This is a genomic window from Paenibacillus sp. JJ-223 (assembly GCF_927798175.1).
Classification (GTDB): Bacteria; Bacillota; Bacilli; order Paenibacillales; family Paenibacillaceae; genus Paenibacillus; species Paenibacillus hubeiensis.
In genome coordinates this window covers 57,672-115,342 of the sequence record NZ_CAKMMP010000016.1, presented here as the reverse complement: position 1 = coordinate 115,342, position 57,671 = coordinate 57,672, and the positions used below count along the sequence as shown (strand labels likewise).

General features: G+C 53.5%; 45 protein-coding genes (2 of these 45 cut by a window edge). 36 read left to right on the top strand and 9 right to left on the bottom strand.

What is annotated here, in order from left to right:
- Positions 1-552: the 3' portion of an aldo/keto reductase gene (locus tag L6H98_RS24730; RefSeq protein ID WP_236420352.1), read on the top strand. It extends 303 nt beyond the left edge of the window; the window shows 552 of its 855 coding nt (coding positions 304-855); its start codon lies beyond the left edge, outside the window; its stop codon occupies positions 550-552.
- A gap of 128 nt (positions 553-680) precedes the next feature.
- Here L6H98_RS24730 and pdxA read toward each other — a convergent pair whose 3' ends face one another.
- The 4 genes from pdxA to L6H98_RS24710 all read right to left on the bottom strand — a co-directional run bounded on the left by pdxA (position 681) and on the right by L6H98_RS24710 (position 5,873).
- Positions 681-1,682, bottom strand: coding sequence for a 4-hydroxythreonine-4-phosphate dehydrogenase PdxA (gene pdxA / locus L6H98_RS24725; RefSeq protein WP_236420351.1), 1,002 nt, complete (start codon positions 1,680-1,682; stop codon positions 681-683).
- Complete coding sequence (locus L6H98_RS24720) at positions 1,679-2,974, bottom strand: four-carbon acid sugar kinase family protein (protein ID WP_236420350.1); 1,296 nt, start codon at positions 2,972-2,974, stop codon at positions 1,679-1,681. The genes pdxA and L6H98_RS24720 overlap by 4 nt, the downstream gene beginning before the upstream one ends.
- Positions 2,975-3,037: 63 nt before the next feature.
- Positions 3,038-4,027 carry a 2-keto-3-deoxygluconate permease gene (locus tag L6H98_RS24715; RefSeq protein WP_236420349.1) on the bottom strand — a complete coding sequence of 330 codons (990 nt, stop codon included), beginning with the start codon at positions 4,025-4,027 and terminating at the stop codon, positions 3,038-3,040.
- 163 nt (positions 4,028-4,190) lie between these two features.
- Positions 4,191-5,873 (bottom strand): sigma-54-dependent transcriptional regulator, encoded by a 1,683-nt coding sequence (locus L6H98_RS24710; protein WP_236420348.1) that lies wholly within the window; start codon positions 5,871-5,873, stop codon positions 4,191-4,193.
- Positions 5,874-6,388: 515 nt separating this feature from the next.
- Between L6H98_RS24710 and L6H98_RS24705 the strand changes: the two genes are divergently transcribed.
- Together L6H98_RS24705 and L6H98_RS24700 are read left to right on the top strand one after the other, a co-directional pair.
- Entirely contained in the window at positions 6,389-8,497 is a 2,109-nt protein-coding gene (locus L6H98_RS24705) for an RICIN domain-containing protein (protein ID WP_236420347.1), read from the top strand.
- Between the two features lie 136 nt (positions 8,498-8,633).
- Positions 8,634-8,852, top strand: coding sequence for a hypothetical protein (locus L6H98_RS24700; protein ID WP_236420346.1), 219 nt, complete (start codon positions 8,634-8,636; stop codon positions 8,850-8,852).
- Between the two features lie 152 nt (positions 8,853-9,004).
- Here L6H98_RS24700 and L6H98_RS24695 read toward each other — a convergent pair whose 3' ends face one another.
- Entirely contained in the window at positions 9,005-10,765 is a 1,761-nt protein-coding gene (locus tag L6H98_RS24695) for a methyl-accepting chemotaxis protein (RefSeq protein WP_236420345.1), read from the bottom strand.
- 274 nt (positions 10,766-11,039) lie between these two features.
- On the opposite strand from L6H98_RS24695, the gene L6H98_RS24690 reads away from it, so the two are divergent.
- The 7 genes from L6H98_RS24690 to L6H98_RS24660 all read left to right on the top strand — a co-directional run bounded on the left by L6H98_RS24690 (position 11,040) and on the right by L6H98_RS24660 (position 17,350).
- Positions 11,040-11,738 carry a PspA/IM30 family protein gene (locus L6H98_RS24690; RefSeq protein WP_236420344.1) on the top strand — a complete coding sequence of 233 codons (699 nt, stop codon included), beginning with the start codon at positions 11,040-11,042 and terminating at the stop codon, positions 11,736-11,738.
- 72 nt (positions 11,739-11,810) lie between these two features.
- On the top strand, positions 11,811-12,842 hold the full coding sequence (locus L6H98_RS24685) for a TFIIB-type zinc ribbon-containing protein (protein WP_236420343.1): 1,032 nt from the start codon (positions 11,811-11,813) through the stop codon (positions 12,840-12,842).
- A 41-nt stretch (positions 12,843-12,883) separates the two neighbouring features.
- Positions 12,884-13,642 carry a TPM domain-containing protein gene (locus L6H98_RS24680; protein ID WP_236420419.1) on the top strand — a complete coding sequence of 253 codons (759 nt, stop codon included), beginning with the start codon at positions 12,884-12,886 and terminating at the stop codon, positions 13,640-13,642.
- Between the two features lie 42 nt (positions 13,643-13,684).
- Positions 13,685-14,695 carry an SPFH domain-containing protein gene (locus tag L6H98_RS24675; RefSeq protein ID WP_236420342.1) on the top strand — a complete coding sequence of 337 codons (1,011 nt, stop codon included), beginning with the start codon at positions 13,685-13,687 and terminating at the stop codon, positions 14,693-14,695.
- A gap of 237 nt (positions 14,696-14,932) precedes the next feature.
- A complete protein-coding gene (locus L6H98_RS24670; RefSeq protein ID WP_236420418.1) occupies positions 14,933-15,166 on the top strand; it encodes a DUF896 domain-containing protein in 234 nt (77 codons plus the stop codon).
- A 94-nt stretch (positions 15,167-15,260) separates the two neighbouring features.
- Complete coding sequence (locus L6H98_RS24665; RefSeq protein ID WP_236420341.1) at positions 15,261-16,226, top strand: ring-cleaving dioxygenase; 966 nt, start codon at positions 15,261-15,263, stop codon at positions 16,224-16,226.
- 35 nt (positions 16,227-16,261) lie between these two features.
- Entirely contained in the window at positions 16,262-17,350 is a 1,089-nt protein-coding gene (locus L6H98_RS24660) for a low temperature requirement protein A (protein ID WP_236420340.1), read from the top strand.
- 187 nt (positions 17,351-17,537) lie between these two features.
- Here L6H98_RS24660 and L6H98_RS24655 read toward each other — a convergent pair whose 3' ends face one another.
- Both L6H98_RS24655 and L6H98_RS24650 read right to left on the bottom strand, forming a co-directional pair.
- On the bottom strand, positions 17,538-18,212 hold the full coding sequence (locus tag L6H98_RS24655; RefSeq protein ID WP_236420339.1) for a class D sortase: 675 nt from the start codon (positions 18,210-18,212) through the stop codon (positions 17,538-17,540).
- Between the two features lie 86 nt (positions 18,213-18,298).
- Positions 18,299-19,480: a response regulator gene (locus tag L6H98_RS24650; RefSeq protein ID WP_236420338.1), complete on the bottom strand. Its 1,182-nt coding sequence runs from the start codon at positions 19,478-19,480 to the stop codon at positions 18,299-18,301.
- 529 nt (positions 19,481-20,009) lie between these two features.
- Here L6H98_RS24650 and L6H98_RS24645 point away from each other — a divergent pair.
- Both L6H98_RS24645 and L6H98_RS24640 read left to right on the top strand, forming a co-directional pair.
- On the top strand, positions 20,010-22,796 hold the full coding sequence (locus L6H98_RS24645; protein ID WP_236420337.1) for a glycoside hydrolase family 3 C-terminal domain-containing protein: 2,787 nt from the start codon (positions 20,010-20,012) through the stop codon (positions 22,794-22,796).
- 106 nt (positions 22,797-22,902) lie between these two features.
- Entirely contained in the window at positions 22,903-23,094 is a 192-nt protein-coding gene (locus L6H98_RS24640) for a hypothetical protein (RefSeq protein ID WP_236420336.1), read from the top strand.
- A gap of 162 nt (positions 23,095-23,256) precedes the next feature.
- Here L6H98_RS24640 and L6H98_RS24635 read toward each other — a convergent pair whose 3' ends face one another.
- A complete protein-coding gene (locus L6H98_RS24635; RefSeq protein WP_236420335.1) occupies positions 23,257-24,162 on the bottom strand; it encodes an AraC family transcriptional regulator in 906 nt (301 codons plus the stop codon).
- A gap of 231 nt (positions 24,163-24,393) precedes the next feature.
- Here L6H98_RS24635 and L6H98_RS24630 point away from each other — a divergent pair, with 231 nt between their 5' ends.
- From L6H98_RS24630 to L6H98_RS24560, 15 genes are all read left to right on the top strand, one after another.
- Entirely contained in the window at positions 24,394-25,860 is a 1,467-nt protein-coding gene (locus L6H98_RS24630; RefSeq protein WP_236420334.1) for an alpha-L-fucosidase, read from the top strand.
- On the top strand, positions 25,857-27,620 hold the full coding sequence (locus L6H98_RS24625) for a glycoside hydrolase family 35 protein (protein ID WP_236420333.1): 1,764 nt from the start codon (positions 25,857-25,859) through the stop codon (positions 27,618-27,620). Before L6H98_RS24630 ends, L6H98_RS24625 begins: the two co-directional genes overlap by 4 nt.
- Positions 27,621-27,732: 112 nt before the next feature.
- The gene (locus L6H98_RS24620) at positions 27,733-28,599 is read left to right on the top strand and encodes a sugar phosphate isomerase/epimerase (RefSeq protein WP_236420417.1); all 867 of its coding nucleotides are present in this window, start codon (positions 27,733-27,735) and stop codon (positions 28,597-28,599) included.
- A 477-nt stretch (positions 28,600-29,076) separates the two neighbouring features.
- Positions 29,077-30,135, top strand: coding sequence for a Gfo/Idh/MocA family oxidoreductase (locus L6H98_RS24615; RefSeq protein ID WP_236420332.1), 1,059 nt, complete (start codon positions 29,077-29,079; stop codon positions 30,133-30,135).
- A 221-nt stretch (positions 30,136-30,356) separates the two neighbouring features.
- Positions 30,357-31,772 carry an alpha-L-fucosidase gene (locus tag L6H98_RS24610; protein ID WP_236420331.1) on the top strand — a complete coding sequence of 472 codons (1,416 nt, stop codon included), beginning with the start codon at positions 30,357-30,359 and terminating at the stop codon, positions 31,770-31,772.
- 17 nt (positions 31,773-31,789) lie between these two features.
- Positions 31,790-32,017, top strand: a complete 228-nt coding sequence (locus L6H98_RS24605; RefSeq protein ID WP_236420330.1) for a hypothetical protein — start codon at positions 31,790-31,792, stop codon at positions 32,015-32,017.
- 114 nt (positions 32,018-32,131) lie between these two features.
- Positions 32,132-33,112, top strand: a complete 981-nt coding sequence (locus L6H98_RS24600; RefSeq protein ID WP_236420329.1) for an ABC transporter permease subunit — start codon at positions 32,132-32,134, stop codon at positions 33,110-33,112.
- Between the two features lie 15 nt (positions 33,113-33,127).
- Complete coding sequence (locus L6H98_RS24595; protein WP_236420328.1) at positions 33,128-34,036, top strand: carbohydrate ABC transporter permease; 909 nt, start codon at positions 33,128-33,130, stop codon at positions 34,034-34,036.
- Between the two features lie 171 nt (positions 34,037-34,207).
- Complete coding sequence (locus tag L6H98_RS24590; protein ID WP_236420327.1) at positions 34,208-35,845, top strand: ABC transporter substrate-binding protein; 1,638 nt, start codon at positions 34,208-34,210, stop codon at positions 35,843-35,845.
- A gap of 196 nt (positions 35,846-36,041) precedes the next feature.
- Entirely contained in the window at positions 36,042-38,261 is a 2,220-nt protein-coding gene (locus L6H98_RS24585) for a helix-turn-helix domain-containing protein (RefSeq protein ID WP_236420326.1), read from the top strand.
- Between the two features lie 327 nt (positions 38,262-38,588).
- Positions 38,589-40,910, top strand: a complete 2,322-nt coding sequence (locus L6H98_RS24580; RefSeq protein WP_236420325.1) for a glycoside hydrolase family 3 N-terminal domain-containing protein — start codon at positions 38,589-38,591, stop codon at positions 40,908-40,910.
- Positions 40,907-44,107: an alpha-mannosidase gene (locus tag L6H98_RS24575; protein ID WP_236420324.1), complete on the top strand. Its 3,201-nt coding sequence runs from the start codon at positions 40,907-40,909 to the stop codon at positions 44,105-44,107. The genes L6H98_RS24580 and L6H98_RS24575 overlap by 4 nt, the downstream gene beginning before the upstream one ends.
- A 224-nt stretch (positions 44,108-44,331) precedes the next feature.
- Positions 44,332-45,216, top strand: a complete 885-nt coding sequence (locus L6H98_RS24570; protein WP_236420323.1) for a sugar phosphate isomerase/epimerase family protein — start codon at positions 44,332-44,334, stop codon at positions 45,214-45,216.
- Between the two features lie 4 nt (positions 45,217-45,220).
- Positions 45,221-46,093, top strand: a complete 873-nt coding sequence (locus L6H98_RS24565) for a sugar phosphate isomerase/epimerase family protein (RefSeq protein WP_236420322.1) — start codon at positions 45,221-45,223, stop codon at positions 46,091-46,093.
- 259 nt (positions 46,094-46,352) lie between these two features.
- Positions 46,353-46,781, top strand: coding sequence for a VOC family protein (locus L6H98_RS24560; protein WP_236420321.1), 429 nt, complete (start codon positions 46,353-46,355; stop codon positions 46,779-46,781).
- Between the two features lie 163 nt (positions 46,782-46,944).
- On the opposite strand, the gene L6H98_RS24555 is transcribed toward L6H98_RS24560, so the two are convergent.
- Entirely contained in the window at positions 46,945-47,817 is an 873-nt protein-coding gene (locus L6H98_RS24555; RefSeq protein ID WP_236420320.1) for a hypothetical protein, read from the bottom strand.
- A 209-nt stretch (positions 47,818-48,026) separates the two neighbouring features.
- Between L6H98_RS24555 and ytxJ the strand changes: the two genes are divergently transcribed.
- The 9 genes from ytxJ to L6H98_RS24515 form a co-directional block, all read left to right on the top strand.
- Entirely contained in the window at positions 48,027-48,563 is a 537-nt protein-coding gene (ytxJ, locus tag L6H98_RS24550) for a bacillithiol system redox-active protein YtxJ (RefSeq protein ID WP_236420319.1), read from the top strand.
- The gene (locus L6H98_RS24545; RefSeq protein WP_236420318.1) at positions 48,542-48,835 is read left to right on the top strand and encodes a hypothetical protein; all 294 of its coding nucleotides are present in this window, start codon (positions 48,542-48,544) and stop codon (positions 48,833-48,835) included. Before ytxJ ends, L6H98_RS24545 begins: the two co-directional genes overlap by 22 nt.
- 23 nt (positions 48,836-48,858) lie before the next feature.
- Positions 48,859-48,936, top strand: coding sequence for a potassium-transporting ATPase subunit F (locus L6H98_RS31435; RefSeq protein ID WP_356724286.1), 78 nt, complete (start codon positions 48,859-48,861; stop codon positions 48,934-48,936).
- 40 nt (positions 48,937-48,976) lie between these two features.
- Positions 48,977-50,659: a potassium-transporting ATPase subunit KdpA gene (gene kdpA / locus L6H98_RS24540; RefSeq protein ID WP_236420317.1), complete on the top strand. Its 1,683-nt coding sequence runs from the start codon at positions 48,977-48,979 to the stop codon at positions 50,657-50,659.
- Positions 50,660-50,858: 199 nt separating this feature from the next.
- A complete protein-coding gene (gene kdpB, locus L6H98_RS24535) occupies positions 50,859-52,880 on the top strand; it encodes a potassium-transporting ATPase subunit KdpB (protein WP_236420416.1) in 2,022 nt (673 codons plus the stop codon).
- A 42-nt stretch (positions 52,881-52,922) separates the two neighbouring features.
- On the top strand, positions 52,923-53,483 hold the full coding sequence (kdpC, locus tag L6H98_RS24530) for a potassium-transporting ATPase subunit KdpC (RefSeq protein ID WP_236420316.1): 561 nt from the start codon (positions 52,923-52,925) through the stop codon (positions 53,481-53,483).
- A gap of 191 nt (positions 53,484-53,674) precedes the next feature.
- A complete protein-coding gene (locus L6H98_RS24525) occupies positions 53,675-55,987 on the top strand; it encodes a histidine kinase (RefSeq protein ID WP_236420315.1) in 2,313 nt (770 codons plus the stop codon).
- Entirely contained in the window at positions 55,974-57,593 is a 1,620-nt protein-coding gene (locus L6H98_RS24520) for an ATP-binding protein (protein WP_236420314.1), read from the top strand. Before L6H98_RS24525 ends, L6H98_RS24520 begins: the two co-directional genes overlap by 14 nt.
- A protein-coding gene (locus L6H98_RS24515) for a response regulator transcription factor (protein ID WP_236420313.1) crosses the window boundary here: on the top strand, positions 57,590-57,671 show its 5' portion. Its footprint extends 617 nt past the window's final position; only the first 82 of its 699 coding nucleotides appear in the window; the start codon lies at positions 57,590-57,592; its stop codon lies off the right edge, out of view. Before L6H98_RS24520 ends, L6H98_RS24515 begins: the two co-directional genes overlap by 4 nt.

The window sequence follows — 57,671 nt, the reverse complement described above, 5'->3', positions numbered from 1 at the left end:
GATTACTACGATCTGTATTTGATCCACTGGCCGAATCCCAAACAAGATCTGTACGTGGAGGCATGGCAGGCCCTGATTGAGGCCAAAAACCGCGGTTATATCCGCTCGATCGGGGTTAGCAATTTCCTGCCTGAGCATAATGATCGTCTGGTGAAGGAAACCGGTGTAGCACCGAGCTTGAACCAAATCGAGCTCCATCCGTTCTTTAACCAGGGCGATCAGCGGCAAAAGGATGCCGAGTACGGCATCATTGCGGAATCCTGGAGCCCGCTCGGACGCGGCAACGATATCGTGCAGGACATCGTGAATGATGAAAAGATCCTCCAGATTGCAGAAACGTATGGCAAAACGGGGACGCAGGTCATTTTGCGCTGGCATACCCAGCTCGGTGCCATTCCGATTCCGAAAGCAAGCTCTCTCCAGCATCAGAAAGAGAACATCGATATTTTCGATTTTGAGCTGACCGCGGAAGAGATGGGAGTCATCTCTTCGTTCAGCCGTGAGGACGGACGGTTGTGGGGACAAGATCCGAGCGAATACGAAGAGTTTTAAATGAACATATGATGCAATGATGAGTATCACCGAAAACGAGACGGCAAGATATGCGCATGAACCAAAAAGCAGCGATTCTCCATCCCAAAGAGAATCGCTGCTTTATTTATGCTTCTAGCACAAGCTTATTAAGCCTGCGTTTTCGGTGCCAGCTCAATCGCCGAACGGATGGCGGCCAGCATGCTTTTGTCGTCGGCAATGTTTTTGCCGGCGATGTCGAAGGCCGTGCCGTGGTCAACCGATGTGCGGATGATGCCGCCTTTGAGGCCAACCGTGATGTTCACGCCTTCCTCGATGCCCATGACTTTGATCGGGGCGTGCCCCTGGTCATGGTAGCAGGCAACGACGATGTCGAAATCGCCGCGGCCCGCACGGAAAAAGAGCGTATCGGCAGGAAGAGGGCCGACGACGTTGATGCCTTCTTGCTGCGCGCGCTCGATGCCTGGCTGCAGCTTCTCTTCTTCTTCGCCGTTGCCGAACAGGCCGTTTTCGCCCGCATGCGGATTAATGCCGCATACCGCAACGCGGGGGTTGTCGAAGCCGGCTTTTTTCAGTGTATCGTGAGCCAGTTTGACGACAGTGTATGTTCTTTCCGGATTGATGCTTTGGATCGCTTCAATCAGTCCCATGTGGGTGGTCAGGTGAATGACGCGCAGATTAGGCGTCGTCAGCATCATGGAGAAATCCTTCGTATCGGTCAGGTCGGCTAAAATTTCAGTGTGCCCCGGGTAGAGATGGCCGCCTTTGTGCAGGGCAGCTTTGTTTAGTGGCGCTGTGCAAATGGAATTAATCTGCTGGTTTTTGGCCAGGTCAACGGCTTTGGCCAAGAATTGGAACGCGGCATCTCCGGCAACGCCAGATTCTTTTCCGTACTCGAGATCAGCAGGAACGAGATCGAGATCGATAACGTCCACGGTGCCGAATTCGTATTTGGCGTCAGTCGGGTCTTGAATCGCATGGATATTCAGGTTCGAGCCGATAACAGGCAGCACGCGTGCCAAAATTTTGGCGTCACCGATAACGAGTGGTTTGCAATTGTCGTAAATCTCCTGATGGCCCAGTGCTTTCATAATGATCTCGGGTCCGATGCCGGCGGCATCGCCCATAGTTATTCCAATAATCGGTTTCATGCTGGAACGCCTCCTTTTAATTTTTGAATGGCATGAATGAACACGTCCGGTTTGCCGAATCCACCTGCTTTGGTGATCACATGCAGGTTGTCGATGCCGATGAATTTGGAGATCGGCACGCCGATTTCGAGCTCGTCCAACAATTCGAATCCGCTAATGTTCCACTTGATGCAAATCTGCTTAGCCGTATCTCCGCCGGTCATCGATACCCCTTTGAACCAGCCCTCTTCCAGCAGCTTGGCGCACACTTCGCCAATGGCCCGCACGATTTCGTTGCTGACCTCCGTGTGGTCGAGACCTTTTGCTTCTCCAGTGGCGCGAGCCAATTCGATATCTACCGGCTCTGCGGTAGAGTAGATCACGACGTCTTTGCCTTCCAGCGCTTTCGCTTTGACTTCCTCGTACACGCGGTCAATTTCCACCGTCCGATCTTCGGCTCCCCCCACTGCTTTGAAAGAATGGAACGGGATTGATGTGACGTCCGTTTGTTCCAGCAGCAGCTTGAGTTGTGCGCGTGAGTTTTTGTTCACGCTGCCGACGACGGTAAGAATCGGTCCGCCATTTTCCGGGATGGTCAGCTCGGAGGAGTTGGCCCCCAGATCGTAATGATCGGGAAGGTAATTGGCAATCCCTGCCGATCCTGCCCAAGCAAACGTGTAGTCCAGCTCGCTGGTAATGCTCAGAATTTGTTCCAAATGGCTCTCTTCCGTCGAATCTACGAGCACATAAGGAATGCCTTGCTCCTTGAAGCCTCGCAATTGCTCCTGAATGCGATCTTTTCCTGTCGCAAGGTCGTTGACCGTGATTTCACCGATCTCATACTTCGTTTGCTGTTTCAGCAGATCCGGAAGATAGGAGAGGGTCACCGGCGTTTTCGGGTCGTTCGCAATTTCGGTTTCCGCCAGCGGAATGCCGTTCAAATAATGTGTGCCGTTCAGAATCGTGCGGTTGTTTTTGGGATAACCCGGAGCGATCATCATGAAATCAGGTTTCACGACATCGTAGACGGCATCGATCTCGATGCCGATATTTCCGCGCATGGTCGAGTCCATTTTTTTGAAAATGGACTCATATCCGCTTCGCTTCAGCAGCTGGGCTGCGCCAGCGACGCGTTCATAAGCTTTCTCCGCCGCGATGGAACGGCTGTCGGTATCAAAGACGACGGCATCGTACTTGGTGATGTGATCCTCGTCCATGTCAAATAATACGCTTGTTTTCAAACCATGACGGGCCAGCTGTACACCGCTGTCATTGGCACCGGTCAAATCGTCAGCAATAATGGCTAATTTCATGCGGCTATCGCCTCCCTGTAAGCTAAATGAATACGAAGTTGCATCAAAATGATGAAGCTCGGTTTATGAAGTCGTTTTCGGTTGATTGTATTTCGCGACGCCGCCTGATTTCTCCAGCCGCTTGGACAGGAAACCGATGAAGATCGGCAGCAGGATGGCCGTGGTCACTACGCTTGCGGCAATCTGTACAGTAGCGATTTCGGCGATTGGAGCAAAGGATGCGTTTGCAGCTACGATCGCGGCAGGCGTACCTACTGCGTTACCGGCAGTGGAACCTTCCGAAGCGCCAACGATCGGGTTCCATCCAATCGCTTTGAAGAGCAGAAATCCAATCCCGCCCGTAAGCAATACGGTCAGCACGCCAAGCAGAATACCGCTCAGTCCGCCTTGAATGATGGCCGAGAAGTTGATGCCCATACCGAGCGAAAAGGCAAAGAACGGAACCAGCTTGTCGCTGCCTTTATGCAGCCATTCCGCCAGATTGCGGTCCAGGTTGCCAAGAATGACACCTACGATCAACGGCAAAAGTACCGCCACGAAAGACATCGGGGAGAACATGCCGTTGGCAAAGCCCATGGCACCGAAGATGGAGAGTGCAACCATCGTCAGGAACGGGCCGTCGCTCAATGCAAGAAAAGGATAAGCGGCTTTGTCATCTTCCTTGCCGTACTGGCCGGCCAAGGCAATGTACAGACCGCCGTTGGAGTTCGTCATTGCAGCAATGATGGCAAGTGGCGCAAGGCCAAGAAACAATCCGTTCGAATCAGCGAAGAAAATGGCGATCAAACCTATTATCGCACCAATCCCCCACTTGAACGCAAGCAGCGTGAGACCTTTACCTACAGAAGAACCTGCCGTTTTGAACGTGATTTGCGTTCCGGCGATCAACAGGAACAATGCGATCAGCGTGCTTGAACTATTCACGAACAGCGCTTCGGTGAATCCGCCGATGCGGAGTGCGTTTGGAGCAAACGTATTGATGCATGCGCCGATGAGCAAGGGAACAACCATCATGCCGCCAGGGATACGATCTAATGTCGCTTTGATTTTCATAAGTGATAGCTCCTTAGTAATCGTTTTATAAAAGCGTTTGCAGGGACTATCTTATCTCATGGTGTTTATTTTGGCAACACATAATTACTGTAAATTTAAATATCCCATCAATAATGTTTAAAAATGCAACACTACAGTGTGAAAAAAGGGCGAAAACTTAAAGTCACTCTTTAAGTTTTCGCCATAAGGTGGCTCGGTTGATACCCAAGCGTTCGGCTGCTTTGGATTGATTGTTGTTTTCCTCGCGCAGCACATATTCGATGATTTCTTTTTCGATTTCTTTCAGCGTGCCATCCAATCGGATCGTATTCGAGACCGGACGTTGACGAAGCAGCCGGGATAATGTTTCGGTCGAAATGACGAAATCCCGTTCGTTCAGCGCCGCCTGTTTGACGAGATGTTTCAATTCGCTCACCGTCATTTGTGCCGATTGTTCCCGAATGAAGCGCAGCGCGTCTTCTTTGATTTTTACGGCATTCGTTCCATATTGCTGATGATAACGGCTCAAGAACTGCTGGATTAGAGACGGCAAGTCCTCCTGCCTGTCGGCCAGGCTTGGCATGATAATCGTATTCAGTTTCATATGGAGGGGCCAGTGATCGTCCAGCGCTTGCTCGCTCAGAATAAACACGCCGATTTTCATGTCCAGGCAGGTCTCGACAAAAGAGAGTAATTCCTGATCCTGAATTCGGTGTTCCACGTGGTTGATTTCAACGTTGCGCACTTTCGCTAGCGGAATATTGTGCAAATGGCCGGGAGGAAGCTGCGACATGTCTATCTGCAGGAGCAATCCGCCGTCCGAGTACATTTGATGGAGATGTTTGATCAGGAATGACTTGCCGGAATCCGGCTCGCCAAGCAGATGTATCGCTTCATGCTTTTCATGGAGCGCCTTGGTGTTCTTCAGGACGGCCTGCATGGTCGGCGATTCGGCCACGATCGGTTCGATCGAAGCCTCGGTATATGACTTGATACCGAATTGTGCAAATGAATAAGGATTTCCTTTTTCCATGTAATATATCTTATAGTTTTGGTTATCCAGGGTCGTTTCATGCGCCGTGACTGTCAGTTGGTAGTCGTTCACCATAAAAACGTTTTGTACTTTCGATTGGTGGAACTCCAGGTTGGTGTTAATGATATGAATCTGGTTTTCGGTGAGCGGATTGCGCTCAAAGTCGGCAAGACTCTCGAAGATCACCTTATTATGATCGTTCAAAATGAGCAGGTTCGGATGTTCCTGTGTTGCCAAATTGTTCAGGATCACGGAAGCCGTTTGATTTTGGCTCAGATAACGGTATACGAGTTGTGCGTCTTCCAACGCCCGCATAATCGATTCTTTGCCGGACTGGATCAGGAAACCTTCCAATCCATAGGTCTTTGCCGTATTGACGGTGATGACGTCGCCGACAATCTGTCGGTAACCGGATGCCTTCAGCTCCAGCAGCAGCGGAGCCACTTCCTCGGAGCTGTTGATCGTATACACTTTCAAAGGCAGGTCCATCAGATCAATGATTGCCTGCGCGCCGGACGTGATGTTGGAAAAACCGACAATGGCGGTAAGGCCGTTGAATTGGCTGGCCAATGTCAAGGAACGAATCATGTCGTATCCTGACAGCTGCACGTCAATGACGGGGATGGACACGGCATGTTTGATCAATTTGGCCGTTCCTCCGCGGCTGATGATGATCTGCGCTCCGTTTTTTTCCGCTTCGACGGCGTGTTCCACGCCTTTGGCCAAGTCGCCCACGTTCAGCTTGACGGCCAATTGGGGGAATTGGGGAATGCAATCTTGTATGATAGGAATCATCGCTTCGTAAGGAGCGACAATGTGAACTCGTGTACGCATAGTGATCCTGCCTTTTAATCAATATCGCCATTCATCAAGAGGATCGGTGATCCCAATGAATGAGCGCTTCCCTTATTATAGCCAACTTACAAGAGGAAGGCACCTTTTGTGTATATTGACGATGAGCTGGCTCGTGTGAACGCGACGGAGATTTGAACGGAGAAATAGAAAGAGGGAACACAATTAATTCACATTTTCACTAATCTATTAACGAATATATATATTTTGCAATGTGACAAAAAATGCCTTACTTCGACAAGGAGGACCCTTTAATATGAGGTTTAGTGTAGGGTTTGGAGCACCAAGTCGCTATACTTAATTCCTGAGAAGGGGGATGTTAATGTATATATTCATAAATTAGTGAAAACGCATTTTTTTGAAATGAATGGAATTGGGGCATTCGGAATGATTGGCTTACTTTAATTTGAAAGCGCTTCACTAGGGAGGGCTCATTAAATTACGGAGATATCGATTCTGCAATATATCATCCAAAATGAAGGGAGATTGGCCCGATCATGCAGCATATGCACAAACGATGGAACAAGCTGGGTTCGATGTTGTTGGTTTTCGTGCTGTTGGCCGTTACTTTGGGAAGCGGGAACGCGTTGGGCGCCGCAAGCTCGTCGACCACTTCGAACACAACCCGGGTTTCCGTGCACGACCCGTCGATCTATTACGATTCAGCTACGAACAAATACTATATATACGGTTCGCATCTGGCTCAGGCCAGCAGCACGGATCTTAGGAACTGGTCGTATGAAGGAACACAGGGATACGCCAACAGCACCCTGTACGCACCGTCCACGTTTGAAGGGTATTACTACCTCAAAAATAAAAACAGCGGCTTGTACCTGGACGTGGCCGACGGCTCGGCCGCGGACGGAACAAGCCTTCGTCAATGGTCTTATAACGGTTCCGATGCGCAGAAATTCAGAATCATGCATTACGGGAACGGGGACTACTACCTGCTTACGGCCAATTCGGCCTACAAAAGCGCTATTGACGTCAATGGCGGATCGGCTACGGATGGTGCTCCGATTGAGCAGTGGGCATATTGGGGCGGTGCGATGCAGCTGTTCCGGATTCAGCAAAATGCGGACGGCACGGTCGCATTCCTGACCAAGGCATCCGGGTATACCGGGGCGTTGGATGTGGCTGGCGGCAGCACGACTGCCGGAGCAAGCATACAGCAATGGAACTACTGGGGAGGAGATATGCAGAAATGGGAGCTGGTCAAAGCAGGCGGCACCGGCAATGCGTCCCGCAGCGCCGGGGCGGCGCTGACGTCCGCTCTGGCGGTATCGTATGCTTGGGCCGGATATAACGATCAGGACAGCTCCGGCGGCCATGCGGTATGGGCACCGGCTTCGCCGATCTACAATCCTTCCTATACGTGGGCAGACGGTTCCAAGGGCGCCTACATGTTGTATTACTCCACGTCTTCGACCTATATTCGCTCAGCCATCGGTTTTGGCGTATCCAAGTCCGTAAAGGGGCCATACGAGTACATTGATACCATCATTTACTCGGGCTTCACCAGCGGAAGCAATCCAATAACCACCACGTCATCCCTCGGCTCCAAAACGGTAAACACGTGGTACCAGAATACCAACATTCCCGAGCTGATCGACAAAGGCACGCTTTCCGGCACGAGGAGCGGCTGGTTCCTGGGCAATGGCGGTTACAACAACACGCTATTCCCGAATGCCATCGATCCTACATTGACTTACGATAGTTCCGGAAAACTGTGGATGAGTTATGGATCTTGGTCAGGGGGAATTTACATTCTTCAGATCAATCCGGATACAGGGCAGCCGATCTATCCGGGATCGGATAGCGGCAATACGGACCGTTATTTCGGGAAACGCATTGCGGGCGGTTACGGCAAAACCGGAGAAGCGCCGTACATCATTTATGACAAGGATGCAGGCTACTACAACCTTTACGTGACGTACGGCGGTTTGGCCAATGAAGGCGGGTATCATATTCGCGTGTATCGTTCCACAACGATCGACGGAACATATACCGATGCTGCCGGCAATCAGGCAGTCTATGCATCCGCTTCCGTCGATCAGTCGACCCGGGGAGTGAAGCTCTTCGGCAACTATGCGTTGGCCGGCATACCGCTCGGGTACAAATCGGGCGGGCATAATTCCGCCTTCGTCGATACGGATGGTGCGAGGTACTTGATTTACCATACCCGCTTCAATAATGGGACCGAGTACCATGAGGTTCGGGCGCATCAGCAATTTTTGAACGCCGACAAATGGCCGGTGACGGCCGTATACGAATTTTTGGGCAGCAGCATCTCTTCCACCGGATATAGCGCGAGCGACATGACGGGAACGTACCAATTCGTCAATATGGGGCTGGATGCTTCCATTAGCGGCGTGGGCATGCTTCCGACCCGAAGCGTGACGCTGAACGCCAACGGGACGATTACCGGCGACGTGACGGGCACATGGTCGAACACCGCCGGTACGTATTACTGCACCATGGTCATTAACGGGGTGACGTACAAAGGCGTATTCTTCAAACAAAAAAATGAGCTGTCCGGCCATAACGAAGTGATGACATTCTCACTGATCGGTTCCAACAACCAATCCATCTTTGGTTCCAAATAGGATCATCTGCGATCGGCGATGCCAGTTCCCTTTGGATTAGGCGTGTGATATTGATCACGGAAACAGAGCCTGCCGTTTTCCAAAATAACCATAGTGAAGTGATGCTGTGTTTAGGGAAAAGGAGGCACGATCATAGATGGCAGGAAGCCGCGAAATGGTTCAACCTGATTACATTATCGAACAAGTCGTCGACCGGTTCCCGTGCAGGGCACTGTGGAGCGAAGGCCGCCCTTGTCTGGAGTATCAACGGGAAGGCGATCTGGTGCAGATTGCGGAATATGTTCGAGAGCACTTTGGAGTCGAGCTGCTGGACGTCTTTTTCACCGCCGTGGAGAGTCTTCCGCTTGAACCGTGATGAACTGATGACTACATGTAACAGGAGCCCAAATAATCAACACAAACGCAATAGAAAAACTCACGAGACAGATGGCCGCAAGGCCTGGCATCTCGTGAGTTTTTTAATCCTGCCTTCATGCGCAGGTGATGCGGTCGGGAAGACAGGATGTCCTATGCCTGCAATTTGAAGCGGCTGATCAGCTCGCCCATCCGGATGACGCTGGCCTTGACCTGTTCGGACTGGTCGGATACGTCGCCGGATTGTTCTGTTGCCGATACCATCTGTTCGGCAATATGCTGCGTGGACACGGCCGATTGTTCGCTGGCTGCGGCAATTTCCTGAATGGAGCGAACCATCGTTTCAATGGATTCATTCGTCTCCTGGATGATGTGGAACAAACTTGCCGATGCATTTTTGTTCTGGTTTGCATGCTGTGCGTACTGTTCTGCCGTTTCTTGAAGCAGCATTGCATTTTCATTGACTTGTTCGGACACCCAGGCGAGCAGTTCCCGAACATGGGAGGACAAGTTGGTAACGGAATCGACGACCTCAACGGTCACCTGCTGGATTTGATCGGCAGCCTGGCGGGAGCCGTCCGCAAGCTTGCGGATCTCATCGGCCACGACCGCAAAACCTCTGCCGGCGTCTCCGGCTCGTGCGGCTTCAATCGAAGCGTTGAGGGCCAGCAAATTGGTTTGTGCCGAGATGTTCAGGATGGACTGGGAGAGCAGGCTGATTTGATCCACCGCCTGCGCACGCACCAAAGCATTGCTCAACCGGGTCTCGGTTTGTTGATACACTTGTTCCGCGGCCTTGCCGGATTCCTCTGCACGGGCTACCAACTGATGAGCTTGTTCAATGCTTTCTTCGGCTTGGACCACGCTCTCCTGGGCTTTGCTGCCGATGAAATGGGCCGATTCACGGATGTTATCGGCCGATGAGTTCATCGTTTCCGTATACGCGGATGTCTCCTGCATCGTGGCTGACAGCTGCTCTACGGTAGCGGAGACGTCCAGGACGCTTTTGTTCAGCTCCTGCATGCTGGCATTGGTGTTTTCGCTCATCGCATGAATGGAGCGGGATTCTTCCGCTACGCCCGTAATGATATTCACCGTGCTTGCCGTCATTTGGTCAATGGAGCGGGCGATGACGCTGATCTCGTTTTTCCCCTGTAATAGCTCGGGATTCAATGTCGCATACATGCGCCCTGCCGTGATTTCCTGGCAATACTGGGTGATGCCTTTCATTCGGCGGTGAAGGTTGCGAACGGTGATCCAGGTCGCGCCGACCATAAGAACCAGAAGAATGACTTGAAGGAAGCCGAGTATGCTGGCATGGTTTTGTATGTTGGTTTCGGTTTGTTCGAACAGGGCGGCCGATTGTGCTTCATTGTACTCGGCCAGAGCGGTTAACGATTCAACGATCGCGGTGCTGTTCGAGTTGATGCGATTGCGTTCCTCCTGGTCATAGGTGCCGGTATTTTTCTTGGCCTCCATAATCTTTTCGATATCTGCATAGTATGTATCCAGCTTTTGCTTCAAGTCGCCGTACATGCCCTGTTCTTGCTCGTTAAGATGTTGTGAGGAATAGCTGTTCAAGCCTTCGGACACGAGCCCTTTTCCTTTTTGAACCTGTTGATATTGCTTGTCCGTGTATTCCGATTTATCAAGCACCTTGGTATAGTTGGCACGCATGTTGTAGAAGTCGGCTTTGATGCCGAGAATGATGGCTTGATGCTGGAACCGGTCCTTGTATAACGTTTCCTGACCGTCCTGCGCGTCTTTCATGCCGTCCATGCCGACGAGAAATACGACGAACAAGGCGATCACGTTGAAACTGACCATCAAAATGAAGGTTGTCGTCAGCTTCAGGCGGTTTAGCCAAGCGAACCTGCCTGAAGAAGATGGCTCCGAATCGGATTTGCGAAACATATAGAATCCCCCTTGTTGTATCGATCCGTGCCGTGATTGGGCCGGATGTAATGCTATCCTGCTCAAGCATCGTGCACTTGCCACGAATCGTGATATCTATATGGATATATCGGAATATGGGACATTATGGAACAGGTAGAAAGTGGATGATTTTTAAATAAATGATTTAATATTGAAAGTTGTTATATGTTTGAATCGTCATAGAAAAATGAAACCTCTGATGTAAATTCATGTATTATAGTAAAAATGGTTACTTACTGTAGGAGGTACGGACATGGGCGTGTGGACGAGATTCAGGGATGTCATGAAGGCAAATGTAAACCATCTGCTGGAACGGGCGGATGATCCGGAGAAGGTTGTGGATGCATGCATGCGAAGCATGAACAGCGATCTGGGCCAGGTTAAGGCAGAAACTGCAGGCGTATTGGCTGAAGAGAGCCGGGCGAAGCGGGCGGTGGATGAGTGCGCAGCAGAAATCCGGAAACTCCAGCGGTATGCCGAAAAATCGGTTCAGGACGGCGATGAGGACAGGGCAAGAGGATTTCTGGAGAAGAAAGTAAAGCTGGCGGGTAAAATGAGCGAGCTTCAGGCGGCCCATGAACGGGCGTCGGCCAAAGCGAAAATGATGAAACACATGCAGGATAAGCTGGTATCCGATCTGAATCGGCTTGAATCCAGGCATGCGGAGCTCAAGGGAAAAATGGCCGATGCCCGGGCGCAGCAGCAGGCAAATGAACGGAATGCCGCGCTGCGGAGTGCGGATGCTGCCTTTAAAGCGATGGAGGAAAAGGCAAATCAGGCGCTAAATGAAGCAACGGCGCTTGCCGAGTTGCGTGCAGAAGCACAAGGCGACGATTTGGATGAATTGATTGCGCAGCTGGAGCGCGAGATGAATGCTGAGCCACGCGGTGGAAACGAGGCACTCACAACCGAGGAGGAGCTCCGGGCCCTGCAAGAACAGCAAAGGAAGTAATCGTCAGCTCTGCGTAACTTGACTTGTATGGAAGGAGCAAACGACCGATATTACAGACATGGGGGTGGGCAAATGCCTGTCATTGAATATAAATGCCCCAATTGCGGCAGCGGCATGATGTTTGACAGCGTTACAGGAGCATTGTCCTGTCCGAGCTGCGGACGGAAGGACGACATTGAGCAGCTTCCAGACCCTTTGAAGCGGCAGGTCTTCGAGGCAGGAGAGGTGAAGGAGTACCATTGCACCAGCTGTGGAGCCGTTATCGTAACCGAACCGGAGACAAGCGCCACGACATGCAGCTTCTGCGGATCGGCGGTGGTGCTGGCGGACCGATTGAGCGGGGAGTTGGCGCCTGCCAAGGTCATTCCGTTTTCGATTGGAAAGGAAGAGGCGAAGCGAGCGTTTAAAAAATGGTGCAAAAAAGGTTTACTGACACCCAGCTTTTTCATGACAGCGGACCGGATCAAGGGAATCACCGGAATATACGTGCCGTTTTGGTTATATGAGCTACATAATAAGGTTGTTGTAAGCGGTACGGGGACCAAGATAAGGACCTATACCCAAGGAGATTTCGATTATACGGAAACCAGGCACTTCAACATTTATCGAAGAATACGGTTAAATTTCGTAAATCTTCCTATTGATGCTTCCGCCAAGATGAACGATGCACTGATGGATAAACTGGAGCCGTTTCCTCAGAACAAGATGAAGGAGTTCAAAACCCCTTACTTAGCCGGATACATTGCAGAGAAGTACAGCTATACTGATGAAGAGCTGCTTCCTAGGGCGAAGGACAAGATGATGCCATATATCGACGAGTATGTGTCTTCAACGGTATCACAGTACAACAGCGTCAGCTTCACGGATGAACACATCGATACTGCGATGAAAAAGGCGGATTATGCATTGCTCCCGGTGTGGATGGTGCAGTACGACTATAAGGGGAAGGAATATACCTTCGCTATGAATGGTCATACGGGCAAGATTGTAGGCAAGCCTCCTATAAGCAAAGTTAAGGTTACCGCTTGGTTTACGGGGATCGCAGGAATTTCTTTCGTGGCCCTCAAGGCGGTTTCATGGATAATGGGAGGGGGATTCCTTTGAAAAATAGGGCGAGAGGATTTTCATTGATTGCTCTTGTCTTGTTGGCGGCCTGTTGGTTGTTTCCATTATTCGCAGTGGATAAGGTGGCGGCAGCCGGAAACAAAAATTTGATTTACGATAAGGCTGGACTGCTCTCCAAACAGGAGAAGGACGAGTTGAATCGGCTTGCCAACGAGTACGGTGCCGAACGGGAAACGGACTTTATTATCTATACGTCCAACAATGAGGCAAATAAGGATGTACAGCTAATGACAGAGGATTTCTATGATAAAAAGGGTCCCGGTTACGATAAGGCTCACGGCAATGCCGTCATCTTGGCCATGGATATGCACAATCGAGAAATATACTTGGCCGGCTTTTATAAAGCGAAGGAGTATCTCGATGACAGCAGGCTGGATAAGATCAGGGACAAGATCACTCCTGATCTGACTGACGGAAATTATGAGATGGCCTTTGAAAAATACATTCGATTATCGTACAAATACATGGGATATGAGCCTGGTGTAAACCCGGAAAATATTGTATTTAAGTTGTGGTTTCAGCTTGGTGTTTCCATTGTGATAGCTTGGATCATCGTAGCTGTGATGGTCTCGCGTTCAGGAGGCAAGGTGACCGTCGATCGAACAACATACCAGGATTCGGCAACTTCCAGCGTAGTAGATCGGCGAGACGAGTATACTCACACTACCGTGACCAAACGCAGAATTGAAAGCAGCAGCGACAGTTCAAGCGGCGGCGGAGGCGGCGGGGGTACGACCAGTGGCGGGCACTCGCACAGCGGCAGCCGGGGATCTTTTTAGGATGATGGCGGCTTATTGATTTCAGGAAAGGAAGGGATAAGGATGGGTTTTTTCAGGAACCAATTTGCAAACGTGGTGGAATGGGAAGAATTCAGGGATGACATGATTTTTTGGAAATGGAGCAACCGGGAAATCAAAAAAGGCAGCAAGCTGGTGATCCGTTCGGGGCAGGATGCCATTTTCCTCAACAACGGCAAAATCGAAGGCATATTCGAGGATGAAGGTTCGTTCAGTATCGAATCGGACATCATTCCGTTTCTGTCTACATTAAAAGGATTCAAATTCGGCTTCAACAGCGGTATGCGGGTTGAGGTGCTGTTCGTCAACACCAAAGAGTTCACCGTACGGTGGGGCACGCAGAGCCCGATTCTGATCCCGACGCCGCAGCTTCCCGGGGGCATGCCGATCCGAGCGAACGGCACGTTTAATTTCAAAGTGAGCGACTATGTCACACTGATCGATAAAATTGCGGGCATCAAACAGAGCTATCTCGTCGAGGATGTCAAAATCCGCATGACCGCCGTATTGGATCAATTGCTTATGAAGTGGATCAGCCGGGAAGGCAAGGACATGTTCAACCTGCAGGCCAATGCCGCCGAAATTGCGCGTGGAATCCGCGAGGATCTGGACATGGAAATGATGGACATCGGCATTGGCATTACCGGTTTCCAAGTTATGAGCTTTAATTATCCGCAAGAAATCCAGGACATGATTACGAAAACGGCCTCCCACGAAATGATCGGTAACCTCCAGAAGTACCAGCAGGTCAGCATGACGGACGGCATCGCTTCGGGCAAGGTGAAGGGTGGGGGAGCAGCTTCGGACATGGCAAGCATGATGATGGGCATGAACATGGCGAACGAAATGCTGAAGAACATGAATCAGGGCAATGCAGGTCAACATCAGAACCCGAACCAGCAGCAAGAAGCCGGTCAGTCCAATGCGCAGGGAGGAAGCGCCCCTTCTTCCAATGCACCGAATTTTTGTCCGAATTGCGGAACCAAAAACGAAGGCTCCAAATTTTGTCCGAACTGTGGTCATAAATTGGGGTAACACGAATGTCTCCCGCCGGGGAGGCGGTATAAGCTGGCGAACGGGTGAACTTGCACCCGGTGGCCGGCTTTTTTTGTCCCCCTGTAGTTGTACGGCAAGGCATTACCCGCCGGGTGGAAAACAATGATTTATTTTTAGTTGAAAAGTGTTGACAAAGTGAACGAGATATATTATCTTTAAATCAAGATATTTAATATAAAACAAAACGAACACCACAATAAAGGAGAGATCAAGATGATTATTCCAATGCTGGACAGAATCAACGAGTTGTCGAGACAGGCGAAAGAGAATGGTTTGACGGAAATGGAGAAAATGGAGCAGGCCCGCCTGCGCCGGGAATATCTTCAGGTCTTCCGCGGCTCGGTCAACGACATTCTGCTGAACGCAACCATCTATGATCCGAATGGCGATGACGTCACTCCTGACAAACTGAAAGCGAGACAGGAAGAAATCGCGAAAGACAAAGAATAAATTTTTTTACTCATATATCTTAAAATAAAGATTATATAATTCAAAATAAATAAACAAAACAAATAAAAATGGTATACACTTAGGAGGAATTACAATGACTATTCAAACGACAGGCATCCACCACATTACCGCATTCGCTGGAGACCCACAGGCTAACGTTGACTTCTATGCAGGGGTTCTCGGACTGAGACTGGTGAAAAGAACCGTTAATTTTGACGCACCAGACGTGTACCATCTGTATTTCGGGGATGAACACGGCAGTCCAGGCACCATCATCACGTTCTTCCCGTCAGCTGGTGCACGTCGCGGCCAGATTGGCGGCGGCCAAGTCGGCGTAACGACGTATGCCATTCCGGTCGGTGCGCTCGATTTCTGGCAAGAGCGTTTGGAGGGTTTCGGTCTCAACGTGACGAGAACAACCCGCTTCTCCGAAACATTCCTACAATTCGAGGACACCGAGGGGCTGCGTTTGGAACTCGTTGAACGTGAGGAAGGAGCAAACAGCACTTGGACGCAAGGAAGCATCCCGGCTGATAAAGCGATCAAAGGATTCGGCGGCGCCGTGTTGTTCAGCGTCAATCCGTTGAGAACGATGGATGCGCTGGTACGCATTCTGGGCTTCGTCAAAGTGGATGAGAACGCAGAGTATGCCCGCTTCCGCTCCATCGGTGACCTGGGCAACGTGATCGATGTGCCTGTAGAGCGTATTCCGCTTGGAACGGGCGGGGCAGGTACGGTGCACCACATTGCATGGCGTGCCAAAGATTTCGAGGAGCATGATCAATGGAGGGATGCCGTGTATCAATACGGATACCAGCCTACACCGATCCGCGATCGTCAATACTTCAATGCCATCTACTTCCGTGAAGCGGGCGGAATCTTGTTCGAAATCGCGACGGATCCTCCGGGCTTTGCAAGAGACGAACCCGCCGAGACCATGGGAGAAAAATTGATGCTGCCGGATTGGTTCGAACCGCACCGCGATCAGATCGAGGCGAATCTGCAGCCGATTGAAGTACGGGTATTGGAACCTGCGGGCACGACTTTGGAGCAAGGCTAATTAACATTCATTTTGCTTAAGAGAAAGGGAAGAGGATGATGGAAAAAAAGGTAACCTGGCTGGAGCTGTTCTATGATCTGCTCTTTGTCGCAGCCGTGTCCAAGGCAGGCCATGTCCTGCTCCACGCCGAGCATGGCATTATCCCCTATGATTATCTGCTGAAATTTGTGTTGATTTTCATTCCTGTCTGGTGGGCCTGGGTCGGCCAGACGATGTTTATCAACCGCTACGGACAGGATATTCTCGCACATCGCGTGTTCCTTATCCTGCAGCTCCTGTCCGTGTTGGTCATGACGGCGAGCCTATCGGTTGATTTTGACCAGTATTATCTTCCCTTTTTCATCGGCTACATCGGTTCAAGAGCCTTCACGGCGATCCAGTATTTCTTGCTCCATGGGTCCAAAAGCGACCATCACCTCAATGCGGCGCGTTTCTTGGGCCTAAGCTTCCTGATCGGCATTGCGATCTCGTCGTTCTCCCTGTTCTTCGATTCTTGGGTTCGATACCTCATCCTGTACGTCGGCATTGCGGTCGATATCATTCTTCCGCTGATCGGCCGCAGACGCTTGGTGAAAGTGCCGATCCATACGCATCATTTGATGGAACGCTTTGCCTTGTTCACCATCATCTTGCTTGGGGAATCCGTCGTTAGCATGATTGCAGTGCTGCAGCTGGACCGCTGGAACCTGGAGTCGATCCTGTTCATTGCCTTTACGGCAGTATTCGTGATCGCGATGTGGTGGCAGTACTTCGATAATGTGGAGAAAAACGTGAGCAAAGAAATTCGCACCTCCGGGCAGGCGATGATTTACGGCCACCTGTTCATCTATATCTCGATGAGCATGATCGCAGCCTCGATCCAGCTGCTGTACTTGAACAAACTGAACTACGGCTTCATGCTTGCCTTTGCATTCGGTTCGTTGCTGCTGTACTTCGCTTCCACCGCGCTGGTGTTCCACCAGTATAAACACGCACATCTGCGCATGCGCCCACTGCAATTGGCGATACTGCTTGCAATCGTGGGAGTCAGCATCGTCGTGGATCTTGTCTACCATGTGCCTAATTATGTCGTGATGGGGGAGAATATGATTTTCTTCCTGGCTTATGCGAAGCTGACGACTTGATTTGAAGTAATCTATAGTTTTGAGAAAAGCTGCGAACATTGTTCGCGGCTTTTCTTTAATTTTTTCGCAGCATCGTTGGGATTTTCCATTGTAAACGGGTGATTGAATAGCGCCAAAAAACTCCCGCCGGAACGGGAGCCTCTTTTTTAGCAAGAACATATGGAAAGCAACGGATAAGAATCGATATCTACGTATGGGAAGCGGAAGATGGAGTTGCAACCGCTCTGACAATCAGACGGTGAGTCGGGTTAATGAGCGGATCACAAGTGATCAATGTAAGCACTTGGCCCAGTTTGGGATCTTCCAACACCGATAAATCGGTAGGCTCAACGACGGTGATTCGGTCAACCTTGTAGTTGATCGTTGTTCCGCCAGCCAGGGTGACCTGAATATCGTCGCCGATCTCAAGCTCTCCGAGCCGATTGAACAGACGGCCTTTTTTGTGCGCGCGATGGGCTGCGATGGCAGCGTTCCCTTCAGACCCAATCGGGGAGGTCTCTACCAGATGAGTCGCCGCGACCTTCATGTTTTGCACGGTGGCATCCTCCAGGATCGGCAGGCGGACGTCGATTTTGTCGATGGAAATCAGACCGATTGCGTCTTGGGTCGAGTCCAATAGCTGATTCGCTTCCGACCCCGAGAGATTTGCTTCCTCTGCCCCTTCAGTAAAGGAGGAGTTCAATTTGGACAGCCCGCTTTGCAGGTTTTGCGGAGAAGCGGCAGTCTTTTTAGGGGCTGCGAGCTCCTGTTCCAGCCGACTCATGACCCTTGCCTGCTGCCAGTCGTTCCATTTTTCCTGCAAATATGGAAAGCTAATCACCAATGCTCCAACCAATATGAACAGCATGGAGAGTTTTTTCATGGAATTGAAATGCTCCTTTGATTCAAGAATGACGATTCATTCTTTAGTGTAAGGAATGAACATCTACAAAAACTCAACAATGCAATTTATGCCTGCTTTAGAGAGCGCTTCTGGGGTTCGATGCCGGCCTGCTCGACAGACCATTCCTCAAAAGTAGCGGGCAGCGTAATGCCAAGCTCTTCCCAGTACAAGTCTTTCATTTCCTGATAATGAGCCGTCGCTGCATCATGCTCGCCCAGATCCACATAGAGTCCGATGAGTCCCAGATGCGTTTTTTCACTATAAGGGTGAACGCCGAGGATTCGTTTATACTCATTGATCGCCTCGTGAACCTTGCCTGCCTGGATGTAGAACTGGACGAGATTCATGGAGTGATGGAGCCAGAGCAGCCGCAGCCGCTGACGTTCTCCTTCTGCCCAGTGGTAATCATGGTCTGCCAGATAGTCGTTGACATACAGCTGGTTCAGCTGGTAGTGCTCTTCGTAGTTTTCTTCCGTGATTTCGCCCAAATTGCGGATTCCCTGTTCGAATCGATCCACGTCAATGATTACTTGCAGCGTATGAAGCGTATACCCTTCGCCGCCGCTTGCATTTACAATTTCCACAGGCATGCCCGCTTGTTCAAGACATTTGCGGATATGGTATATGGTAGTGTACAGATAAGTCGATGCTTTTTTGAAATCCTGGTCGGGCCAAAACTCCTGAATGAGCAGGTCCTTGCTGACAAACTGGTTGCGATTATGCAGCAAGTAGGCGAACAGCTCCTGAGCTTTGGTTGTGCGCCAGCGAAATTGGGCCTGACCCGCTTCGCGGTTCGGTCCGTTTGGGACGTAGGCTGGACGCAGCGTCTTGAAACAGCAGATCATCTGGCCTGCAGGCTCATTGGGCAGCGATTTCGTCAGCGTCATACGTTCCATCACACGTTTCATCGATTTGGCCAGGCGCTCGGCTTGAACCGGTTTGAGCACGTAATCGAGGGCATTCATTTCAAAAGCATCAATCGCATAACGGTCATAGCCGGTTACGAAAACAATATCGGATTGCGGGCTCGCCGCTTGCATCATCTCTGCTGCTTGCATCCCGTTCACCTCCGGCATGACGATATCCAGGAAAATCACGTCAGGTTTGTGTATTTTCGCCTGTTCGATGGCTTGTAGCGGATTGGTGCAGCTGTCCACGATTTCGACATCGGGCAAAATGTTTAAAAGTTGTTTGGTCAGAACTAAAATAGCAAGTTTCTCGTCGTCCACCAACAATGCTCTGATCATGAGATATACAACCTTCTTCCCCAACATTATAAAAATAAGTATATATACGTTCCAGTGAAGCCGTAAAATTCCCGTAATGAGAGGAAAAGCCCATTTTAACAAGGACCATTTCCCTTGAACGCGCATCGAATGATGCCTTTTTTATGTATGGGCCGCGGCCCCCATAAATAATGACTTGCTTTCGGGCTAGGTGTGATGCTGCACCAAACAAAGAAATCATGCAAATCAAAACAGACTACTAAACCTAACCATCATATCAAACATTGAAACATCTCCATAGTAAATCGGTTTTTTTCTCAAGTTTCTTAATATAATCTCGTGTTTTGAATAGCCATGCAAGTCCTAATTGTCAGCCGGAGAACGTCCGATTTATGAACAATATTAATGAAGTTTCTAAGAAAAACGTTTTCGTATTTATTTTCCGCCATGGAATCTGGTAATATGAGACTAGATACAGGTGAATTACTCGGCTTCAGTCAACGAGATCGAGATTCATGGGTATGGAGATGATAATCAGGAGGGGAAACGGGTGAGCACAAATCAGATTGGTGTTCCTTTGGAAGGGTTTGCAGAATTTAGCCGGACGGTTGCTGCCGAAGGGGCCGTTTTGCTTAGAAATAACGGAGATTCACTTCCTATTCGAAAATCCGAAAACGTTTCAGTTTTTGGCCGAATTCAAGTGAATTATTATCGCAGCGGAACAGGTTCCGGCGGTAGTGTGCATGTCGCCTATACGACCAACTTGTTGGATGGGCTGCGCAGCAAAAAACAGATCAGCGTCAATGAGGAACTCGCGGCCGTTTACGAAAAATGGATTGAGCAGAATCCGTTCGATGATGGTGGCAAAGTCTGGGCGGCAGAGCCGTGGAACCAGAAGGAAATGCCGCTGACGGATGAATTGGTGGCTCAGGCAAGAGCGAAGTCGGATAAAGCAATCATTGTCATCGGCCGTACGGCGGGGGAAGACCAGGATAACGCTGACGCGCCGGGAAGCTATCAATTGACGGAAGACGAGAAATCGATGCTGAAGCTGGTTACCAACCACTTTGAACAAACGATCGTAGTCCTGAACGTATCCAATATCATCGACATGAGCTGGCTGGATGACAAGAGTTACGTCAACCCGATTCAAAGCGTGATCTACTCGTGGCACGGCGGCATGGAAGGCGGAAACGCGATTGCGGACGTTCTGGTCGGCGAAGTGACGCCAAGCGGTAAACTGACGGATACGATTGCTTATTCGATCCATGACTACCCTTCGACCAGCAATTACGGAAATGAATTCAAGAACTTGTACCAGGAAGATATTTATGTAGGGTACCGATATTTCGAAACGTTTCGACCGGAAAAGGTCCAGTTTGAATTCGGGTACGGCCTCTCTTACACCACATTTGCAGTAGAGACCGAAGAAGCCCAAGTCGTAGCCAAGAACGACAAAACTTGCATTGAGATCAAAGCTGCGGTAACCAACACGGGTTCTGTCCATGCTGGCAAAGAAGTTGTGCAGGTGTACTACGAAGCTCCTCAGGGTAAATTGGGACAGCCTGTCAAAGCGTTGGTTGCCTTTGGCAAAACAAGCTTGCTGCAGCCGGGAGAATCGCAGACGCTGACGATCAGCTTCCCGGTAGATTCCATGGCTTCTTACGATGACGCCGGGGTGACCGGACATGCTTCCGCTTATGTAATGGAAGAAGGAACATACCGTTTGCATGTCGGAACCAGCGTCAAACAAACGGAACATGTGAAGGTCGATGGGCAGGAAGGCTACGTCGTGGAGTCCGTACGGGTTGTCGAGCAGCTTGAAGAAGCGATGGCACCCGTCGAGTCGTTCACACGCATGAAACCGGGAGCGCGCAAGGAAGACGGGTCATATGAGCTGACCTATGTGGAGGCTCCGAAACGCAAGGTCGACATGGCTCAGCGGATCGAACAGCGTCTGCCGGCGACGTTGGAGCAGACCGGGGACCAAGGGTACAAGCTTCAGGATGTGAAGGATGGCAAAGTGAGCCTGGAAGCCTTCGTCGCCCAATTGAGCGATCAGGATCTTGCAACCTTGATCCGCGGTGAAGGCATGAGCAGTCCGCTCGTTACGTCGGGAACGGCCTCGGCATTCGGCGGCGTGAGCGATAGCTTGTTCAAGCTTGGGATCCCGGTGGCTTGTACAGCCGACGGCCCGTCCGGCATCCGTATGGACAGCGGCGAGAAGGCCACGCAGGTGTCCATCGGAACACTGCTGGCAGCCACATGGAATACACAGCTGGTGGAAGAATTGTACGTGATGGAAGGTCAAGAGCTGCTCCGAAACCAGATCGACACGCTGCTCGGCCCTGGCCTCAACATTCGCCGCAGCCCGCTGAACGGCCGCAACTTCGAATATTTCTCGGAAGATCCGCTCATTTCGGGACAATTCGCGGCGGCTTGTACGCGTGGCATTATGAAGGGCGGATCGAACGCCACGCTGAAACACTTTGCCTGCAACAACCAGGAGAAACACCGCAGCAAAGTGGATGCCGTCGTATCCGAGCGTGCGCTCCGCGAGATTTACTTGAAAGGCTTCGAAATTGCCGTCAAGGAAGGCGGAGCCAACTCCGTGATGACGTCTTACAATCCGGTTAACGGACACTGGGCAGCTTCGAACTACGATCTGAACACAACCATTTTGCGTGGAGAATGGGGCTTTGAGGGTATTGTCATGACCGACTGGTGGGCGATCATGAATGATGTCGTTCAAGGCGGAGCAGCCGACCGTAAATACACCAACTGGATGATCCGCGCCCAGAACGATCTGTACATGGTTGTGCCGAACTATGGCGCGGAGATCAACGGATGGGACGACAACACGCTGGAGTCGTTGGAGAACGGCACATTGACGCGCGGTGAGCTTCAGCGCTCGGCCAAAAACATTTTGACGTTTATTCTGGACGCCCCGGTCATCTCCAGAAAACTGGAATTGAACGAGACGGTTGCCGCGTTCAAAGCTGATTCAGCCCTGTCTGCGGAAGGTGCGCAGGCATTGGCGAACGATCCTCAAGTGAAGCCGGCAGTAGGCGAGCCTGTGCGCATGAACGTGACTCAGGCCGGCGAATACCGGATCATCGTGCAAATCATGTCGCCGGAACCGGAGCTGGCCCAAAGCGCCTGCAACGTGCTGCTGGGCGGCCAATTGATGACGACCATCCAGACGAACGGAACGGAAGGCAAATGGATCCGGCAGCGCCTGGTGAAAGTGCAGCTGGAGGAAGGCGTGTACGAATTGACGCTGGACTTCACCAAGCCAGGTTTGCAGATCGATTGGATTGAATTTAAACTGGTTTAAAGCAGCTTGTCGCCTGTGACGCGAAACATGATCATATAAATGCTGCTATGGAGGAATCCGTGAGAGGGCTGAACGCTGAACAAACTGTTCCGGGAGGTCGCGAAACGTGAGAAGGTACAATTTCTGGAGTCCGATCCTGTTGATTGCGGTGGCGCTGATTACGAGAAGCCTGGTGACCAACTTGGCCCTGCTCTTTGGCCTGTCGCATGAGGCAGCCAGCAATCTCGCCATGATTGCCATGATCATCGCTGCACTTATTATGTATACCCGCATGACGAAGGCACGGCGCAAAAAATAATAAAACAGTTCACATAAAGGCCCCTGCATTTTAGCAAAGGCCTGCCATTCAGACACCCTTGAGGTGTCTTTTTTTCGTTATTTCTAGGAGGGGCATCCCCGTCGACGCCTCCTACGGCGAATGCAGGGAGAGACTTTCATTCCTTTCTTCCGTACAATCCCCTCAGGCCCGAGGCCGCGGGCGAAACTGGTTGGGCGATAATCCCGTGCCCCGCCTGAACTGCCTGGAGAAATGACTGACGGAATGATAGCCGAGCTCATCGGCGATGTCCTCGACCGTTTTGCTTGTGCTTACCAGCATTTGCTTGGCTCGGTTGAGTTTGGTTTCAGTGAGGTACTGGCGTGGTGATATGCCGTATATTTCTTTGAACACTTTGGTGAATTGGCTGCGGCTCAGATTCAGTTCGTCCGCTGCCTGGCTTATGGAGCCGTCGCCCGAGATGAGGTGCTGCAGCTTCTCTTCAATGAGATGGGCCGTGTCGGCTTTATGAATGGTCGAATGCAGCGGTTCGGCGGCCATCGACTCCTCTTCTACCTTCACGGCCAGTCGGAGAATTTCCTGAATAATGAGCAGAATGTAGGCCTGGAGCGCGATTTTCTGGACAGGGTTCAGCGTCAGGCGTCGTTCCGTCTCCGCGGCGGGCATCTCGCCTGCAGACGCCAAACTGGGCTGCATCTCCCGTTCGATGTGTGCGACGTATTCCGTCAACCCAGCCATTTCCGCCATGGAGGCGGGAAGAAGATGGTATTCGCGTTGGCTCAGCGTCTTGCGTATGGAGTAATCGTCCATATCGAAGTGTATGTCGAAGAAACGAAAGCAATCCTCGCTTTCGGCCATATTCTCCATTTCGTGCCGGGTACCCGAACGAATGAACAGCCAATCTCCGGGCCGAAGCCGGATCTCGAGATGCTGCAGCTTCAGCCTAGCTGTTCCGGCCTGGCAATACATGATTTCATACAAATGATGGTGATGTCTGGGATATCGCCAACCGGGCGGTTTGGCGCCGAAATGGCAGCCCGTAATGTGCAGCGTGTTGGTCATATTCGGAAAAATCACGTCAGTGTACATTTCGTCGCCCCCAACGGTCATGTTGCCAAGATTATATCACTCGGATGTAGGCTGTAAAAGATGAACTTGACGCTTGGCGCATGTCGCAGAAAAGGTAGTCCGCTGAGGATGAAATGGCACAAAAGGTCAAAAAGCCGGACGTTTTGTGAATGGTGATTGGCAATCTCGGCTTTTATGATAGATACAAGGGGTTAGCCCACCATTGCGGTACGGAAAAGGAGGAGGGCATGCATGGTACATTCGGGAACACCTGCGAGCGATTGGATCAAAGCGGCGGCACGGATCGTTCCATCCGAACGGCAGCTGGCTTGGCAGGAGATGGAATTCTACGCGTTCATACATTTTACGGTAAACACGTTCACGGATCGCGAATGGGGAACGGGAGACGAGGATCCGGCGTTATTTGCTCCCACGGAACTGGATGCGCGCCAGTGGGTGCGAGCGTGCAAGTCGGCCGGCATGACCGGGCTGATCCTGACCTGCAAGCACCATGACGGATTCTGCTTATGGCCAAGCAAGCACACGGATCATACCGTGTCCGCGAGCCCGTGGCGCGAAGGGAGAGGCGACCTCGTTCGCGAGGTCGCGGAGGCGTGCCGCGAAGGCGGGCTGCGTTTCGGCATATACCTTTCCCCATGGGATCGGCATGAGCCTTCATACGGTGATTCGGCGCGTTACAACGCGTTTTTCCTGAACCAGCTGCGTGAACTGTTGACCGGTTACGGCGAGCTGTTCTGCGTATGGTTTGACGGTGCTTGCGGGGAAGGACCAAACGGCAAACGGCAGGAATACGACTGGCCAGCGTACTATGCGCTTATTCGCGAGCTTCAGCCGGGGGCGGTCATTTCGGTTTGCGGTCCGGACGTGCGCTGGTGCGGCAATGAAGCCGGATGTGTGCGTTCTTCGGAATGGAGCGTCGTCCCTGCGCATATGCAGGATAATGAGAAGATTCAGGCCGAATCGCAGCAGGTGGATGACGGACAATTCGCCAGCCGCATCGGCACGCAGGATGACGATCTTGGCAGCCGGGAGGTGATCCGGCGCCATTCGCGGTTAATCTGGTATCCGGCCGAAGTGAACACGTCGATCCGTCCCGGCTGGTTCTATCATGCCAGCGAGGATGACCAGGTCAAGTCGCTGGAGGAATTGCTTGCCGTCTATTATGGGGCGGTTGGCGGCAATGCCACCTTTTTGCTGAACCTGCCGCCTGACAAGCGGGGGTTGATCCATGAACGCGATCTGGAGCGGTTGAACGAGCTGGGCAATCATCTGAGGGAGACGTTCAGGGACAATCTGGCGTTACTAGCACGTGCCGAAGCATCGGAAGCCCGGGGTGAGAAGCATACACCCGCCATGGTGCTGGACGGCGACAAGCAGACATACTGGTCCCCTCGCGAGGGCACGGAGCAGGCATGGTTGCAGCTGGAACTGCCGGGAAGGGCGATCTTTGACCGAATCGTGCTGATGGAACATATCCGATCCGGCCAGCGGATCGAACGATTCAGACTGGACGCGCGTACTTGCGATGGATCATGGCAGGAGATCTACTGCGGAACCGTGGTGGGTTACAAACGAATTTGCTGTTTTGATCCAGTTGAGGCTGACGCTGTTCGTCTGACTATAGAGCAATCCCGGTGGTGCCCGACATTATCCGGGTTTGGCATATATAGAAGCACCGCGAAGGAGGCGAGGGCATGACGGTCCTGCAGATTGAAAACGGGCAATTCCTCTGGGAGGATCGCCCCTTCCGGATCATTTCCGGCGCGATCCATTATTTCCGGGTGGTCCCCGAATATTGGGAGGATCGCCTGCTGAAGCTGAAGGCTTGCGGTTTCAACACGGTCGAAACGTATGTGCCGTGGAACCTGCATGAGCCGGAACCTTGCAAGTTTCGTTTCGATGGGCTGGCCGATGTCGAGCGCTTTGTCCGGTTGGCCGGCAGCATGGGGCTGCACGTCATCGTTCGGCCCAGCCCGTATATTTGTGCGGAATGGGAATTCGGCGGTTTGCCCGCCTGGCTGCTCGCGGAAGAGGGCATGCCGCTGCGGTGCGCGGACAGCCGGTTCCTGGAGAGAGTGGACCGGTATTATGATATGCTGCTGCCCAAGTTGAAGCCGCTGCTCAGCACGCAAGGCGGACCAATCATTGCGCTGCAGATCGAGAACGAATACGGCAGCTACGGGAACGATGCCCGTTATTTGTCCCATTTGCGGGACAGCATGCTGAGGCATGGGATGGACGTGCCGCTGTTCACCTCGGACGGACCGACGGATGCCATGCTGCAGGCAGGTTCGGTACCGGGCCAACTGGCAACGGTTAATTTCGGTTCGGGCAGCGAAGGCGCATTCTCCAAGCTGCGTGTATATCAGCCGGACCAACCGCTGATGTGTATGGAATTTTGGAACGGCTGGTTCGATCATTGGGGTGAGCGGCACCATGTCAGGGATGCGGCGGATGTGGCGCAGGTTCTGGATGCCATGCTGTCTGCCGGAGCTTCGGTGAATGTCTACATGTTCCATGGCGGCACGAATTTTGGGTTTTATAATGGAGCCAACTGCCAGGAGAAAGAACGGTACGAACCGACCGTCACCAGCTACGATTACGATTCGCCGCTGAGCGAATCGGGGGAACCGACCGCCAAATTCTATGCGGTAAGAGAGGTCATCGGGCGGCATATCGAGCTCGGAGAGCTGGAGCTTCCCGAACCGGTCGGCACGATGGCGTACGGGAAGGTGGAACTGCCGGAACAGGCGCCGCTGTTTACGCAGCTGGATGCGCTTTCGTCAGCGGTGCGGCGCAATTGCCCGGAGCCGATGGAGAAGCTGGGCCAGGATGTTGGCTTTATTTTGTACCGTACACGGATCACTGGCCCAAGGGAGGAGCAGGAGCTGGTGGTGCAGGAGGTGCGGGACAGGGCGCTCATTTTTGTGAACGGGACATACCGGGGAGTATTGGAACGGGGCAATGCCGAATTGTCGGTTTCCTTTGCCGTGCCGGAGGAAGGTGCCGACATCGCCATTCTGGTGGAAAACATGGGACGCATCAATTACGGGCCGTATCTGAAGGACCCTAAAGGCATCACGGAAGGCGTGCGGCATGGGTTTCAATTTTTGTACGATTGGACGATCCATTGCCTGCCGTTGTCCGAACTGTCCGGATTGCGATTCGAACGGGTTGAGAGCGCCGAGGGACCGTGTTTTTATCGGGGGCAGTTTGACGTGAATGAAGCCAAGGATACGTTTTTGCGGCTGGATGGTTGGACGAAGGGGGCTGCGTTTATCAACGGATTTAATCTGGGGCGTTACTGGAACAAAGGGCCGCAGCAGACGTTGTACGTGCCAGCTCCCTTGCTTCGTCCGGGTGGGAACGAACTGATCGTGTTTGAGCTTCACGCTCCGGCGGAGAGGGCCGTCACCTTTGTGGATCGGGCGGTGCTGGACGTGGAAAATGGAAAATAGAACACCGTGCGATTATTGGCAATTGTGCGATGGAATGAAACACGGTATACGTTGGATATAAGCAAATAAGTGAGTGGTTCAACTACACGAAACGGGAGAGAGGATGGGAAGAATGAAAGTTGGCCTTAGCACCTATAGTTTGCAGCAAGCGTTAAATCGCGGGGACATGACGGTTCTGGATGCCATTCGTTTCATCGCCGAGCAAGGGGGCGAGCATGTGGAGATCGTGCCGATGGGTTACAGTCTCGTGGATCAGCCGGATTTGATTGGCCAGATTCGGGACACGGCCGCCGAAGTCGGGATCGACATTTCCAACTATGCCATCGGGGCGAATTTCGTTGCTTTGGAGAGCGAAGAGGCATTGGAGCAGGAAATTCGGAATGTGATGAATCATGTGGACATTGCCGCCGCGCTCGGCGTGACGCGAATGCGCCATGACGTGGCTTTCCGCCCTGCGCATGAGGGAACGGTGGCCCAATTCGAGACCGATCTGCCGATCATTGTGCAGGCGTGCCGGCGTATTGCGGATTATGCGGCAGAGCGCGGCATTACGACGAGCCTGGAGAACCACGGCTATTACGTGCAATCGAGCGAACGCGTTCGCCGGGTGCTGCATGAAACGGCGCGGGACAACTTTAAGACAACGCTCGACGTTGGCAACTTCCTGTGCGTGGATGAAGATCCGATCAGTGCGGTGAAAAACAACATCCCGTATGCTTCGATGGTTCACGCGAAGGATTTTTACTTGAGGCCGGAATCCCGGAATCCGGGGGAAGGCTGGTTCCAAACCGCCCATGGCAATTATTTGCGCGGGGCGATCGTAGGTCATGGCGACATCGACATGTACGGTGTGTTCCGCGTATTGAAACAGTCCGGGTATGACGGATATATCTCGGTCGAGTTTGAAGGCATGGAGGATTGCCGCACCGCCTCGCGCATTGCCATGGATAACGTGCGCAGGCTGTGGGAGGAAGCTTAGGGGCCTGATGGAGGTTAGACGGCCGGAAGAGCTTTAGTGTAACACGGTAGGGAAAGCAGCCACAGATGCATGGGCAAAGCTTAGTGTCTGGGCAAATGCCCAGATAATGACCGGAAGGAATAGTTCAAGAATGATGCTCTGTGTAAGGTGCTCCGAGGAAAAGTAGTTGAAGAGGCCGGCGCCTGAAGAGTTCTAACGAACATTAAACACCTTATACTGTCTGATTAGCTTCCTTTTAAATTCTAACGAACCTCAGCAGCGCTATTTGGGTCGAAACACAAGTAATATGCCCGAATCTGGTGGAATAACGTGCCTGAGGTTCGTTACAGCACCGACAACCTGGATTTCCGATAAATAAGGTGTCTGAGGTTCGTCAGCGGGTAGCCGTGCGTTGCCATTATGCATTTCATCCCAAATGAAAAATCGAAAGCGATAACAACACCAGCACCAATACCACAATCATGGAGGGGAAAACCCATGTCCAAACTGAAAGTTGCCGTCATCGGCGCAGGTTCAATCTCCGACTGCCATTTGCAGGCATATGCCGACAATCCTGACGTTGAAATCTATGCCATATGCGATCTTAACGAAGAGCGTGCCCGAGAGATGGCGAAAAAATACGGCGCTTCCCGCGTGTTTACCGATTATCGCGACCTGCTCGCTATGCCGGAAATCGATTCCGTGAGCATCTGTACCTGGAACAACTCGCATGCCGAGATCAGCATCGCCGCGCTGGATGCGGGCAAAAACGTGCTGTGCGAAAAGCCGCTCTGCCAGACCGTGGAAGAGGCGCTCGCGGTCGAGCAGGCCGTCAAACGCAGCGGCAAGCTGCTGCAGGTCGGCTTTGTCCGCCGCTATAGCGACAACGCCCAGATTTTGAAGCAGTTCATCGAAGCGGGCGAGCTTGGCGACATTTATTATGCCAAGGCTTCCTGCCTGCGGCGGCTGGGCAATCCGGGCGGATGGTTTTCCGACCGGGAACGCTCGGGCGGGGGTCCGCTGATCGATATCGGGGTACATATCATCGACATCTGTTGGTACCTGATGGGCAAGCCGAAGGTGAAGTCCGTTTCTGCCAACGTTTCGAACATTTTGGGCAATCGGGCGCATATTCGCAACCTGTCGTTCTACAAGGCGGCCGATTACGATGCCTCCAAAAATAACGTGGAGGACATGGCCAATGCGATGATTCGCTTTGAGAACGGGGCAAGCCTGCTGATTGACGTCAGTTTCACCCTGCATGCCAAATCGGACGAAATGTCGATCAAGCTTTACGGCGACAAAGGAGGAGCCGAGCTGGAGCCGGAGATTATGGTCATTGGCGAGAAGTTCAACACCATTTTGAACATGACGCCCCAGGTCGATTCCAAGTCCTTTGATTTCATGGGTTCCTTCCGCAACGAAATCAATCATTTCATCGATAGCACGCAAGGCCGCAAGGAAACGCTCAGTCCGGTCGAGGACGGCGTTGAGATCATGAAGATTTTGTGCGGCATTTATGAGTCGGCGCGCCAGGGGCGCGAGATCGAATTGTAAAAGAAAGAAGGCCGAGTCACGCGCATATAGCCATGCCATCGAGCAAGGTAACACGGTAAAACGAGATTACGCGAGCTTGATTGAACCATCGTTGACCGACATACCGCCGCTCCATCATCGAGCGACGAATATAATACGAGGATCCAACCGAACTATCGCACGCCACCATTGCTGCGCTATAGTTGGACCCTCGGATCATGCCGAACGAGGAGATGAACGCCATGAGCGAAACGCAGGATACCGTATTGGAGCAGGAAGAACAGGTGGTCGAGGCGGGAGTGCACAATTTCAGCAAGGAGGACGAGTGGGTCAAGCCTGAAGACCCGCTGCTCTTGGAGCGCTTGGAGTGGTTCAAAGACCAGAAGCTGGGATTCATGATGCACTGGGGCCCTTACTCGCAGCTTGGATTGGTCGAGTCGTGGGCGCTGAGCGATGAGGATGGCGACTGGTCGCGCAACGACGTGGACTGGACGGACGACATGGAGCAGTTCAAGCGGGAGTATTTCGATCTGAACAAAACGTTCAACCCCATTCGTTTTCAGCCCGATGAATGGGCGCAATTGGCGGCAGACAACGGCTTCAAATACCTGCTGTTCACCACCAAGCACCATGACGGCTTCTGCATGTGGGACACGCATACGACCGATTACCGCATTACCGGCCCGGATACGCCGTTCCATCGTCATAAATACGCGGACATCTGCCGCGTGCTGTTTGATGCGTTTCGTGCCCGCGGGCTCGGCATTTCGGCGTACTTTTCCAAGGCGGACTGGCATACCCCTTATTACTGGGCACCGGGAATGGAGCGGGGGCGCCATATGTGGCGCGGCCCTTCCTACGATCCGAAGCAGTACCCGTGGCTATGGGAAAAGTTCGTGGAATTCACGCATGAGCAGATCATGGAGCTGCTGACCAAGTATGGACGCATCGAATGCTTGTGGCTGGATGCCGGTTGGGTCCGTCCTGGACGGCACGGCCAGGACATACGCCTGGGCGAAGTGGTCGAGCGGGCCAGACGGAGCACGCAGCCATGGCTGCTGGCAGCGGATCGTACCGTGGGGGGCCCTTACGAAAACATCGTGACGCCGGAGCAGACGATCCCCGACCGGCCCATGAACATTCCGTGGGAAAGCTGCATTACGGTGGGGCATTCGTTCGCCTTTGGCTTCGATGACCAGTACAAGTCGCCAAGGCAATTGGTTCACCTTTTGCTTGAAGTGGTGTCCAAAGGAGGCAATCTGGCACTCAACATCGGTCCGCAGCCGGATGGGCGACTGCCCAAAGGCGCTGTGAGAAGCATTCAGGGCCTTGGCGAATGGCTTGGCGTTCACGGCGAAGGCGTATACGGCACCCGAATCTGCGAGCCTTTTTATACGGGAGAGTGGGCGTTTACCCGCAAGGAGAACGTGGCGTATGCTTTCCGTTTATACCAAAAAGACGAAGTCCCGGAGCAACCAGGCGGTCGGCTAATCATCCCTTACCAAGGCGAGGTCAAGCAGATCGAAATGATTGGCATCGACGGAGCACTGGCATATCAGCGTACGCATGATGGATTTGCCGTGGAGCTTCCACGAACGGAAAGCACAGATGAAGGAGTGCCGATTACCTATACCTTCCGTTTGATCGGAGCGGAGTAATTTTAACGAGTTGCCAGATGACCAACTTTTACTATTTCACCCGAAAAATCCCTGAAGACCACGACGGTTTTTGGGGATTTTTTGGTGTATGCTTTTTTTCGCAGATTCACGGAACGTGGAGGAAAAAGTGCCGTTTTTCCTTGATGGGACAAGGGGTTTTCGAATTTGGAGAGGTGGGAGAAAAGTGTGAATTGATCGTTGAGGGTGCAACAGAGTACGATCAAATTCAAGAAAGCGCTACCTGACATGATTGTTCACATCATTAATGTCCAGGCAAGAGATGTCGCAAAATTAGAGGCTGTTTGAGGGATGTAAATGTAATGTATCATTACAATTGAAGTATAGAAGGAGTGACGCGAATGAGTCGAGCTACGGAAACCCTACCCACCAAGCTGGAACTACAGCAACGCAGAAACGACGCTGAGCCGAAACGGCAGCATCCGTTTATCAAAAGCCTCAAAAAGCATTGGGAGCTCTACCTGCTGGTGCTGCCTCCGGTACTGTACCTGCTGATCTTCAAATACATTCCCATGGTGGGCGTGCAGATCGCTTTCAAGGATTTTAGCGTGGTCAAGGGCATTTGGGACAGTCCATGGGTTGGGCTGAAACACTTTGAGGCGTTCTTCGAGTCCCCCAACTTCTGGCTGCTTATTAAAAATACGATCGGCATCAGCTTCTACTCTCTCCTTGCCGGTTTCCCGATTCCGATCATGCTGGCGCTGGCGCTAAACGAAATCCGGACGGGCTTCTTCAAAAAGTCGGTACAAATGGTAACCTATGCTCCGCATTTCATCTCGACCGTTGTCATGGTATCGATCATCATTCTGATGCTCTCGCCGCATGTGGGCGTGGTGGACCGGCTATTCTCATTCCTCGGTTTTCCGATGACCAACTTCATGGGCATCCCTGAATATTTCAAATCAATCTATGTCTGGTCCGGTGTGTGGCAGGGCATGGGGTACTCCTCCATCATCTACATCGCGGCGCTGGCGTCAGTCGATCCTTCGCTGTATGAAGCGGCCCGGATGGACGGGGCGTCGAGACTGCGAAAAATATGGCATATCGACATTCCCGCATTGGTGCCGGTCACGGTCATCATGCTGATTCTGAGCCTGGGCAGCATTATGGGCGTAGGCTTCGAAAAAATATTTCTGATGCAGAATCCGCTCAATACGAGCGCTTCGGAGGTCATTTCGACTTACGTGTACAAGGTGGGGCTCATCGGAGCCAACTTCAGCTTTTCCTCGGCAGTGGGATTGTTCAACTCGATCATCAACCTGATCCTGCTGGTCGTCGTCAACGCGATCTCGCGCAAAGTATCCCAAAACAGCCTGTGGTAAAGGAGGACGATGCATATGCTCAACCTGTTTAATCGCAACCGGATCAAGGACCCGCTCGGAGACCGTGTGTTCATGTTTTTCAACTACCTGTTCCTGACGCTGGTGCTGCTCATCGTGTTCTACCCGCTGCTTTACATTATCAGCTCCTCCTTCAGTTCCTCCCGGGCCGTGACGTCAGGCCAGGTGTGGCTGTTCCCGGTCGATTTCAACATCAAAGCATACATTTCGATCTTCAAAAGCCAGCAGCTGATGCTCGGCTTCTGGAACACGATCATCTATACCGTGGTCGGTACGCTGATCAACGTCACGCTTACCGTCATGCTGGCCTATCCGTTATCGCGCAAATCGTTCTATGGCCGCGGCATTCTCATCATTTTCATGATGATCACGATGTTCTTTGATGGTGGACTCATTCCGACGTATCTGTTGATGAAAGATCTCCATCTGCTGGATACGCGCTGGGCGATGTGGCTGCCGGGAGCGCTCGCGGTGTTCCAGGTCATCGTGGCACGAACGTTCTTCCAGTCTTCGATTCCGGAGGAATTGGCCGAAGCGGCAGAAATGGACGGCTGCCGGGACATCCGCTATCTCATCAGCGTGGTGCTTCCTTTATCAAAGCCGATTCTGGCCGTCATGACCCTGATGTACGCGGTCGGGCACTGGAACGCTTACTTCGATGCATTGATCTACCTGCGCTCGGAAAATCTGTTCCCGCTGCAATACGTGCTGCGCAATTTGCTGATTCTGAACGCCGCCGATCCCGCCATGCTTGCCGGAACAAGCCAGCAATTGCGAGATCAGGGCTTTGAGCAGGTGCTGAAATACGCGCTGATCGTTGTCGCGAGCGTGCCGATCCTCATCATGTACCCGTTCGTGCAGAAGCATTTCGTCAAAGGGGTCATGATCGGGTCCCTGAAAGGATAACGGACGAAGCGATTCTTTCGTTCGCGCATCTTGAAGGGAGGTGAGGGAGCGCTCCGGCATCCGGATTCGCGTTTAGAGAAGCGAGCAGCCGAATGGAACCCGGAAACCCAAATGAACATGGAAGACGTGAAGGGGCATAACTATCGTTCTCATTCAAAAGGAGGAGTCAGGTTGAAAAAATCATGGTTGTCGATGTTGTTTCTGATCATAGCTTCGGTGACGCTGCTGTCGGCGTGCGGTTCATCGGACGGGGCGGACACGGGGAGCGGGGATAGCGGCGAGAGCGGCGGGCCCGTGACGATGACGTTCTTCGCTCCGCAGGGCAAAGCGCCGATGGAGGAGAACGAGTTCACCCGGTTTATCGAGAACAAGTTCAACGTGAAGCTGAAATGGGACCTGGCACCGACGGACGCGCTTCAAGACCGCAGGCAGCTGCTTCTGGCAAGCGGAGACTATCCCGAAGTTTTCCTGCACGGCAAGTTCACGACGTCCGACCTTCAGAACTACGGCAAGCAAGGGGTATTCATTCCGCTGAACGACCTCATTCAGCAATACGGACCGAACTTGACCAAAATCATGGAAGAGAAGCCGTATTTCAAGGAAGCCATCACGGCACCGGACGGCAATATCTATGCACTGCCCATTTTCAATGAATGCTACCACTGTACGTATGCGCAAAAGTATTGGATCAATACCGAATGGCTGGATAACCTCGGACTGGAGATGCCAACCACGACGGATGAATTGTACACCGTGCTGAAGGCGTTCAAGGAGAAGGACCCGAACGGCAACGGCAAAGCGGATGAGATTCCGCTGACCGGTGCCCCAAACAAATACGTATGGAACGGCAATATCGATGCCTACTTGATGAACAGTTTCATATATAACGACAATGATAAGTATTTGATTCTGGAAAATGGAAAAGTCGACTTTGCCGCCAACAAAGAAGGCTGGAAAAAGGGACTGGAGTACATGAACAAGCTGTATTCCGAAGGTTTGATCGATCCGGCGGCGTTCACGCAGAACGATCAGGCAATCGGACAGCTCGGCAATAAGGAAGGCGATGAAACGGTCGGCTCGGTCACGACGGCGCTGCTCAGTTACCTGGTGAATACGTACGACAAAACGATTACGCGCCATCAGCACTGGGATATCGTGCCTCCGCTGAAAGGGCCGGATGGCGTGCAGACGACTGGAGCAACGCAGAGCGTAGGCGAATTCGAATTCGCCATCACGAACAAAGCGACGGAAGCCCAACAGATTGCGGCCATTCAGATCGTCGATTACATGTTCAGCGAAGAGGGCGCTCTCTATGCAGAGTACGGTCCAACGGAAGGAAAGGGATGGAAGAAGGCCGAGGCGGACGAAAAAAACATCAATGGCGAACCTGCCAAGTATAGTTACTACAACCTGCCTGAACGCGATCCGAATGTCGTCGTGAACGAGAGCTGGTCGCAAATCGGTGCTCACGATTTATCCAATACGTTCCGCAACCTGTTCGCTGAAGGGCAGAACCCGCTTGAAGCCGAAGGTTACGGCACGCGCCTTGCCCAGGCTACCAATGTGTATGCGCCGTACGCCCCGAAAGAGGTCTATCCTGCCAACGTCTTCATCCGTCCCGAGGATACAGAAACGGCTGCTCAGCTGACCACGGCCATCAAGGATTACGTGCAAACCAACATGGCCCAGTTCATTATCGGCAGCAAGAGCATCGACAAGGAGTGGGACGCGTACGTGAAAGGATTTGACGGGCTGGGTCTGAGTCAGTACCTGGAGATCTACCAGCGCGCGATCGAGAAAAACCAATAATCCAGACGGATCTATAAAAGAGGCTGTCCCGGTCCGATGAATCGCGACCGGGACGGTCTTCTCCTATACTCCTTGCATTGAGGCTCATGTGAGTTGAATTTGAATGAAGGTTTCATAAGCGGAGGGGATATTTGCCGCTCCAGGCAAGGGCGGGTGATGTATTTCATTCATATATCAGTGGCGGGGGGTTCCGGAGATGAGGAGCAATTGGTTCAGACGTTTGTTGTTGTCGTATTTGCCCGTGTTTTTTATCGTGACCACCATTTTGTTTTTTATCTTTTTCCAGGTGTTCAATGAACAGAATCGGAGGGAAGCCCTCAAAGCCAATGAATTTCTGGCCTCGCAGGTGACCCAATACCTGGACAATTCGCTGCGGTCGATCGATTTCAAGGTATTGCGCGAAATGTTGACCAACAGCACCCTCAAAAATTATTACGCCGGCTACGGCGGCGGGGATGTCTATGCGGACATTCAGGCGATGGAGGCCATTGACGAGCTGAAAATCGAATACCCGCTAATCGATTCCATCTATCTCGTTCGAAATACGGACGATACGGTGTTTAGCAATGGAAAGCGGGTTGCGGTCGCCGATTTTCCCGATGCCGGTTTTATCCGGGACAGCCGCGAAGCGGACATTCAAAAATGGGTCGGTGCCAGAGCGTTCAAGGCGTTTCCGTCCCAGGCGGCCAAACAGGTCGTCACCTTGATCCGGGGAGCCAGCAATGGTGCCGGACTCATCGTGGTCAATGTGGACTTGGCCACCCTGCGCAAATCGATCATGCAGATGTATGATCCTGAGTTTACGTTCGTTCATATCTATAACAACCAGGGAGGCAATCTGTGGGATGGAGCAATGGGTGAGCGATCTGCCGCCAAAGCAGCATCCGGCGAAGTATTCTCGGAGTTTACGTCCAGCTACAGCGGATGGAAGGTCCAAACCGGGCTGAATAACGGCAAAATCGTCAAATTTGCCCTGAAGTTTTACGATATCTGGTTTGTGTTTGCGCTGGCCGTGGTGTTGACCGGCGTGATCTGGGTGATTTACGTCACCCGTAGAAATTACAAGCCGCTTCAGCAGATCGTTACGCTGATCGAGACGGTGGCCTCGCAGAAGCAGCCTGCGCCGGGGGTCAACCAGGCGAAGGAAAACGAATTCCGTTTCATCCATGCCACGCTGGAGCGCATGATCGAGCAATCCAGGCATTATCAGGAGGAACATGAGGAGAACCTCATTTTGCATAAAAAGTACCTGTTCCAGGAGCTGCTCGAAGGCACTTCCGAATTTTCCGCAGAGGAATTGGCCGCAGGCATGCGCAGGTTCAACCTGCCCGAGCCGGGAACGCGGTGGTCCGTCATGGCGGTGGAGATTGACCGCTATGCCCGCTTTACCGCCGAGTACCATCTTCAGGATCAGTCGCTCCTGAAGTTCGTCCTGTCGAGCATGCTGCAGGAGAACGCCCGCAAGGAAGGCATGGAAGTATGGGCAGAGTGGATTGCGGGGCATAGGCTGTACGCCATTGCATGGCTGCCGGAAGGGGTGCTGCTGGAGGATGCGGAACAGCGGCTTCTATCAGGGTACATGGAGCAGGTGGGCCAATATCTGAACTTTACGGTCACGATCGGCGTCGGGCGGGTGGCTGTTGATCTGCGCGGCTTGCGCGCCTCCTTCAAGGAGGCGGTCCGTACACTCGATTACAAAGCCGTGCTTGGTCTTAACCGGATTATCCCTTGTTCGGACGTTCCGGACTCGACCAACGACGTCTACGAGTTCCTGAAAACCATCTCTTCGCTGGTGCAGGCCATGCGGCTGTCCGATGGCGATTGGGAGAAGCATTTCGATCGGTTGTTCGAGCAGATCCGCGCTTCGGTTCTGTCCAGGCAGGAGATCATGAACACGGTCCAGCTGCTGTTCCAGCACTACAACCGGGAATTCGCTGAGCTTCCCCGCGAGTACCACGAGCTTTGGGCCGAAGTGTTCGGAGGTCTGCTGCCGCGGCTGGAGGAATGGGAGACGGAGGAGGATTTGCGCCTGCTGTGCCTGGAAGGATTCCGGGAGCTTGCACGGCGGATGAACGAGCTGCGCTGTTCCAAGAAACACGGGACGAACATTTTGGAGATTCGAAAGTATATCGAGGAGAATTATAGCAATCCGGACCTTTCTCTGAATTATTTGAGCGATCTGTTCGATATCAATCCGAAGTACCTGAGCAAGCTTTTCAAAGACGAAATCGGGGAGAAGTTCGTCGACCTGCTGATCAGCCAGCGGATCGAGAAGGCCAAACAGCTGATGCAGGAAACCGACAAAGCTATTCAGGAAATCAGCGAGGAAGTAGGGTATACCAACTACAACTCCTTTAACCGGGCATTCAAAAACGTGGTCGGCATGGCGCCGAGCGATTACCGTAAAGCTATTTGAGGAAATGGTGCATCCCGCGAACTTAGTTTAACGAATCTCAGACACCTTATATCGCCGAAATCGGCCGATCTGTCGCTCTAACGAACATGAGACACGTTAATTTCGCCTTAAATGGTGCACCAACCCTCGATTTTCAGCAAATAACGCTGCTGAGATTCGTTAGAGCTGAGAAGGCTGCTGTTTATTAGAAGTAACGTGTGTACGATTCGTTAGAAACTGAGGAACCCTTTTGAATTGTTCATTTGACGTTTGGCAGGGAATGAAAAGTTGGCGCCGATGCGCTCGTACTTCTCGCATACTATTTTGATGTACAAAAGGAGAACGCATATGGACTACAGAGATGCTTCACGTCCGGTACCCGAGCGGGTGCAGGATCTGCTCGGGCGTATGACGACCGAGGAGAAGATTGGGCAGTTGATCCAGCCGATGGGCTGGAAAGCGTACGCCAAAGAGGCGGACGGCACCGTGCAGGTGACGGAAGCATTCAAGCAGGACGTGGCGGATGGAGGCGTCGGGTCGCTCTATGGCGCGCTTCGTGCTGATCCGTGGACCGAGGTGACGCTGGAGACCGGACTTTCGCCGCGCCAGGGTGCGGAGGCGATGAACGAGATTCAGCGATACGCAATCGAGCATTCCCGGCTCGGCATTCCCCTTCTCTTCGGCGAAGAATGCTCGCATGGTCACATGGCGATCGGCGCAACCGTGTTTCCCGTACCCTTGCTGGTCGGGAGCACATGGAATCCTGCGCTGTATCGGCAAATGTGCGAAGCCATCGCGCTGGAGACGCGCAGCCAGGGAGGGGCGGTGACTTATTCGCCGGTGCTTGACGTGGTACGTGATCCACGCTGGGGCCGTACCGAGGAGTGCTTTGCCGAGGATCCTTACCTTATTGGGGAGCTGGCTGTGGCTGCCGTCGAAGGTTTGCAGGGCGAGCGTTTGGATTCTCCGCATACCATTGCGGCGACGCTGAAGCATTTCGCGGCCTACGGCAGTTCGGAAGGCGGGCGCAACGCGGCACCCGTACATATGGGCATGCGGGAGCTGCATGAGATCGACCTGCTTCCGTTCAAAAAAGCGGTGGAAGCAGGCGCCTGCTCCGTCATGACGGCGTACAACGAAATCGACGGCGTGCCTTGCACATCAAGCACATATCTGCTGAATGACGTTTTGCGCGAGCAATGGGGATTCGAGGGTGTGGTTATCACGGACTTTGGCGCGATCCAGATGCTGGTGCACGGCCACAACACGGCGGAGAATGGCGAACAGGCCGCAGCTCAGGCGCTGAGGGCGGGTGTGGACATGGAAATGTCGGGATATATGTTCCGCAAGCATCTGAAACAAGCGTTGGAGCAGGGATTTATGGCTGAGCACGATCTGGATCAGGCGGTGAGCCGCGTGCTGGAGCTGAAGTTCAGATTGGGACTGTTCGAGCAGCCGTTTGTCGATCCCGCCTTTGCGGAACGGGTCATCGGCTGCGAAGCGCACAAGGAGCTGGCTCGGCAGGTGGCCCGGGAAGGCATAGTATTGCTAAAAAACGAAAACGGCACGCTTCCCCTCGCTAAAAAAGGGTATACACTTGCCGTCATCGGTCCGAATGCCAACCACGTTTATAATCAACTCGGCGATTACACCTCGCCTCAGCCGAAGGGACAGGTCGTTACCGTACTGGAGGGCATTCGCGCCAACCTGGCGTCGCTCGGGGAAGATGCGGCCGAGGTGCTTTACGTGCCGGGCTGCCGCATCAAGGGCGAATCGCGCGAAGGGTTCGCTCAAGCGCTTGGCGCTGCGGAGCAGGCCGATGCCATCGTGATGGTCATGGGCGGCTCCAGCGCCCGGGACTTCGGCGAAGGCACGATTGATTTGCGAACGGGGGCCTCTGTCGTCACAGACGACCCTTGGAACGACATGGAGTGCGGCGAGGGCATCGACCGCTCTTCGCTCAGTCTGACGGGCGTTCAGCTGGAGCTGGTGCAAGAGGTACATAAGCTCGGGAAACCCGTCATTGTGGTGTACATCAATGGTCGACCGATCGCAGAGCCGTGGATCGACGAGCACGCGCATGCGATTCTGGAAGCATGGTATCCCGGACAGGGGGGCGGAAATGCCGTCGCGGACATTCTGTTCGGGGATGCCAACCCCTCCGGCAGGCTCAGCGTGTCCGTTCCGAAGCATGTCGGCCAGCTTCCGGTGGTGTACCATGCCAGACGAACCCGTGGCAAACGGTACTTGGAGATGGAGCTTGCACCGCAATATCCGTTCGGTTTCGGGCTCAGCTACACCACGTTTGACTACGCTAATATCCGGGTGACGCCCGAAGTGATCGGACCGGACGAGGAAGCAGAGCTTCATGTAGACGTGACGAACAGCGGCACCGTTGCCGGAATGGAGGTCGTTCAGCTCTATGTCACGGACGTTACCGCCTCCGTTACGCGTCCTGAACTGGCGCTGGGGGGATTCACCAAGATTGAGCTTGAACCTGGTCAGACACGGACTGTTACACTCAAGGTCGGCTTTGAGCAGCTCTCGCTCGTGGACTCGCAGCTGCGCCGCATCGTGGAACCGGGTGAGTTCAGGTTGAAGGCAGGCCGTCATTCGCAGGATGGAATCGAGTGCACGCTGCGTGTACGGAACAAGGAGGGAGAAGCATGATTCGCATTCATCGTTTCATTCAGGATATGGAGCAGAGCCGCTGGCTTGATTGCATTGAGCTGCCACAGTGGCAGGTGCAGAGGACCAAATATGTTGTTCCAGGCGAATATGAAGACGAGCAAGAGGCGGCTGCCTTGGAGGACATCACGGCGCTGCAAGGCATTCATGGCACGACGTATCGACTGGGCACTACATTGGATATCCCGCCGGAGTGGGAGGATGGCGCGATTGGCTTAGTTTTTGAAACCCGAGGCGAAGGATTGCTGCGAGTGAACGGCCAGCCGTATCACGGCTTGGACCGGAACCATGGCTTTGTGCCATTGCCAAGAAGCCGGACCGGCATGAATCCGCTGCTTGAGGTGGAGCTTTACGATCCGATTCCGGAGCCCCACGATCCCTTAAACCGGCAAGCCACGATCAACCCGCCGATCCGCGGCATCCGCGCAGCGCTCGTACACGTCAATCGCCCGCTGCAGAGCTTGATGTACAGCGTAAAAGTGCTCGCCGAATCGCTGCGCGAATTGCCGGAGGCCGACCTGAAGAGGGGCCGCTTGATCCTGGCCGTGCATCGGATTATGGATGAGATGTATGACAATCCGGAACGCTGGAGCGACGCAGGCTGGGTCGGCGAGTTCGAGCATACGCTCGCTCTTGCCGTACAGGAGGTGGACCCGGAGCCAGCCCGTTCCGGATTCATGCATCTGATCGGGCAATCGCATATCGACGTCGCTTGGCTGTGGCCGGTACGCGAAACGGTGCGCAAAACCAGCCGCACCTTCTCGACGATGTGCGCCCTGATGGACGAGTATCCGGACTTCGTCTACTCCCAGAGCCAGCCGCAGCTCTATGCCTTTGCGAAAGAGCATTATCCTGAGCTGTACGAACGCGTCAAGGCCCGGATTGCCGAGGGGCGATGGGAGCTTGTCGGCGGCATGTGGGTCGAGCCGGACCTGAACATTCCGAGCGGCGAATCGCTGGTGCGCCAGATGTTGTACGGACAGCGATTCTACGAGGCCGAGTTTGGCAAGCGGTCGAAGATCGAGTGGCTGCCCGATACGTTCGGATATTGTGCGTCCCTGCCGCAGCTGCTGAAGCAGGCAGGCATTTCCTACTTCATGACGACCAAGCTGAATTGGAATGACACGAATGTTTTTCCGCATGACTTGTTCGAGTGGGTAGGGATTGACGGTACGTCCGTGCTCTCCTACTTGAACCACGGCGTGAATGAGCATACGCGCCCGAAAGATGTGGCGGAGCATTGGCAGTCCTACAGGCAGAAGGGCGTCCATCCCGAGCAGATGCTCCTATACGGGCATGGCGACGGCGGGGGCGGGGTCACGAGCGAGATGGTGGAGATGGCTGAAAAAGCCGCCTTTATGGTGGGTCAACCTGTCAGCAGGTTCAGCACGGCCGCTTCATTCTTCGAAGGCATAACAGAGCGGCAGCGGGAATTGCCGCAGTGGCATGGCGATCTTTATTTGGAGCTGCACCGCGGAACGTACACGACGCATGCACGGAACAAACGCAGCAACCGCAAAGCGGAGGTGTTGTACCGGGAAGCGGAAGTGTGGGGCCAACTCGCGGGTCTCTCGAGCGCTGCCACATCAATGGCCATCCCAAAAGAGCGCGTCTCGAGCGCTGCCGTTCACGGAGCAGACCCGGCACAGTTGAAAAGCAAGCTGGATGAAGGATGGAAGCTGATCATGCTGAACCAGTTCCATGACATTATTCCGGGAACATCGATTCCCGAGGTTTATGTGACATCGGCGCAAGAATACGCTCAGGTCTTTGAACTGGGAACGTCGGCCTTGACGGGCGCACTGGATATTATTGCAGGGCAAATCGCCACCGATGGTGCAGAGGGACAGCCGTATATTATTTTCAACAGCATGGGCTGGGAACGAAATGAAGTGATTGAAATCACGCTGGATTCATCGATTCCGGAAATGGCTGCCTATGATCAGGAGGGGCATCGTCTTGAAGGCGAGCTTGTTCGGAGCGAAGGCGTGCATAAGCTGATGATTCACGTGACTGGCATCCCGGCATTTGGATATACAACGTTGTGGCTGCGCCAAGCCGACCGATCTGTAGCATCCGGTGAATCGGACCGTGTGGTCGGCTTGGATCATGCCGGCGATACCGGCAATTCCGTCCCTTCGCGTTGGGAAACGGACGAATATGTGCTCGAATTCAACGAGGCGGGCGAGATTACCCGCTGGTATGACAAATCGCTGCAGCGCGAGTGGCTGAAACCGGGCGAAATGGCGAACGAGCTGCAGCTGTTTCATGACAGGCCCACGTATTGGGATGCATGGGACATCGATCCCCGGTTCGAGTCGCAGCGCGCCGATCGGGCACGTTTGATCTCCAGCGAGGTCGTTCGGCACGGCGGCGTGCAGGATGTGCTGCGCTTCCGATGGGAGCTCGGCGCATCCAAGATCGAGCAGGATATCGTGCTGTGCCGCCATCAGCGCCGCGTCGATTTCAGGACGCGTGTGCAGTGGGCGGAGAGTCATAAGCTGCTGAAGGTAGCTTTTCCCATAGATTTGGTAGCGACCCGGGCGACCTACGAAATTCCGTTTGGCGCGTTGGAGCGGTCGAGTCATGCCAATACAAGCTGGGAACAGGCGCAATTCGAGGTATGCGGCCATCGCTGGGCAGACCTTTCCGAAGTCAATGGCGGGGTCAGCCTGCTGAATGATTGCAAATACGGCTACGACATTAAAAAGCAGACGCTCCGGTTGTCGCTGCTGCGGGCTCCGAAATGGCCTGACGAACATGCCGATCAAGGGGAGCATGAGTTCACCTACTCCTTGCTGCCACATGCGGGAGATTGGCGTGAGGCGGGCGTGGTGCGCCGCGCCATGGAACTGAACCATCCGGTGCACGTGGTCGCTGCGGAGCAGCATGCAGGTATAATGCCCGGCGTATACGCGTATTTCCGCTTTGACAGCAAACACGTCATTCTGGATACGGTCAAAGCGGCCGAGGACGGCTTGGGAACGATTTTGCGTTTCTATGAATCTTCCGGTGGCAGGGAAACCGTGGAGCTGCGCTTGCCCCAAACATCGATAAGAGCGTGTACAGTCAATCTGCTGGAGGATGAGGGAGAAGAACTTTCTTCTCAGGACGGAGTGCTTCGACTGGCATTCAAGCCGTATGAGGTGAGGTCAGTGAAGCTGATGCCGATACACTAAGCGAAGGGAGCGTTTTTTGGCCGAACATGACATATTCTTTTCGTGTGGGCAGCAGGTAAGCAGCCGGAAATCAAACGGGAAAAGATTAATGATGGAAAGCGGGCGTGTCGGCAGGAAAAACAGTCAGCTATGGCAAAAGGTAAGCTTGTAAGCCGCACAGCAGCAAAACGACATGAAAAGGTAAGTACCAATCTGGGAAGCCAACATAACAGGGAGGGTAACGCATGAAATTAACCAACAGCATCGGCGTCATCGTGGATAGCTTCGGCGTAGGCGTACGCGAGGGATTGGTCAAAGCCAAGTCGGCCGGAGCGGAGGGCGTGCAGATTTATGCGGTCAAAGGCGAGATGGACCCGGCGAACCTCACGCCGGCAGCCCGCAAGGAACTGAAGGATTACATCGCATCCCTCGGGCTGGAGATTTCGGCATTGGTCGGCGATTTGGGCGGGCACGGTTTTCAGGTGAAGGAAGACAATGCATGGAAAGTCGAAAAATCGAAGCGCATCGTCGATCTGGCCCTGGATCTGGGGACCAACATCGTGACCACGCACATCGGCATCGTTCCCCATGATCCGGCATCGGAAGTCTATCATACGCTTCACGCCGCTTGCGAAGAATTGGGGCAATATGCCAAAAGCGTAGGGGCCTATTTCGCCATCGAGACCGGGCCGGAGACGGCAGCCGATTTGAAGGGATTTCTGGACACCCTCTCGACCAACGGCGTATCCGTCAATTTCGACCCGGCCAACATGGTCATGGTCACAGGAGATGATCCGGTCCAAGGTGTGCATCTGTTGAAGGATTACATTGTGCATACGCATGTAAAGGATGGCGTTCGCCTGAAGGAAGTTGATCCGAGGGATGTTTACGGAGCCGTTGGTTATGCGCCGATGGACCATGACAAAATCGCGGAAATGGTATCATCGGGCGTCTTTTTCCGCGAGGTTCCGCTAGGTGAGGGAAGCGTTGATTTTACCGCTTATTTTGCAGCCCTTCAGGACATCGGGTACACCGGTTACCTGACCATCGAGCGCGAGGTTGGCGACCAGCCGGAGCAGGATATTCGCAAAGCGGTGGAGTTTATCCGAAAATACAGAGGAGAGGCGTAAGCATATGAAAATCGGCCTGAGTACCTACAGCCTGCTGAACGAGTTGAACGCAGGGAGCATGACGGTGCTGGACGTGATCGACTGGATTGCCGCAAATGGCGGCGAACACATGGAGATGGTTCCATACGGTTATACCGTGGAGGACAATCCGGAACTGGCTGACGCTATTCGGGAGCGTGCGGCTGCCGCAGGCATTGAGCTGTCCAATTATTCGATGCCCGCCAATTTCGTGCAGGAGACGGAGGAAGCCTTCGAGGAAGAGGTTGCCCGGGTGAAGCGTCACGTCGACGTGGTTCATCGGATGGGCGTGAAGCATATGCGGCACGACGTCACAGCGTTCAAGCTGCCGAAAGAGCACATGACGATTGCCTGGTTCGACCAGCATTTGCCGCTCATGGTGAAGGGCAGCCAGTTGATTGCCGATTATGCTGCAGGCTTCGGCATTACAACGACGATCGAAAACCATGGTTTCAGCGTGCAGGCGAGCGACAGGGTGCAGCGGGTGCTGCATGCCGTGGATCGGCCTAATTTCAAAACGACGCTGGACGTCGGCAACTTCCTGTGCGTGGACGAGGACCCGATTGTTGGAGTCATGAATAATCTTCCGTATGCTTCCCTCGTTCATTTCAAAGATTTCTATGTGCGTCCGTTCGACGAAAATCCGGGCGAAGGCGAATGGTTCACCACATCCCATGGCAATTACATGCGCGGGGCGATCGTGGGACAAGGCGATCTTCCGATCCGCAAAATCGTCAAACTGATCAAGGACTCCGGCTATGACGGAGCCGTTACCGTGGAATTCGAAGGCATGGAGGAGTGCAAAGCCGCGTCCAAAATCGCCATGGACAATTTGCGCCGGTTCTGGAACGAGGCGTAGACTACCGCCGTAACAGATCATAATCTTTATGTAATGCATGCACTTAGCCAGCCGTGCACCCTATCAGAACTGCTTCGCTTAACCGCGCGGGCAGTTCTTTTCGTTTTTGACGCGGAGCATAAACGTTAGGAATTAGGAACATCCTACCTTGTGGCCGACTCGAATTTCACTGCTTGTCAGGTGGACAAGCCTTGGTATATACTCTTGACGCAAGTGAATTGAGCCATATAATCCGTGAGTTTAAAGGAGCTGGAAACGAATGTCGATCAGTCTGAATGTGTACCTTGTAACCAATGGAACCGGACGCGAAGCAGTGGAACTGTATAAAGAAGCATTTGGTGCCGAAGTGCTGGATTTGAAAACATTTGGCGATATGCCGCCAAATCCCGAGCATCCGATTCCCGATGAGGCGAAGGACTGGGTCATGCATGCATCCTTGCAGATCGGCAGCTCCCTGCTCATGATTTCTGATACCCTTCCTGGCATGGAGCATACCGTGGGCAACCACATCACGGTCACCGTAAATACGGATACGGCCGAGGAAGCCCGCCGCATTTTCGACAAACTGAAAGAAGGCGGAACGGTCACCATGCCGGTACAGGAAACGTTCTGGAGCCCGGCCTACGGCCAGGTTACGGACAAGTTCGGCGTGGGATTCCAGATCAGCGCAAAGCCTGTCCAAGCTTAATTCGGTCTTTAATGTCCCCCGCTGCTGCTGGGCAGGGAAACAGTGAGAAAACAAATAAGCCTCCAAAGCAGCGCCCTGATAGGCGCTGTTTTCGGAGGCTTATTTGTCTTGTATGAATGTACGTCGATAGACGTATTATTTCCCATGTTGGCTGCTTTCGACCCTACTGTTTCTGAATTTTGGACGGATTGTTGATCTTGTAGGGCACGGGGTGTTTAGCCAGTTTCTTTTTGATGATTTTGGCGTCAAACGTCAGCGTATCACCGACTTCAAGGTCCAGCTTTTTGATCGTGGCGCTGTGGCTGGACCAGGCCTCGCCCACTTCGAGCATATCCGGTTCCAGAATCGCGACGGCTTCATAGATGATGACTTCGTCGTCATTGTCGGCAAAATGGTTTGGCACCGTCGTAAATTCCTTCACGACCGCGGTCATTTTGACCTTGCCTTCCGGCAAATCGAGTTTGGCTGCCTTGGCTTTGCTCGCGGTTTTGGCCTTTGGTTTGTCCTCCGATGCGGATGCCGATTGGGGAGACACGTATTCTTCGACCAGCCCGTCCGGATCGCCTGGCAGGCTGGCAGTGGATGCGATGGCTCTGTCAGTGGCGGAGGGCTGTTCTTCCGTGGCGGAAGAATTGTCCCCTGCCAAATCAGACGATTCTGCGTCCGAAACAAGTCCGTCATCGGATGAGGATTCGACGGAGCTTGTCTCGCTGCCGTCCACCACGCCTGGCGTGCCCGCTTTTTTGTCCGGCGCTGCAGCGAGCGTGCCTTTAAAGCCCGAGGCCTGCATTTCCTTGAGATAAGCGGGATGAATGCAGTGTTTCTGGTCGTTGTCCAGCTGAATGACTGCGGCCATGTGATCCACGAAACCAATGATGGTGCAAGGGACGTTCAGACCATTCCCTTTATAATAAAATGTTTTGAGCTTAGTCGCCTTGTCCGACAGCAGCCCCCACTCTTGGCACTTTTCGATGCGTTCTTCATCCGTGTGCAGCGGGGTATAAAAATCCGGCTCAATCATGAATGCATATGTCATCAAGAAAATCTCCTTTTCCCGTTCAATTCTATCCCTTTTCAGCGTATCCAAATTACAAATAGTGTAACACAAAAACAGGGGGTGAGATGAGTAATTGCCCCCGTTTTTCATAGGCCTATGATATAATTTCTGGAAAGAGGACGAATGACTGCGGAGGATGCCTTCTAAGAGATCGGCGCTCCGATAACGTTGGGGGAAGGATGATCTTCGTGGATAAACAGGTGAACCATCAGGCGTTATGGCTCAGCATAGGTGTTGCCATCGGGGCCTGTATTGGCGTCGTCACAGATCAGATCGCGCTCGGCGTCGCCTTTGGGGCAGCGCTCGGCATATTCGTTGGTTCAATCGTGAGCAAGCGTGCTCTTGCCGATTCGGAGCGTCTGCTCAGCGGGCAGATTGCGGAGATATATAAAACAGACGATTGGGAGGAGGCACTCCGCCGTTCAGATGACCACCCTGTGCTCATCCTTAAGCATAGTACAACTTGTCCCGTCAGCGCGCGTGCGTATCGGGAATTTGCCGCTTTTGTCAGCGCGAATGCCGCCAATCCGGTACAGAATATGGAGTATCGGATGGTGGATGTGATCGAAAGTCGTCCGTTGTCCCGCCGGATCGCTGAAGAAACGGAGATTCGCCATGAATCGCCGCAGGTATTGCTGCTCAGCGAGGGCAAGGTTCTCCATCACGCTTCCCATTCGAAGATCACCAAGAAGAAGCTGTTGCAGTGGGCGCAAGAACCGTTTTGAGCAACGAAAAATCGACCTTAAACATGAACCTGTTCGTTATTCAGCTGGGTTGCAGCTGGAGTGAAGGGTTCTTTTTTTGCATTTTTACGCTTTTTTTACGCGCTGCCGGTCCAATCTTTACCCCATTTTTACACGGTTCCGTATTAAAATTTCAATGCGAGCAGGAGAAAAAGGAGGAAATCCGGATGGTGAACGACGTCACGATGATTGCGTTGACGGTGCTGATGTTTGCACTATTTTGGGGATTTATGAATTTTTGTGAGAAGGCATAGGGGAAGAAAGGGAGGGACCGGATATGGTCGTTGTAGGTTCGATCGCGCTGGCACTGATGGTGTATCTGGGCTATGTGCTGGCGAAGCCGGAGAAGTTCTGATGGCAGGTGTTGCAAGTGCGAATTGGGGAGGACACATGGAATGAGTACAGGTTGGTTGCAAGTGGCAGTCACGCTGCTGATCATCATCCTGCTGGTGAAACCGATGGGGAGTTATCTGGTAAAGGTGTTTGGCGGGCAAAGGACATGGCTTGACCGGATCTTTGGCGTTCCGGAGCGTTTGTTATACAAGGCGATGGGGGTACGGGAAGATGAAACGATGGGGTGGAAAAAATACCTGTCGGCCGTTCTCCTTTCCAATATGGTTATGCTGATCCTGATGTTTCTGGTGTTGCGGCTGCAAAAGTGGCTGCCGCTCAATCCGGACGGGATCGACAACATGCCTGCGGCACAGGCATTTAACACAGCAGTTTCTTTTATGACCAACACCAACTGGCAGTCGTATACGGGCGAAAATGCTCTATCGTATCTGTCGCAAATGTTGGCCGTGACGTTTCCGATGTTCACGTCAGCTGCAACCGGCTTTGCCGTGGCGATTGCGTTCATACGCGGCTTGGTAGGCCGCAAGAATGAACTGGGAAACTTTTATGTGGACATGGTGCGTGCCATTACGAGAGTGTTTTTGCCGCTGAGCGTGCTCGTTGCGCTGTTTCTCGTATTTCAGGGTGTACCGCAGACGTTGGCCGGAGCTGTCCGTGCAGCGACGCTGGACGGGGGCGAACAGACGATTACGCGGGGACTGGTGGCTTCACTGGAATCCATCAAACACCTGGGTACGAACGGGGGAGGATGGTTCGGAACCAATGCGGCTCACCCGTTCGAGACACCGACAGCTTTGGCCAATCTGGTGCACATCGTCTGTATGATGCTGCTGCCAACGGCACTGGTGTACGCTTTCGGCATCATGGCGAACAACAAGAAGCAAGGATGGGCTTTATTCGCCGTGATGAGCGCACTGTTTCTTGTTATGTTGACGACGGTATTCGTATCCGAATATCGCGGCGTGCCTGCACTTGAGGCAGCGGGCATCCAAGGAAACATGGAGGGCAAGGAAGTGCGGCTCGGCATTTCCGAATCGGCGCTGTTCACCGCAGTTACGACGGCGGCGACGACGGGCTCAGTCAACAATATGCACGAATCGTTGACACCGCTTGGAGGCATGGTCCCCATGGCCCAGATGATGCTGAACAACGTGTTCGGCGGCAAAGGCGTAGGGCTTCTAAACGGTCTGCTGTATGTGATCTTGGCCGTGTTCATCTGCGGTTTGATGGTTGGCCGGACGCCCGAATTTCTCGGCAAAAAGATTGAAGCGAAGGAAATCAAGCTGGCATCCATTGCATTGCTGATTCATCCGCTGATCATTCTGGCTCCTACGGCGCTGGCTTTCCTGAGCCCTGACGCCATGGCGTCCATTTCCAACGGTGGGATGCATGGAATCAGCGAGGTGTTGTACGCATTTGCTTCGGGAGCGGCCAATAACGGTTCCGCGTTTGCCGGGCTGAATGCGAATACGGACTTTTATAATATCGGCATCGGCGTAGTGATGCTGCTGGGAAGATACGTTTCCATGATTGCGCTGCTTGCCATTGCCGGATCGCTTGCCACCAAACGGATTGTTCCGATAACAACGGGTACACTGCGCACAAATACACCGATGTTTGCCGGCGTTCTGGTGGTCGTCATTGTGGTCATTGGAGCCTTGACGTTTTTCCCGGCATTGGCGCTGGGGCCGATCGCAGAGCATTTGGCTATGTCGGTCGGATAGCGTTCGCCTGTTTTAATAACATGACGTTGCGCGAGGGACAACGAAATGAAATAGGAAGTTATAACCTGCGAAGATAGTGAATCCATGAAAGAGGGAGCCCACAATGGAAGGAATGAACAACGAGCAGCTTGCGGCAGGTGCCGTAAGAGGAGAGAACGGCCATCTTCAGCCCGGGAACACCGGGAAGCCGGGACGGTTAATGAACAAGGAAATTATGCTACGGGCAATGATTGATGCATTCCGGAAACTGAATCCGGTGGCGATGATCAAAAACCCGGTCATGTTCATCGTCGAAGTAGGCACCTTGATTACGCTACTGTTATGTATCAAGCCCGATTTGTTTGCGGCAGCGGCCGAGGGAGGGCGGGCGTACAACATGGCGGTATTTCTGATCCTGCTGTTTACGCTGTTGTTTGCCAACTTCGCCGAAGCCCTCGCCGAGGGCAGAGGCAAGGCGCAGGCAGATACGCTGCGCAAAACGAAGTCTGATACAACGGCCAGACTGGTGCAGAAAGACGGCACGACGCTTCAGGTTTCCTCGACCAAGTTGAAAAAAGGCGATGTCGTTCGCGTAGAAACAGGCGAAATGATACCGACCGACGGCGAGATTATTGAAGGGCTCGCGTCGATTGATGAATCGGCGATCACGGGAGAATCGGCGCCTGTCATTAAGGAAGCGGGCGGCGATTTCTCTTCGGTCACGGGCGGCACGCGTGTGGCTTCGGACTATATTGTCATGCGGGTGCAGACCGATCCGGGAGAATCCTTCCTCGACCGCATGATCTCGCTGGTGGAAGGCGCACAGCGCCAGAAGACGCCGAATGAGATCGCGTTGACTACCCTGCTTGCGGTGCTGACGATGATTTTCCTGATCGTCATTATGACAATGTTTCCGATGGCCGATTATCTGGGCATCCATCTTGACGTAGCGACGCTGATCGCACTGCTGGTCTGCCTGATTCCAACGACGATTGGCGGGCTGCTCTCGGCTATCGGCATTGCGGGCATGGACCGCGTCACCCAGTACAACGTGCTTGCCATGTCAGGGAAAGCGGTGGAAGCCGCAGGAGACATCGATACGCTGATTCTGGACAAAACGGGAACGATCACCTATGGCAACCGGATGGCATCCGAATTCGTGCCCGTACAGGGCGTAACCGTGCAAGAGATGACCCGAGCGGCGCTGCGGGCTTCCGTGCGGGACGAGACACCGGAGGGGCGCTCTGTGGTTGAGTTGGCGGGCCGCCAGGGCGAACAGTGGAACGAGGCCGAGTATGCTGCGGCCGAAAGCGTAGAGTTCACCGCAGAGACGCGTATGTCGGGGCTCAACATGGCTGATGGACAGCAAATTCGCAAAGGAGCAGTCGATGCTATTAAACGCCATGTCGCGGCTCACGGCGGACGGGTGCCTGGCGATCTGGACGATATCGCAAGCCGGATTGCCAAAGCAGGCGGCACGCCGCTTGCCGTGGCCATCAATGACCGGATTTACGGTGTCATCTATTTGAAAGATACAGTGAAGCCGGGACTTAAAGAGAAGTTCGAGGAAATGCGCTCCATGGGCATCAAAACGATCATGTGCACGGGGGATAACCCGCTGACGGCTGCTACGATTGCGCTGGAAGCCGGTGTTGACGATTTTATCGCCGAAGCGAAACCGGAGGACAAAATCCGTGCCATTCAAAAGGAACAGCAGGAAGGCAAGCTCGTCGCCATGACAGGAGACGGAACCAACGACGCCCCTGCTCTCGCTCAAGCGGATGTGGGCCTGGCGATGAATTCGGGGACGATGGCGGCGAAGGAAGCTGCCAACATGATCGACCTCGACTCCGATCCGACAAAGCTGTTGTCCGTCGTATCCATCGGGAAGCAGCTGCTGATCACCCGGGGGGCGCTGACCACGTTCTCGATTTCGAATGATATTGCCAAGTATTTCGCCATCATTCCGGCGATGTTCATTGCCGCTATGCCTCAGTTGCAGGCGCTGAACATTATGAACCTGGCTTCGCCGCAGTCGGCAATCCTGTCGGCGCTCATATTTAACGCCGTCATTATTCCGCTGCTCATTCCGATCGCCATGCGCGGCGTGAAATATCGCGCCATGTCGGCCGACCGGCTGCTTGGCCGCAACCTTTTGCTCTATGGCATCGGTGGCGTCATCGTACCATTCATCGGCATCAAGCTGATCGACCTGGTGTTGTCGGGACTGAATTTTGTATAAGAGTAGAGCTGGAACCATTACACGTTTGGGATGTGAAACACGATGAAAATGACAGTGATCGCCCTTCGACTGTCTTTAGTTTTAATGTTGTTATGCGGTGTCATTTACCCACTTGCAACGACAGCCGTTGCACAGCTGCTATTTCCGGCTCAGGCGAACGGCAGCCTGATTACGCAGCAGGGTAAGGTGATCGGTTCCTCGTTGCTGGCACAGAAAGTGGCCTCGCCGGGTTTGTTCCAGCCAAGGGCATCGGGTGCCGGATACGACGCTGCCGCTTCAGCTGGCTCCAACCGGGCTGTTGCATCAGAGGAGTATGCGGACGAGATGATGACCAAGATTGCGGAGATCAAGCAAGAAAATCCGGCACTCCAAACGGTTCCCGCCGATCTGGTGACCGGTTCAGGTTCAGGACTTGACCCCGATCTTTCTGCGGAAGCGGCCAAAGCCCAAATCCCCCGGATCAGCCAAGCTACCGGACTGGACGAACAGCGGCTGAATCAACTGGTGAACGCGCAAATTCGAGGACGGCAGTGGGGTCTGTTCGGGGAGCCGAGGGTCAACGTGACCGAATTGAACCTGGCCCTCTTGGCGGAGATGAAATAATCCGGAATTGAAACGGATTGGAATAGAGCCGCCACAGTCTCTGAACAGGCTGGATATACATGCCTTCTCCTGGCGCGAGCCGGTGGGAGGCTTCTCCGTTTTTTGGCCAAATTGCATCACAGACTTGAAGGGTGGGGGTGAGCCTATTGGACGAAAGCTTCAAGCGTCGATCTCCGGAGGATATTCTAAGGATGATCCACAAGTTACAGCAGGGCACGTTGAAAATTTACATCGGTCCGGTGAGCGGCTCGGGGAAGACGTATCATATGCTCAGGGAAGGCAACATGCTTCGCGAGCAGGGAGTGGATGTCGTCATTTGTGCCGTTTCGACGATGCAGCGCCCAGAGACGGAGGAGCAGCTGGGGGCGCTGGAACGCATCCCGAGCATTCACTGGCTGCGTGAACGGGACGGTGCAGTGATGAAAGATCTCCATTTGGAAGCTTTGCTGGAGCGTAATCCTGAAGTGGTGCTCGTGGACGGACTCGCTCATCGCAATCGGCGCGGTGCTCGCCACGCCACGCGGCTGGAGGACATCCGCTGGCTGCTGCAGCATAACATCAGCGTGATTACGACCGTCAATGTATATGAGCTGGAGGGATATACCAAGCTCGCCCGCCAATTGACGGGGGTGTCCGTGGAACATACGGTGCCAGACGACACGCTGGAACTGGCCGATGAGGTGAAGCTGATCGACGTGACGCCAGAGGCGATATTAAACAGGCTTGCCGAAGGGCATCTGAGGGGCCATGAGAACCATGCTGTATTTCACCACGGCAACTTGGGCATTTTGCGTGAATTAGCGCTGCGTCTTATGGCCGAAGAGGTGAACGAATCGCTGCGCGAACATCAGGAGGAGACGGGTACCCCTGTCATGACAGGCAGCATGGAGCGCATTTTGGTATCCAGCCAGTATCACTGGAACGGTTCCATCTATATCCGACGGGGGCAGCAGATTGCCAAGCGGTTGAACGGAGAGTTGTACGCCGTCACATTTCGCATGGGGAAGCAGCCGCTCACCAAGGAGGCCGCGGCCTTTCGGCGGAACATGGTCAAGCTGGTGGAAAAGTTCGGAGGCCGGTTCGAGGAACTGCGCGCTCTGCATCGGAGGCATATTCCGTCCGTGCTGGCGCGTTATGCGACAAGGCATCGCATCACCCGGATCGTGATGGGTCACTCGCGCCAGAGCCGCATGCAGGAGCTCTGGCAGGGATCGTTCGTGAACTCATTGCTGCGCAAGGTGCAAGGCGTCGATCTGTTCCTTCTGGCCGATACTGCCCGAAGGGATGGCGAGCGCGTGCTTCCTGCCCGGCTGGCTGATGCGGATGCCCGAACGTATCGCAGATTGACCGATACGGAAATGAAGGCACAGATCGGGCAAATCCGTCGCGGCAAGTTTAAGGTGTATATCGGGGCCGCTCCCGGCGTAGGCAAAACCTACATGATGCTGCGGGAAGGCAATGACCTGCTGCGCAAAGGCATCGACGTACGCATCGGTCTGCTGGAGACGCATGGCCGGGCGGAGACGTTGGGGCAGATCGGCCAGCTTCCGCTCATACCACGTTTAAAGCTCAAATATCAAGGTGCCGAGCTGGAAGAAATGGACACGGTCGCAATCCTCCGCCTGTGCCCGGAAGTGGTGCTCGTGGATGAACTGGCGCATACCAACGTGCCTGGCAGCCGGAACAAAAAGCGGTACGAGGACGTGATCCGGCTATTAAACGCAGGTATCTCTGTCATTACGACCGTCAACGTGCAGCATCTGGAAAGCCTGAACGATGCGGTGGAGCATATCACAGGCATCCGGGTGCGGGAGACGGTGCCTGATCGGATCATGCAAATGGCCGATGAGGTACAGCTGATCGACGTTGCGCCCGAGGCCTTGCGGCAGCGCATGCGGGAAGGTAAAATCTATGCAGCAGCCAAGGTGGAACAGGCGCTGAATCATTTTTTTCGCGTGGGCAACCTGATTGCCCTGCGGGAATTGGCTTTGCGCGAGCTGGCCGACGACGTAGACGAACGGCTGGAGTCGGCAGGACGGGGAATTGCCCTGCGGGGCCCTTGGCGGCGGCAGGAAGTCGTTTTTGTATGCGTTAGCGTCGGCGCGCATGCCGAATTGCTGATTCGGCGCGGATTTCGTACGGCATATCGGTTAAAGGCCGCCTGGCACGTACATCATGTACAGGTAGGCCGTACGGCGAAAGAACAGGCGGGCCGGCTTGAAGCGTTGGAGCAGCTGACAGTCAGGCTGGGAGGCCGGTTTCATGTGCATTCGGCAGACCGTCTGCGGGATGTGCCGATGATATTGGCGAACAAGGCTGCCGAGGCCAAGGCGACGCAGCTGGTCGTTGGGCAGGCCCGGCTCGGTTGGCATTTCAACCGGTATCAGGGGACCGGATCGCTGGTTAGCCGGCTTATCCGGTTGTCCAGACACATGGATGTGCTCATTGTGGCCGATTACGATCATGAAGCGGGTGAGGTGTCGGCGAATCGTGCAGGAACATAATAGGGATCACCAGCATGAAGCACGGCTGGAAAAACAAAAGCTGCCCCATATATGGGGCAGCGTGTCGGCATATGCGTGGGTAACGATCGCCATCGCGTTGCTGACCGCGTTGATCGACTGGATCGGGTTAAGCCGGGATATGGTCAACGCCGCGCTAGTCTACCTGTTTCCCGTATTGGTCAGCGCGGTCTATTGGGGACTTGGACCGGCAATATATGCGGCCAGCCTGGGCGCGGCTGCATTCGACCTGTTTTTTATCCCGCCTTATTTCAGCTTCAAGGTGCAAGATTTAAGATACATTCTTTCCTTTGCCGTATATTTGGCGGTGGCCATCCTTACGGCTACCCTGTCGGGCAAGCTCCGGCAGCAGTTGGAGACCGTAAGGCAGCGTGAAGCGACCACCAGTCTTCTCTATGGCTTGAGCCGTCAGATTACTGCCATATCGGATATGGAAACATTGCTATCCAGCATCGCTCGGCAGGTGTCGCAGATGCTGAACGCCCCGGCGGCACTCTATCTTCCTGATGCGGAAGGGGAATTGCAGGCGTCGTCTTCGCCTGCAAGACCTGGAGAACCTGAATGGGGAACCAGTGAATCGGAGCTGGCCATCGCCAGATGGGTGCATGTTCACGGGCAGATGGCTGGCAGGGGATCTTCGAGCTTGCGGGAAGCCTCCGGAACCTATGTGCCGCTGCGCACGGAAGAACAGGTACATGGCGTGCTTGCGGTGAACATGGAACTGCCCGATCCCGGCAGTTTGCCGGAAAGACGCCGTTTGCTGGAAGCCTGTGCTGATCTGGCAGCAAGCGCGATTGCCCGAGTGAAGCTGGCGGAGGAGGCGCGTTTGGCCCAGATGACGGCCGAGTCGGAGCGCATTCGCACCGCCCTGCTCGATTCGGTGTCGCATGAGCTGCGTACGCCGCTCGCGGCCATTATGGGATCATCCACTGGCCTGCTGGAAAATGAGGAGCTTTTTACTGCCGAAGATCGGCGCGAACTGACGGCCAACATTCGGGATGCGGCGATACGCATGAACCGGCTGGTGACGAACCTGCTCGAGATGGTCAAGCTGGAAAGCGGCATGCTTCAGCTCAGGCGTAACATGTGCGACGTGGGCGATATGTTAAGCGTAGTGTTGGCGCAGGTGCAGCAGTATAAGCAGCAGCGGATAATCCGATTGGAGCTGCCCGATCAGCCGCCATTCGTTTCCGGCGATGAAGTTTTGCTGGAACAAATGCTGGTCAACGTACTCAGCAATGCGATCAAATACTCGCCGAATCCCAGCGAGATCGTCATCTCGGTCGCGATGGATGCCGGGGAGGGTTGGCTGGTCATTACCGTGGCCGATCAAGGTCCAGGCATTCCGAAAGCGGAACGCGAGCGGGTGTTCGAGAAATTTTACCGTTCGGATTCCACGAAGCACGTCACCGGAAGCGGTCTCGGGCTGGCTATTTGCAGAGGCATCGTCGAGGTGCATGGCGGCACGATTGCGGCGGAAGCCAATCCGGACGGCGGCACGCGCATGGTCATCCGTTTGCCGATGGATGCGGCAGACACGGGATTTCTCGGGACGGGAAAAGAAGAGGGACAGGAGGAATGCACATGACGGCATCGCAAGGTGCACGCATCTTGGTCGTGGATGACGAATCGCAAATTCGTAAACTGTTAAAGGTGACGCTTCAAG

Excerpts from the sequence above, each read along its gene's own strand:
- pdxA (WP_236420351.1), bottom strand. The coding sequence starts at position 1,682 with ATGAAACCGATTATTGGAATAACTATGGGCGATGCCGCCGGCATCGGA.
- L6H98_RS24720 (WP_236420350.1), bottom strand. The coding sequence starts at position 2,974 with ATGAAATTAGCCATTATTGCTGACGATTTGACCGGTGCCAATGACAGC.
- L6H98_RS24715 (WP_236420349.1), bottom strand. The coding sequence starts at position 4,027 with ATGAAAATCAAAGCGACATTAGATCGTATCCCTGGCGGCATGATGGTT.
- L6H98_RS24710 (WP_236420348.1), bottom strand. The coding sequence starts at position 5,873 with ATGCGTACACGAGTTCACATTGTCGCTCCTTACGAAGCGATGATTCCT.
- L6H98_RS24705 (WP_236420347.1), top strand. The coding sequence starts at position 6,389 with ATGCAGCATATGCACAAACGATGGAACAAGCTGGGTTCGATGTTGTTG.
- L6H98_RS24700 (WP_236420346.1), top strand. The coding sequence starts at position 8,634 with ATGGCAGGAAGCCGCGAAATGGTTCAACCTGATTACATTATCGAACAA.
- L6H98_RS24695 (WP_236420345.1), bottom strand. The coding sequence starts at position 10,765 with ATGTTTCGCAAATCCGATTCGGAGCCATCTTCTTCAGGCAGGTTCGCT.
- L6H98_RS24690 (WP_236420344.1), top strand. The coding sequence starts at position 11,040 with ATGGGCGTGTGGACGAGATTCAGGGATGTCATGAAGGCAAATGTAAAC.
- L6H98_RS24685 (WP_236420343.1), top strand. The coding sequence starts at position 11,811 with ATGCCTGTCATTGAATATAAATGCCCCAATTGCGGCAGCGGCATGATG.
- L6H98_RS24675 (WP_236420342.1), top strand. The coding sequence starts at position 13,685 with ATGGGTTTTTTCAGGAACCAATTTGCAAACGTGGTGGAATGGGAAGAA.
- L6H98_RS24665 (WP_236420341.1), top strand. The coding sequence starts at position 15,261 with ATGACTATTCAAACGACAGGCATCCACCACATTACCGCATTCGCTGGA.
- L6H98_RS24660 (WP_236420340.1), top strand. The coding sequence starts at position 16,262 with ATGATGGAAAAAAAGGTAACCTGGCTGGAGCTGTTCTATGATCTGCTC.
- L6H98_RS24655 (WP_236420339.1), bottom strand. The coding sequence starts at position 18,212 with ATGAAAAAACTCTCCATGCTGTTCATATTGGTTGGAGCATTGGTGATT.
- L6H98_RS24650 (WP_236420338.1), bottom strand. The coding sequence starts at position 19,480 with ATGATCAGAGCATTGTTGGTGGACGACGAGAAACTTGCTATTTTAGTT.
- L6H98_RS24635 (WP_236420335.1), bottom strand. The coding sequence starts at position 24,162 with ATGTACACTGACGTGATTTTTCCGAATATGACCAACACGCTGCACATT.
- L6H98_RS24630 (WP_236420334.1), top strand. The coding sequence starts at position 24,394 with ATGGTACATTCGGGAACACCTGCGAGCGATTGGATCAAAGCGGCGGCA.
- L6H98_RS24625 (WP_236420333.1), top strand. The coding sequence starts at position 25,857 with ATGACGGTCCTGCAGATTGAAAACGGGCAATTCCTCTGGGAGGATCGC.
- L6H98_RS24620 (WP_236420417.1), top strand. The coding sequence starts at position 27,733 with ATGAAAGTTGGCCTTAGCACCTATAGTTTGCAGCAAGCGTTAAATCGC.
- L6H98_RS24615 (WP_236420332.1), top strand. The coding sequence starts at position 29,077 with ATGTCCAAACTGAAAGTTGCCGTCATCGGCGCAGGTTCAATCTCCGAC.
- L6H98_RS24610 (WP_236420331.1), top strand. The coding sequence starts at position 30,357 with ATGAGCGAAACGCAGGATACCGTATTGGAGCAGGAAGAACAGGTGGTC.
- L6H98_RS24605 (WP_236420330.1), top strand. The coding sequence starts at position 31,790 with ATGACCAACTTTTACTATTTCACCCGAAAAATCCCTGAAGACCACGAC.
- L6H98_RS24600 (WP_236420329.1), top strand. The coding sequence starts at position 32,132 with ATGAGTCGAGCTACGGAAACCCTACCCACCAAGCTGGAACTACAGCAA.
- L6H98_RS24595 (WP_236420328.1), top strand. The coding sequence starts at position 33,128 with ATGCTCAACCTGTTTAATCGCAACCGGATCAAGGACCCGCTCGGAGAC.
- L6H98_RS24585 (WP_236420326.1), top strand. The coding sequence starts at position 36,042 with ATGAGGAGCAATTGGTTCAGACGTTTGTTGTTGTCGTATTTGCCCGTG.
- L6H98_RS24580 (WP_236420325.1), top strand. The coding sequence starts at position 38,589 with ATGGACTACAGAGATGCTTCACGTCCGGTACCCGAGCGGGTGCAGGAT.
- L6H98_RS24575 (WP_236420324.1), top strand. The coding sequence starts at position 40,907 with ATGATTCGCATTCATCGTTTCATTCAGGATATGGAGCAGAGCCGCTGG.
- L6H98_RS24570 (WP_236420323.1), top strand. The coding sequence starts at position 44,332 with ATGAAATTAACCAACAGCATCGGCGTCATCGTGGATAGCTTCGGCGTA.
- L6H98_RS24565 (WP_236420322.1), top strand. The coding sequence starts at position 45,221 with ATGAAAATCGGCCTGAGTACCTACAGCCTGCTGAACGAGTTGAACGCA.
- L6H98_RS24560 (WP_236420321.1), top strand. The coding sequence starts at position 46,353 with ATGTCGATCAGTCTGAATGTGTACCTTGTAACCAATGGAACCGGACGC.
- L6H98_RS24555 (WP_236420320.1), bottom strand. The coding sequence starts at position 47,817 with ATGACATATGCATTCATGATTGAGCCGGATTTTTATACCCCGCTGCAC.
- L6H98_RS31435 (WP_356724286.1), top strand. The coding sequence starts at position 48,859 with ATGGTCGTTGTAGGTTCGATCGCGCTGGCACTGATGGTGTATCTGGGC.
- kdpA (WP_236420317.1), top strand. The coding sequence starts at position 48,977 with ATGAGTACAGGTTGGTTGCAAGTGGCAGTCACGCTGCTGATCATCATC.
- kdpB (WP_236420416.1), top strand. The coding sequence starts at position 50,859 with ATGAACAAGGAAATTATGCTACGGGCAATGATTGATGCATTCCGGAAA.
- kdpC (WP_236420316.1), top strand. The coding sequence starts at position 52,923 with ATGAAAATGACAGTGATCGCCCTTCGACTGTCTTTAGTTTTAATGTTG.
- L6H98_RS24525 (WP_236420315.1), top strand. The coding sequence starts at position 53,675 with ATGATCCACAAGTTACAGCAGGGCACGTTGAAAATTTACATCGGTCCG.